The 46,973-nt window shown below is 62.2% G+C and carries 43 protein-coding genes and 1 pseudogene (1 of these 44 only partly in view); 26 read left to right on the top strand and 18 right to left on the bottom strand.

Annotated features, from left to right (window positions below; translation table 11 throughout):
• The first annotated feature begins 113 nt into the window (after positions 1-113).
• A complete protein-coding gene (locus tag C266_RS00735; protein ID WP_010803769.1) occupies positions 114-1,052 on the top strand; it encodes a LysR family transcriptional regulator in 939 nt (312 codons plus the stop codon).
• A gap of 7 nt (positions 1,053-1,059) precedes the next feature.
• Here C266_RS00735 and C266_RS00730 read toward each other — a convergent pair whose 3' ends face one another.
• Both C266_RS00730 and fnr read right to left on the bottom strand, forming a co-directional pair.
• Entirely contained in the window at positions 1,060-1,494 is a 435-nt protein-coding gene (locus tag C266_RS00730) for a nuclear transport factor 2 family protein (protein ID WP_010803770.1), read from the bottom strand.
• A 259-nt stretch (positions 1,495-1,753) separates the two neighbouring features.
• On the bottom strand, positions 1,754-2,482 hold the full coding sequence (gene fnr / locus C266_RS00725; RefSeq protein ID WP_010803771.1) for a fumarate/nitrate reduction transcriptional regulator Fnr: 729 nt from the start codon (positions 2,480-2,482) through the stop codon (positions 1,754-1,756).
• A gap of 328 nt (positions 2,483-2,810) precedes the next feature.
• On the opposite strand from fnr, the gene scpB reads away from it, so the two are divergent.
• From scpB to truB, 7 genes are all read left to right on the top strand, one after another.
• A complete protein-coding gene (scpB, locus tag C266_RS00720) occupies positions 2,811-4,040 on the top strand; it encodes an SMC-Scp complex subunit ScpB (protein WP_010803772.1) in 1,230 nt (409 codons plus the stop codon).
• A 181-nt stretch (positions 4,041-4,221) separates the two neighbouring features.
• A complete protein-coding gene (locus C266_RS00715; RefSeq protein ID WP_036661048.1) occupies positions 4,222-5,955 on the top strand; it encodes a pseudouridine synthase in 1,734 nt (577 codons plus the stop codon).
• Positions 5,956-6,378: 423 nt separating this feature from the next.
• The gene (rimP, locus tag C266_RS00710; protein ID WP_010803774.1) at positions 6,379-6,837 is read left to right on the top strand and encodes a ribosome maturation factor RimP; all 459 of its coding nucleotides are present in this window, start codon (positions 6,379-6,381) and stop codon (positions 6,835-6,837) included.
• Entirely contained in the window at positions 6,834-8,309 is a 1,476-nt protein-coding gene (nusA, locus tag C266_RS00705) for a transcription termination factor NusA (RefSeq protein ID WP_010803775.1), read from the top strand. Before rimP ends, nusA begins: the two co-directional genes overlap by 4 nt.
• 80 nt (positions 8,310-8,389) lie before the next feature.
• A complete protein-coding gene (infB, locus tag C266_RS00700; protein WP_010803776.1) occupies positions 8,390-11,356 on the top strand; it encodes a translation initiation factor IF-2 in 2,967 nt (988 codons plus the stop codon).
• Between the two features lie 83 nt (positions 11,357-11,439).
• The gene (gene rbfA, locus C266_RS00695) at positions 11,440-11,856 is read left to right on the top strand and encodes a 30S ribosome-binding factor RbfA (RefSeq protein WP_010803777.1); all 417 of its coding nucleotides are present in this window, start codon (positions 11,440-11,442) and stop codon (positions 11,854-11,856) included.
• A 128-nt stretch (positions 11,857-11,984) separates the two neighbouring features.
• Complete coding sequence (gene truB, locus C266_RS00690) at positions 11,985-12,971, top strand: tRNA pseudouridine(55) synthase TruB (protein WP_010803778.1); 987 nt, start codon at positions 11,985-11,987, stop codon at positions 12,969-12,971.
• A gap of 68 nt (positions 12,972-13,039) precedes the next feature.
• Here the strand turns inward: truB and C266_RS00685 are convergent, their stop codons facing one another.
• From C266_RS00685 to C266_RS00665, 5 genes are all read right to left on the bottom strand, one after another.
• A complete protein-coding gene (locus C266_RS00685) occupies positions 13,040-13,534 on the bottom strand; it encodes an acyl-CoA thioesterase (RefSeq protein WP_010803779.1) in 495 nt (164 codons plus the stop codon).
• A gap of 311 nt (positions 13,535-13,845) precedes the next feature.
• Positions 13,846-15,396: a DHA2 family efflux MFS transporter permease subunit gene (locus C266_RS00680; RefSeq protein ID WP_010803780.1), complete on the bottom strand. Its 1,551-nt coding sequence runs from the start codon at positions 15,394-15,396 to the stop codon at positions 13,846-13,848.
• A 37-nt stretch (positions 15,397-15,433) separates the two neighbouring features.
• A complete protein-coding gene (locus C266_RS00675) occupies positions 15,434-16,669 on the bottom strand; it encodes an HlyD family efflux transporter periplasmic adaptor subunit (RefSeq protein ID WP_036660883.1) in 1,236 nt (411 codons plus the stop codon).
• 77 nt (positions 16,670-16,746) lie between these two features.
• Positions 16,747-18,264 carry an efflux transporter outer membrane subunit gene (locus C266_RS00670; protein WP_010803782.1) on the bottom strand — a complete coding sequence of 506 codons (1,518 nt, stop codon included), beginning with the start codon at positions 18,262-18,264 and terminating at the stop codon, positions 16,747-16,749.
• Positions 18,265-18,384: 120 nt separating this feature from the next.
• Complete coding sequence (locus C266_RS00665; RefSeq protein ID WP_010803783.1) at positions 18,385-18,894, bottom strand: MarR family winged helix-turn-helix transcriptional regulator; 510 nt, start codon at positions 18,892-18,894, stop codon at positions 18,385-18,387.
• Between the two features lie 297 nt (positions 18,895-19,191).
• On the opposite strand from C266_RS00665, the gene typA reads away from it, so the two are divergent.
• Together typA and C266_RS00655 are read left to right on the top strand one after the other, a co-directional pair.
• Positions 19,192-21,015, top strand: a complete 1,824-nt coding sequence (typA, locus tag C266_RS00660; RefSeq protein WP_010803784.1) for a translational GTPase TypA — start codon at positions 19,192-19,194, stop codon at positions 21,013-21,015.
• Between the two features lie 208 nt (positions 21,016-21,223).
• Positions 21,224-22,366 (top strand): enoyl-CoA hydratase/isomerase family protein, encoded by a 1,143-nt coding sequence (locus C266_RS00655; protein ID WP_010803785.1) that lies wholly within the window; start codon positions 21,224-21,226, stop codon positions 22,364-22,366.
• Between the two features lie 10 nt (positions 22,367-22,376).
• Here the strand turns inward: C266_RS00655 and C266_RS00650 are convergent, their stop codons facing one another.
• On the bottom strand, positions 22,377-22,796 hold the full coding sequence (locus C266_RS00650) for a hypothetical protein (protein ID WP_010803786.1): 420 nt from the start codon (positions 22,794-22,796) through the stop codon (positions 22,377-22,379).
• A 168-nt stretch (positions 22,797-22,964) separates the two neighbouring features.
• Positions 22,965-23,618 (bottom strand): transcriptional repressor LexA, encoded by a 654-nt coding sequence (lexA, locus tag C266_RS00645; protein WP_010803787.1) that lies wholly within the window; start codon positions 23,616-23,618, stop codon positions 22,965-22,967.
• Between the two features lie 437 nt (positions 23,619-24,055).
• Between lexA and C266_RS00640 the strand changes: the two genes are divergently transcribed.
• The 7 genes and pseudogenes from C266_RS00640 (at position 24,056) to C266_RS00615 (ending at position 30,291) form a co-directional block, all read left to right on the top strand.
• Positions 24,056-25,087 carry a sulfate ABC transporter substrate-binding protein gene (locus C266_RS00640; protein ID WP_010803788.1) on the top strand — a complete coding sequence of 344 codons (1,032 nt, stop codon included), beginning with the start codon at positions 24,056-24,058 and terminating at the stop codon, positions 25,085-25,087.
• A gap of 24 nt (positions 25,088-25,111) precedes the next feature.
• Positions 25,112-25,975, top strand: a complete 864-nt coding sequence (gene cysT, locus C266_RS00635) for a sulfate ABC transporter permease subunit CysT (RefSeq protein WP_010803789.1) — start codon at positions 25,112-25,114, stop codon at positions 25,973-25,975.
• 30 nt (positions 25,976-26,005) lie between these two features.
• A complete protein-coding gene (gene cysW / locus C266_RS00630; RefSeq protein ID WP_010803790.1) occupies positions 26,006-26,911 on the top strand; it encodes a sulfate ABC transporter permease subunit CysW in 906 nt (301 codons plus the stop codon).
• Positions 26,912-26,938: 27 nt separating this feature from the next.
• Positions 26,939-27,674, top strand: a pseudogene (locus C266_RS00625) (sulfate/molybdate ABC transporter ATP-binding protein); the annotation flags it as partial.
• Positions 27,675-27,718: 44 nt separating this feature from the next.
• Positions 27,719-28,015 carry a TOBE-like domain-containing protein gene (locus tag C266_RS28315; protein ID WP_371257013.1) on the top strand — a complete coding sequence of 99 codons (297 nt, stop codon included), beginning with the start codon at positions 27,719-27,721 and terminating at the stop codon, positions 28,013-28,015.
• Between the two features lie 124 nt (positions 28,016-28,139).
• Positions 28,140-29,078 (top strand): CysB family HTH-type transcriptional regulator, encoded by a 939-nt coding sequence (locus tag C266_RS00620; RefSeq protein ID WP_010803792.1) that lies wholly within the window; start codon positions 28,140-28,142, stop codon positions 29,076-29,078.
• Between the two features lie 172 nt (positions 29,079-29,250).
• Positions 29,251-30,291, top strand: coding sequence for an asparaginase (locus C266_RS00615; RefSeq protein WP_010803793.1), 1,041 nt, complete (start codon positions 29,251-29,253; stop codon positions 30,289-30,291).
• Between the two features lie 136 nt (positions 30,292-30,427).
• Here C266_RS00615 and glxR read toward each other — a convergent pair whose 3' ends face one another.
• The 3 genes from glxR to gcl form a co-directional block, all read right to left on the bottom strand.
• Positions 30,428-31,420 carry a 2-hydroxy-3-oxopropionate reductase gene (gene glxR, locus C266_RS00610; protein WP_256380686.1) on the bottom strand — a complete coding sequence of 331 codons (993 nt, stop codon included), beginning with the start codon at positions 31,418-31,420 and terminating at the stop codon, positions 30,428-30,430.
• A gap of 135 nt (positions 31,421-31,555) precedes the next feature.
• Entirely contained in the window at positions 31,556-32,347 is a 792-nt protein-coding gene (gene hyi / locus C266_RS00605; protein ID WP_010803795.1) for a hydroxypyruvate isomerase, read from the bottom strand.
• A gap of 163 nt (positions 32,348-32,510) precedes the next feature.
• On the bottom strand, positions 32,511-34,277 hold the full coding sequence (gcl, locus tag C266_RS00600; protein ID WP_010803796.1) for a glyoxylate carboligase: 1,767 nt from the start codon (positions 34,275-34,277) through the stop codon (positions 32,511-32,513).
• Positions 34,278-34,398: 121 nt separating this feature from the next.
• On the opposite strand from gcl, the gene C266_RS00595 reads away from it, so the two are divergent.
• The 9 genes from C266_RS00595 to C266_RS00555 all read left to right on the top strand — a co-directional run bounded on the left by C266_RS00595 (position 34,399) and on the right by C266_RS00555 (position 41,026).
• Positions 34,399-35,310, top strand: coding sequence for a LysR family transcriptional regulator (locus C266_RS00595; protein ID WP_010803797.1), 912 nt, complete (start codon positions 34,399-34,401; stop codon positions 35,308-35,310).
• Between the two features lie 163 nt (positions 35,311-35,473).
• Positions 35,474-35,851 (top strand): 30S ribosomal protein S6, encoded by a 378-nt coding sequence (gene rpsF / locus C266_RS00590; RefSeq protein ID WP_010803798.1) that lies wholly within the window; start codon positions 35,474-35,476, stop codon positions 35,849-35,851.
• A gap of 46 nt (positions 35,852-35,897) precedes the next feature.
• Positions 35,898-36,200 carry a primosomal replication protein N gene (gene priB / locus C266_RS00585; RefSeq protein ID WP_010803799.1) on the top strand — a complete coding sequence of 101 codons (303 nt, stop codon included), beginning with the start codon at positions 35,898-35,900 and terminating at the stop codon, positions 36,198-36,200.
• 2 nt (positions 36,201-36,202) lie between these two features.
• The gene (rpsR, locus tag C266_RS00580) at positions 36,203-36,484 is read left to right on the top strand and encodes a 30S ribosomal protein S18 (protein ID WP_010803800.1); all 282 of its coding nucleotides are present in this window, start codon (positions 36,203-36,205) and stop codon (positions 36,482-36,484) included.
• Positions 36,485-36,511: 27 nt separating this feature from the next.
• Complete coding sequence (rplI, locus tag C266_RS00575) at positions 36,512-36,964, top strand: 50S ribosomal protein L9 (protein WP_010803801.1); 453 nt, start codon at positions 36,512-36,514, stop codon at positions 36,962-36,964.
• Positions 36,965-37,264: 300 nt separating this feature from the next.
• Entirely contained in the window at positions 37,265-38,632 is a 1,368-nt protein-coding gene (locus C266_RS00570; protein ID WP_010803802.1) for a replicative DNA helicase, read from the top strand.
• A gap of 114 nt (positions 38,633-38,746) precedes the next feature.
• Positions 38,747-39,373 carry a DUF47 domain-containing protein gene (locus C266_RS00565; protein WP_010803803.1) on the top strand — a complete coding sequence of 209 codons (627 nt, stop codon included), beginning with the start codon at positions 38,747-38,749 and terminating at the stop codon, positions 39,371-39,373.
• A 13-nt stretch (positions 39,374-39,386) separates the two neighbouring features.
• A complete protein-coding gene (locus tag C266_RS00560; protein WP_010803804.1) occupies positions 39,387-40,397 on the top strand; it encodes an inorganic phosphate transporter in 1,011 nt (336 codons plus the stop codon).
• A gap of 356 nt (positions 40,398-40,753) precedes the next feature.
• Positions 40,754-41,026 (top strand): hypothetical protein, encoded by a 273-nt coding sequence (locus C266_RS00555; RefSeq protein WP_010803805.1) that lies wholly within the window; start codon positions 40,754-40,756, stop codon positions 41,024-41,026.
• Here C266_RS00555 and C266_RS00550 read toward each other — a convergent pair.
• From C266_RS00550 to C266_RS00525, 6 genes are all read right to left on the bottom strand, one after another.
• On the bottom strand, positions 41,018-41,851 hold the full coding sequence (locus C266_RS00550) for a C40 family peptidase (RefSeq protein WP_051126083.1): 834 nt from the start codon (positions 41,849-41,851) through the stop codon (positions 41,018-41,020). The two genes, C266_RS00555 and C266_RS00550, sit on opposite strands and share 9 nt — an antisense overlap.
• Before the next feature lie 206 nt (positions 41,852-42,057).
• Entirely contained in the window at positions 42,058-43,794 is a 1,737-nt protein-coding gene (locus tag C266_RS00545; RefSeq protein WP_010803808.1) for a PhoH family protein, read from the bottom strand.
• A gap of 333 nt (positions 43,795-44,127) precedes the next feature.
• Positions 44,128-44,589 carry a peroxiredoxin gene (locus C266_RS00540; RefSeq protein ID WP_010803809.1) on the bottom strand — a complete coding sequence of 154 codons (462 nt, stop codon included), beginning with the start codon at positions 44,587-44,589 and terminating at the stop codon, positions 44,128-44,130.
• A 57-nt stretch (positions 44,590-44,646) separates the two neighbouring features.
• Positions 44,647-45,552, bottom strand: coding sequence for a polysaccharide deacetylase family protein (locus C266_RS00535; RefSeq protein WP_010803810.1), 906 nt, complete (start codon positions 45,550-45,552; stop codon positions 44,647-44,649).
• A 175-nt stretch (positions 45,553-45,727) separates the two neighbouring features.
• Entirely contained in the window at positions 45,728-46,777 is a 1,050-nt protein-coding gene (locus tag C266_RS00530; RefSeq protein WP_010803811.1) for a bifunctional UDP-4-keto-pentose/UDP-xylose synthase, read from the bottom strand.
• Between the two features lie 7 nt (positions 46,778-46,784).
• Positions 46,785-46,973 carry the 3' end of a formyltransferase gene (locus C266_RS00525; protein WP_010803812.1) on the bottom strand. Its footprint extends 717 nt past the window's final position, so the window shows 189 of its 906 coding nt (coding positions 718-906); the start codon falls outside the window, past its right edge — the gene reads right to left on this strand; it ends in the stop codon at positions 46,785-46,787.

The raw sequence follows: 46,973 nt of genomic DNA, 5'->3' as shown, positions 1-46,973 counted from the left end.
GGGGGGGGGGGGGGGGGCGACGACGCACGTAGTGCGATAGCGAGAGACTACGGCTGGTCGATTACTTTGAGAATCCTGATAATACGGAAAAGATTTTTTGGAAAATCCATTAAATGGCATTGGACCTCGATACGGTGGCGTTGTTCGTGCGCGTGGCGGCGCTCGGTAATGTCTCAGCGGCAGGGCGCGAGCGAGGGCTATCGCCGGCCACCGCGAGTACGCGGCTGGTGCAATTGGAAGGGGCGCTGGGCACGCGCCTGCTGCACCGTACGACGCGGCGCGTCGCATTGACGCAGGAAGGGGAAATCTTCCTGCTCCAGGCGCAGGCGCTGCTTGCCGTCGAGGCTCAGGCACTGGCGAGCGTCGGGCAGGGACGGGCGGCGCCTCAGGGGCGTTTGCGGGTGTCGTGCTCGTCGTCGTTCGGCCGCCAGCATGTCTCGCCAGCGTTGCCCGAATTCCTTGAGGCCTATCCAGGTATTTCGCTCGACTTCCGGCTGACGGATCGCGTCGTCGACCTCATTGAGGAGGGCGTGGATCTTGCCATTCGCGTGGGTGCGTTGCGCGATTCGACGCTGGTGGCCCGCAAGCTCGCCACGAATCGGCGCACGTTGTGCGCATCGCCTGCGTATCTCGCGGCGCGGGGGGCGCCGAAGCACCCCAGCGACCTCGCCGGGCACGACTGTCTGATTCTCGGCGATCAGCGCGATTGGCGGTTCGTCACGCCGGGCGGCACGCGGGTTGTGCGTGTGAGCGGGCGTCTCGCGTCGGATAACGGCGAGGTGTTGCGCGATGCCGTTCTGGCGGGGCTGGGTATTGCGCTCAAGTCGACATGGGACATCGGCGCCCACTTGCAGCGCGGCGAGCTGGTGCCGGTGCTGCCGGCATACCCGCTGGCAGAGGAAGTCGCGATCTGGGCCGTCTACCCGAGTCGGGTGTTCGTGCCGCCGAAGACCCATGCACTGATCGAATTCCTGCAAGCACGCTTTGGCCCAACGCCGTATTGGGATGGGGATGCTGCCGATGCCTCGCCGGCGTTGACCCGGCCGCAGTGACGGTGCGTCAGTGCAGTCGATGGTTGCGGGGCTGCTGCGTGCGGGGTTCCTCGTGACCGATGGCCGGGCTGGCGTGATGCAGCACGAGCCGCCAGCCGTCGGCTTCCTTCAGATAGACGTTGGTGGCGAGCACAAAGGCGTAACGTGCCTCAGGATGGACTTCGACCTGAATCTGTTCGAGCACGTTATGAACGGCGCACAACGGATTGCGAGCGACCTGAAGATGGCTTACCGTCAATTGCATTCCGCCGTTCGCGAGGATCTGGCGCCAACTCGTGCGAACGGCCGCCGGGCCGACATGCCTTGGCCCCGAGGGGTGAATGCAGACGATCTCCTCGTCTTCCGACCAGACATCCATCAGCGTATCGGTGTCGCCGGCGCGCAGCGCTTCGTAATACGCATGCTCGGCGTCTTCCGGGCTCAGGAAAATGGCAGCGGGCATAACGGCAGCCTCCGTCGGAGTGATGCGCCGGGCTTGCGGGTATGCCGCCCGGCGAACGCGCCGATTATGGAGGGTTTGCCCGAGCTTGTCGAACACCCGGACGATGGCGGCGCCTGTGAGCGACTCTTGATCTGGCGCAAGGCAATGCCGGCCCGGTGCCGGTAGCTTATCGGTAATGCAGGAAAGCGAAAGCCAGCGCGGGCGGCGGCTTAGGGCGGGAGGCGCGCGGGGACGCGTGGGGCGCCCCCGGTTGCCGGTCTCAGCAGGGCGCGCCCGCGAGTTCGCGCAGTGCGATGGCGTCGACGATCTTAACGTGACGCTGACGGATTTCGATCATGCCGTTCTGGGCGAACCGCGAGAACAGCCGGCTGACGGTTTCCAGCTTGAGGCCGAGGAAACTGCCGATTTCCTCGCGGCTCATGCGCAGCACGAATTCGTTGGCTGCATAGCCGCGGGCGGCCAGCCGCTCGGAAAGGTTGATCAGAAAGACGGCCAGACGCTCTTCGGCGCGCATCGTGCCGAGCGCGAGCAGTTGCTGGTGCTCGTTGCGGATTTCCTGGCTCATCAGGCGGTGAAGCTGGCGTTGCAGCGACGGCACCTGACGCGATAGCGTCTCCAGTTCGCCGAAGCGAGCGATGCACAACTCGCTGTCTTCGAGCGCAATGGCGGTGCTCGGGTGACGGCTGTCGGCCACAGCGTCCAGGCCGATCAACTCGCCCTGAAGGTGGAAACCGACGACCTGTTCGCGGCCGTCGGGTGCGGTAACGCAGCTTTTCAGCGAGCCGAAGCGAATGCCGTAGACTGCGTTCAGATCATCGTTGGCGTGATAAAGCACTTCGCCCTTCTTGAGGCGACGGCGCTCGCTCACGAGTGAGTCCAGTCGTTCCAGTTCGGGTTCCGGAATGCCGACGGGCAGGCAGAACTGCCCCAGCGAACACGTGGAACAACGGGGCTGAGCGATGGGAGTTCGACCGATCTCGGTGGTCATGGAGGCCCCTGAAGTTATTTCGCGAGTTTACCATGGGGGCGTCGACCTATCGTTTTCCTTACCAAGACGTCAGGGTTTCGACGAAGCTTTACGGGCGCGAGTGTTTCAGTAATAATTGCGCACATACCGGACGTCCGTCTCGCCGTACCATCGGCCTGGGCGTTTTCCCGGCAGGTCGTTCGAAGCATCCAGGTTGCGCCGCCGTCACTACGACCGAACACAAACGGGCGCGCACTTATGCGAAGCGGGTTACGACCGCTTCTCGTGTTCCAAGCATCCATTTATTCCTGATACCGGGTCGCCAAGCCCCCGGTTTGCTTAGTCGCACATGAATACCCAAGAGGCGAAACTCGTCCTCGAGACCGCGTTGATTTGCGCGCAGGAGCCGCTCAAGGTCGGCGATCTGCGCAAGCTTTTCAATGACGCCGTGTCTGGTGACACGGTGCGCGCGCTGCTCGAGGAAATCCGCGTGCAATGGGATGGCCGAGGTGTGGAATTGGTGGCATTGGCCACCGGCTGGCGTTTCCAGAGCCGTCCGCGCATGCGTGAATACCTTGATCGCCTCAATCCGGAGAAGCCGCCGAAGTATTCGCGCGCCGTGATGGAGACGCTGGCGATCATTGCATATCGTCAACCTGTCACGCGAGGCGACATCGAAGAGATTCGCGGCGTGACGGTCAATACGCAGATCATCAAGCAGCTCGAAGACCGTGGCTGGATTGAGGTGATTGGTCATCGCGACGTGCCGGGACGCCCCGGCCTGTACGCCACGACCAAGGACTTCCTCGATGATCTGGGGTTGCGGGCGCTCGATGCGCTGCCGCCGCTGGAAGATCCCGCGGCACAGGCGCAGATCGATCTGCTCGCGCAGCAGAACATCGAATTCGGTGAGCGTGCCGAGGCCGAGGGCGAGGCGGGTGACGAGGCGACGTCCGACGACGCGCCCGTCGCCGATGCCGACGCGCTGGCGCGTCTGGCGCAAACGCGTGCCGATGAGTTGCCGCTTGCCCAAGGGTTGCCGGAAGGTCAGCGCCCGTTGGTGTCGACCGAAGAGGAATTGACGCAAGACGCCTTGCTCGATGCCGTGATGGCGGAAGGCGAAGGTATGCGCGAGGTGTCGCTCGAGGTGCTGGCGCAGGCGTCGAGCGAAATGACGTCAGACGTTGAGGAACTCGCGGACATTGCGCACGTCAGTGAGCAGGTCGATGCACCACACGGCGACGCTTCCGGCGACGACGGTGCGCGGGATGCCGCGAAAGCAGCATTCGATACCGATCTGCCGGAGGATGACATTGCCGGCCTGTCGGAAGACGTTGTGCAGGACGAGGAATATTCCGAAGAATCAGAGTCTGCGGTGTCGGTCGGCGACGATCCACCGCAAGATACGCAGGACGTAGCGACGCAGGCGGCAGATTCCGCGGCGTCGGTCACGCAGGAGGTTTCCCCGCACGCTGTCGACTCGGCAGCGAACGAAGCCGCCGCCGGACAGCCCATGTCCGGTGCGATGGATGACGACGAGAACGACGGGGACGACAAGAATCTCGTCACTGGTACCTGAAGGCACCGGCGCCTGGCGCCGGGAACACCCGCGGGACCGTTAGCGATAAGAACGAAGTCGCGGCAAGCATTTGCCGCGCATTCATGGTGCGAACACGGATCAGGGCAGCCACTAATGCCTGCCCACGACGATCCCGTTTTCCAATGAGGTTGTGTTGAAACAAAACGAAGAATCCCAGGACCTGCACGCACGCGATGCCGGTGCCGAAGCACGCGCGCCGGAAGGCGAGGGCGGCGACGACAAGACATCGCGCCGCGGTTTGCGCCGTGGTCCGCGCAGTCTGATTGCCCGCCGTCGTGCGGCTCAGCAAGCCAAGCGCGAAGGCGAGGACGGCGGTGCGGGTGAGTCCGCGCCGGACGCCGCGCAAGGCGCACCACTTGACGACGCACCGCAGGGGCCCGCAGCGGGCGCTGACGGTGCGCCGTCGGCTGCTCAGGGGCGTCCTCCTCGCAATGGCGCACGCAAGCCGCGCGGCGGCAAGCGTGACGGTGCCTCACAGGCGTCGCAGCCGGCGCAGGCCGGTGGCGGTGCTGGCAACGTCGCTGCGCCGGCCGGCAAGGCACCGCAAGGGGCCAAGGGGCGTGGCCGCAAGGGGGCGCCCGGCGCCGGTGGCGCCCGAGGCAACGCCGGTGGCAAGGGCGGCGACGACGATCTGTTTTCGTTCGTCACGTCGGGGGGCTTCGACAGTGAGGAGTCCGATGGCGACGCCAAGGCAGCCGCCAAGCGTGGCCGCCGTCCGGCAGATCGCCGTGTGCTGTCGCCGGACGACGAGGCACCGAAGCTGCACAAGGTGCTTGCCGAAGCCGGCATGGGCTCGCGTCGCGAGATGGAAGAGCTGATTCTCGCCGGGCGTGTGTCCGTCAATGCAGAGCCGGCCCACATCGGTCAACGCATTCTGCCCACCGACCTGGTTCGCATCAACGGCAAGCTCGTCAAGCGTCGCATCACGAGCAAGCCGCCGCGCGTGCTGCTGTATCACAAACCAGCGGGCGAAATCGTCAGCCATGCCGATCCGGAGGGGCGCGCGTCGGTGTTCGACCGCCTGCCGCCGATGAAGACGGCCAAGTGGCTCGCCGTCGGCCGTCTGGACTTCAACACGGAAGGTCTGCTGATTCTCACGACGTCCGGCGATCTGGCGAACCGATTCATGCATCCGCGTTACGAAATCGAGCGTGAATACGCCGTGCGTACCGTGGGGCAACTGAGCGAAGCCTCGCGCCAGCAACTGCTGCACGGCATCAAGCTGGATGACGGCGAGGCCAACTTCCTGCGTCTGAAGGATGGGGGCGGCGAAGGCTCGAATCACTGGTATCACGTGGCGCTGGCCGAAGGCCGGAACCGCGAAGTGCGCCGTATGTTCGACGCGGCGGGGCTGATGGTGAGTCGTTTGATCCGTACGCGCTACGGCCCGTTGACGCTCCCGCGCGGTCTCAAGCGCGGTCGTTACGAAGAACTGGATGACGCACAGGTTCGCTCGCTGTTTTCGGCTGTCGGCATGAAGATGCCGGGCCTGAGCCCGGACGAGAAGCCAAAGGGCGCTCGCGGCGGCAAGGCTGGCGCACCGAAGGAGTCGCGTCGTCAGCCGGACCCGATGCAGACCGCTCTGGGGGTTTTCAGTCGCGAGCCGGGGCAGTCGCGCCGTCCCCGCGCCAATCCGCTGACGGCATTCGTTGGCCCGAGCGGCGGCTATCCGGGACAGACGCCTTCGCCGCGCGGTGAAGGGCGACGCTTCGGCGGTGGCGGCTCGACGGGCGGCGGTGGTTTCGGCGGCCAGTCGCGCAGCGGTAACGGTAATGGCAATGCCAATGGCAATCGTAGCCGTGGCGGCAACCGGACGGGCGGCGGTGGCGGCGGTAACAGCGGTGGTGGCAACCAAGGCAACCGAGGCAATCGCGGCGGTAACCGTTCGCGTTGAGGCTGCCCGAACGTCACGATGTGGACGGCCGGCGAAGAATGGGGTGGCGAGCGATTGGCCGCCCCCATTTTGCAGCGCAGCAACGTTGCATTGATGCCCGTCAGGCGGGCTTTGGGGGCACCAAGCGTTGCAAATCGGCCCAAAACCATATAAAATCAATGAATAAGCTGGTTTGCGTGCCGCGCGATCTGTTGCGGCGCGCACCTCATGCGCAATGAGGCTGTAAGAAATGGGCGTTTCGCCCATTTTTTTTTGCCGCGAGCGTTTTACGCGCGGCCGATGCCGCCGCGTCGGGGAGTGGGTGTGCCAACACAGGTACGCCGGCCCGGACAGTCGAGGCAGGTATCGTGCGACGTCCCATGCGGGGCGCGCAGACATGTCGGGCGCTGCTAATGCGCGCGAGTTTTTCTAGGGTGAGCAAAGTTGCAATTGCCAGAACTGATCGAGACCACGGTCGAAGGCCTGGGTTACGAGCTGGTCGATCTTGAGCGCGCCGGCGGCGGTTTGCTGCGCGTCTACATCGACAAGCCGGAAGGCATCACGATCGATGACTGCGAGACAGTGAGCCGTCAGCTCTCGCATGTCCTGATGGTCGAGAACGTCAACTACGACCGACTCGAAATATCGTCGCCGGGGCTGGATCGTCCGCTGCGCAAGCTGCGTGACTTCGAGCGTTTTGCCGGTGCGGAAGTAAGTCTTACGTTGCGTGTGCCGCTCGAAGGCCGCAAGCAGTTCCGCGGCATCTTGCAGGCACCGCAAGGCGAAAACTTGAGCCTGGAGTTCGAAGGCAAGGGCGGCCCGGCGCTGCTCGATTTCACCCTCGCGGATATTGACCGTGCGCGCCTTGTGCCGCAGATTGATTTTAGGAGTCGCAAACGATGAGTCGCGAAGTATTGCTGTTGGTCGATGCGCTCGCGCGCGAAAAGAACGTCGACAAGGATGTCGTGTTCGGCGCGCTTGAAGCAGCATTGGCTTCGGCCACCAAGAAGCGCTACACCGAAGACGTCGACATTCGCGTGCACATCGACCGCGAGTCGGGCGAGCACGAGAGCTTCCGCCGTTGGCTGGTCGTGCCGGACGAAGCCGGTCTGCAAGAGCCGGACAAGCAGATCCTGCTGTTCGAAGCCAAAGAAGAAAACCCGTCGATCGAAATCGACGAGTTCATCGAAGAACCGGTGGAATCGCTGGAGTTCGGTCGTATCGGTGCGCAGGCGGCCAAGCAGGTCATTCTGCAGCGCATTCGCGATGCCGAGCGTGAGCAGATCCTGTCGGACTTCCTCGAGCGCGGCGAAAAGATCATGACCGGTACGGTCAAGCGTCTCGACAAGGGCAACCTGATCGTCGAGTCGGGCCGTGTCGAAGCGCTGCTGCGTCGCGATCAACTGATTCCGAAAGAAAACCTCCGTATCGGTGACCGCGTTCGCGCTTACATCGTGAAGGTCGACCGCACGGCGCGCGGCCCGCAAATCGAACTCTCGCGCACGGCGCCGGAATTCCTGATCGAGCTGTTCGGCATGGAAGTGCCGGAAATCGAGCAAGGTCTGCTGGAGATCAAGTCGGCCGCTCGTGATCCGGGCGTACGCGCCAAGATCGCCGTGGTGGCTTACGACAAGCGCATCGATCCGATTGGCACTTGCGTGGGCATTCGCGGCACGCGTGTGCAGGCCGTGCGTAACGAACTGGGCGGTGAGAACGTCGATATCGTGCTGTGGTCGGAAGACCCGGCGCAATTCGTGATCGGCGCCCTCGCGCCGGCGGCGGTGCAGTCGATCGTCGTGGACGAAGAAAAGCACAGCATGGATGTCGTCGTCGACGAGAACGAACTGGCCGTGGCGATTGGTCGCAGCGGTCAGAACGTGCGTCTCGCGTCGGAACTGACCGGCTGGCAAATCAACATCATGACGCCGGATGAATCGGCAGAGAAGCAGAACGAAGAACGCGGCACGCTGCGTACGTTGTTCATGCAGCGTCTCGATGTGGATGAAGAAGTGGCGGACATCCTGATCGAGGAAGGTTTCTCGAGTCTGGAAGAGATCGCCTACGTGCCCCTTAACGAAATGCTCGAAATCGAAGCATTCGACGAGGACACGGTGCACGAGCTGCGCAATCGTTCACGCGACGCACTGCTGACGCAGGCGATTGCCACCGAGGAAAAGGTCGAAGGTGTTGCACTCGACCTCAAGAGCCTCGATGGCATGACGCCCGAGTTGCTGGCCAAGCTGGCCGAGCATGAAATTCAGACGCGCGATGATCTGGCCGAGCTGGCTGTCGACGAACTGACCGAGATGACCGGCGTCGACGAAGAAGCTGCGAAGGCACTGATCATGAAAGCGCGAGAGCACTGGTTCCAATGATGACCTGCCCCGGCATGCATATGGAACAGTGAACTTTGAAGTTAACCGCAAGGCGCCTGGCCTTGCTTGAAGAGGTTTGAATGGCGAGCATCAACGTAGCCCAATTTGCTGCAGAACTGAAAATGCCGGCCGGCGTGTTGCTGGAGCAACTCAAAGCCGCCGGCGTGGACAAACTCAGCGCCGACGATTCGCTGACGGAAGCCGACAAGGCCCGTCTGTTGGAACACCTGCGCCGGTCCCACGGCGCGGGTGACGGCGACAAAAAGAAGATTACTCTGACGCGTCGCCAGACCTCGGAAATCAAGCAAGCCGACGCGACCGGCAAGGCGCGCACGATTCAAGTCGAAGTGCGCAAAAAGCGCACCTTCGTCAAGCGTGACGAGGTTGCGGAAGGCGCGGATAACGCGGCGGCCGCTGCCGCCGAAGACGAAGCGCTTCGTCAGCGTGAGGAAGACGCACGCCGCGAAGCGGAGCGTCTGGCGGCGGAAGCAGCCGAACTGAAGCGTCGACAGGAACAACTGGAGCGCGAAGAGGCCGAGCGTCGCGAGCGCGAAGAGAAGGAAGCTGCCGAGCGCCGTGCGCGAGAGGAAGCGGAGCGCGCAGCGGCAGCAGCCAAGGCAGCCGAAGAGCAGAAGGCGAAAGCCGAAGCCAAGGCCGGTGTGGAAGCCGAAAAGGTGCCGAGCGTTGACGCCGAAGCCGCCACCAAGGCAGACGCCGAGAAGGCTGAAAAGGCCGAGCAGGCCGAGAAGGCGGCAGCGGCCAAGGCTGACGTCGAGCGCGAGCAGGCCCGCAAGGCCAGTGAGGAAGCCCGCGCGGCCGCCGAAAAGGCGAGCGCGGCTGCTGACAAGGCGCGTGCCGAAGAGGAAGCCATTCGCAAGCGTCGTGCTGCGGCGGAAGCCGAAGCGCGTGCGATTCGCGAAATGATGAATGCACCGCGTCGCGTGCTGAAGGCACCGGAGCCGGCACCTGCTGCCGCTGTCGCGCCGAAGGCCGAAGCGAAGGGTACGCTGCACAAGCCGGCCAAGCCGGAAGGTGCCGCGAGCGCCAAGCCGGCAGACAAGAAGCCGGCCGCAGCCCCCGCGTCGACGACGGCTGGTGCAGCTGATAAGAAGGACAAGAAGGCCGGCGCCTGGCAGAAGGATGCCGATAACCGCAACAAACGTGGCGGCATGAAGACGCGTGGCGACGCGAGCGGCGGTTCGGATGGTTGGCGCGGCGGTGGCCGTGGCGGCCGTCGCGGCGACCGTCATTCGCAGGATGGTCAGGCATTCCAGGCGCCGACCGAGCCGGTGGTGCGTGACGTCCATGTGCCGGAAACCATCAGCGTTGCCGATCTCGCACACAAGATGTCGGTCAAGGCCGCAGAAGTCATCAAGCTGATGATGAAGATGGGTCAGATGGTGACCATCAATCAGGTGCTGGATCAGGAAACGGCAATGATCGTGGTGGAGGAGCTTGGCCACCGTGCGATCGCTGCGAAGCTGGACGATCCGGAAACGCTGCTGGAACTGGGCAACGAAGCGAAGGAAGTCGAATCGCTCCCGCGTCCGCCGGTGGTGACCGTGATGGGTCACGTCGACCACGGCAAGACCTCGCTGCTGGACTACATCCGTCGCGCCAAGGTGGCGGCGGGCGAAGCCGGCGGTATTACGCAGCACATCGGTGCGTATCACGTCGACACGCCGCGCGGCACGGTGACGTTCCTCGATACGCCGGGTCACGAGGCCTTTACGGCCATGCGTGCTCGTGGCGCACAGGCAACGGACATCGTGATTCTGGTGGTCGCAGCGGACGACGGTGTGATGCCGCAGACGAAGGAAGCAATCGCTCACGCGAAGTCGGCCGGTGTGCCGATCGTGGTGGCGATCAACAAGATCGATAAACCGGAAGCCAACCCGGACCGCGTGAAGCAGGAACTGGTGGCCGAGGGTGTGGTGCCGGAAGAGTACGGTGGCGATTCGCCGTTCGTGCCGGTGTCCGCCAAGACGGGTGCGGGTATCGACGACCTGCTCGAGAACGTGCTGTTGCAGGCCGAAGTGCTGGAGCTGAAGGCGCCGGTGGATGCGCCGGCCAAGGGTATCGTGATCGAAGCGAAGCTGGACAAGGGTAAGGGCCCGGTGGCAACGATTCTGGTGCAGTCGGGTACGCTCAATCGCGGCGACATGGTGCTGGCCGGTCAGGCTTACGGCCGTGTGCGCGCCATGCTGGATGAAACCGGCAAGAGCGCGAAGGAAGCCGGTCCGTCGATCCCTGTGGAAATTCAGGGCCTGTCGGAAGTGCCGGGGGCCGGTGAAGAAGTGCTGGTGGTTCAGGACGAACGCAAGGCACGCGAAATCGCACTGTTCCGTCAAGGCAAGTTCCGCGACGTGAAGCTGGCCAAGCAACAGGCCGCGAAGCTCGAGAACCTGCTGGAGCAGATGACCGAAGGCGAAGTGAAGACGCTGCCGTTGATCATCAAGGCTGACGTGCAGGGTTCGCAGGAAGCGCTGGCGCAATCGCTCAACAAGCTCTCGACGCCGGAAGTGCGCGTGCAGATCGTGCACGCAGCGGTGGGGGGCATCAGCGAAAGCGACGTCAACCTGGCAACGGCTTCGAAGGCGGTCATCATCGGCTTCAATACGCGTGCGGATGCACTGGCACGCAAGTTGGCCGAGTCGAACGGTATCGACATTCGTTACTACAACATCATCTATGACGCAGTGGATGAGGTGAAGGCGGCGATGTCGGGCATGCTGGCGCCGGAGAAGAAGGAAGTGATCACGGGTCTCATCGACGTGCGCCAGACGTTCAGCGTGCCGAAGATCGGGAAGGTCGCCGGCTGTATGGTGCTCGACGGCTTCGTCAAGCGTTCGTCGCACGTGCGTGTGCTGCGCGACAACGTGGTCATCTTCACGGGCGAGCTGGATTCGCTCAAGCGCTTCAAGGATGACGTGAAGGAAGTCAAGTCCGGCTTCGAGTGCGGTCTGTCGGTGAAGAACTTCAACGACATCACGGAAGGCGACCAACTGGAAGCGTTCGAAATCACGGAAGTTGCGCGCTCGCTGTAACGCGATTTGCACAACGGATGTGGAATGGCCCACCAAGCCGGGAAACCGGTGGCGTGGGCCATTGCATTATTAGCGAGTATGTTATGGCAAAGAAACGTGGCGTTCCGGGTCGGAATCTTCGTATCAACGACCAGATCCAGCGCGATCTGTCGGAGTTGATTCAACGCGAAGTGAAGGACCCGCGTATTGGTCTGGTCACGCTGCAAAGCGTGGAAGTGACGCCGGACTATGCGCATGCGAAGGTGTATTACACGACGCTGACCGGCGATCCGAAGGCGACCGGTGAGGCGCTCAACGAGGCGGCCGGTTATCTGCGCAATCTGCTGTTTAAGCGCTTGCACATCCATACGGTGCCGACGCTGCACTTCCACTTCGATCAGTCGATCGAGCGCGCCATCGAAATGTCGCGACTGATCGACACCGCCAACGCTACGCGCGCGAAAGAAGAAGCGGGTGAAGGCGGCGTGCAAGACAGCGACAAGGAAGACGACGGCAAGTAAGCTGTCGATTGACGACGCAGCCTGCCGGGCTGGCTGATAGCGAGCCCGGTGATTTAGCGATGCCTGCGCATTCGTGAAGAGTGCCAGGGGTCGATTCCGACAAGAATCTCTCAAGCAATCCCCGCATCATGACGGACCCGCGTTCGCAGGCACCCCGCCAAAAACTCCCCCGTTTCGCCCTCGATGGCGTGCTGCTGCTGGACAAGCCGCTGGGCCTCTCGTCCAACGACGCGCTGATCAAGGCCAAGCGCCTGTTGCAGGCGTTGAAGGCGGGGCATACGGGCACGCTCGACCCCCTGGCGACCGGTTTGTTGCCGCTGTGCTTCGGCGAGGCGACGAAGTTCTCGCAGGATTTGCTCGAAGCCGACAAGACATACGAGGCACGTGTGCGTCTGGGCGAGACCACGACGACGGGCGACGCCGAAGGGGAGGTGCTGCTGACACGTCCCGTGACGGTGGACGAAGCGGCGATTCGCGCGGTGCTGCCGCGCTTCACCGGGTCCATCTCCCAAGTGCCGCCGATGTACTCGGCGCTCAAGCGCGATGGAAAACCGTTGTATGAATATGCGCGTGCTGGGCAGACCCTTGAGCGTGAAGCGCGCGACGTCACGATCCATCTGCTGGAAATGACGGCGTGCTCGTTACCCGACGCTGCCGAGTTCACCTTCCGCGTGACATGCAGCAAAGGCACTTATGTGCGCACGCTGGCAGAAGACATCGGCGAAGCGCTGGGCTGCGGGGCGCATTTGCGCGCGCTGCGACGCACGGCGGTTGGCCCGCTCACGCTGGAAGGGGCCGTCACGCTCGACGATCTGGCGGCGATCGATCACGCGCAGCGCGTTGAGAAGCTGGCGCCGGTCGATGCGCTCCTGAAGACGCTGCCGACAGTCTGGCTCGACGAAGCGCTCGCGAAGCGCTTCGCTCATGGGCAACGGCTGCGTCTGGACGAGACCCGCTGTCCTCAGCCCTTGCGCGCGTGCGCCGCTGCACACCATGACATCGAAGTGAAGGTCTACGCCGAAGCCGTTGGCGACGCCGCCGGTCGTTTGCTGGGGGTCGCGCGGCTGGATGGCGAGGCGTTGCTCACACCGCAGCGCCTTATGAAAACACAGTAAGCGGTTGTGCTGACGACGGTGCGTTTGCGCGCATCGCCGTCACGCTCACCACTGACGGTTCGTCGTTCTCAGTTCGAGACGTTTTCGGGTTTGAGTTCGACGATGGCGTCCAGCGCTGCCTTGACGTCCATCGCGTACTTCGCCAACGCCTTTTGCTCCTCCGTCTTTGGCTCGAAGGACGGCACACCGACCGGGTGATTGCTTTCGTCGACGGCGACAAACACCATCAGGCAGTCGGTCGTCTGACGCAGCTCGCCCCACTTGGGGTCGCCCGCGTGCACCGACACATGGATGTGCATGCTGGTGCGCCCCGTCGCCACGATACGTGCGCGCAGTTCCACGAGATTACCCACCAGAATCGGACGGCGGAAGCGGATGTTGCCGACGCTGACCGTCACGCAATAGCGGCCCGACCACGTGGCTGCGCATGCGTACGCCACTTCGTCGATCCACTTCATGAGGGAGCCCCCGTGCACCTTGCCACCGAAATTGACAGCGGCCGGCTCGGCCAGAAAGCGGAAAGTGATTTCGGAGCGTTCGCTTTGATTCTGCGGGGTATTCATGATGTTTGTGCTTGCGGGCTGAAGGTTCTTTCTTTCCCGGCCACCGTCCGGTTTTGGGGCGGTGAGATGGGAAAAGCGCCATGATACTGCGATTGCGCAAGGTATGCCGGTACCTCGAGCAGGTAGCCATTCACGTCGATTCACGGTGGTTTGGCCGGTATGACGGCCGTTTGCCAATGCCGAGAGTATGCCAAGGGTGCAAGCGCCTGCCGTGGCCGATAAAAAAAACCCGCTAAACATCAGCGGGGTTCAAGAAGTGCCCAGCAATACAGAGCAGGGCCGGGCACTCGGGGGGAAGTCTTGGCTTGGCTTCAGTGGGCGCCGGCCGCGGCGTCTGTGCCGCCACCGCCCTTCATCGGGCGCGTAATCCACACCATCGCGATCATCAGCACGAACAGCAGTGCCGAGATCCAGAAAATGTCGTTGGCGCCGAGCATGGCCGACTGCTGTGTGACCAGCCGGTCGATATAACCGTTAGCCTGTGGCGTCGTCATGCCGAGCTGGTTGAGGCTTTGCACCGAGTCATTAAACGTTGAGTCGTATGGCGTCAGATGCTCGGTCAACTGTGCATGGTGCAGCGTGATCCGGTTGTCCCACATGGTCGTCGCAATCGACGTGCCCACCGCGCCGCAGGTAATCCGCACGAAGTTGGACAGCCCCGCCGCTGCCGGAATGCGGTGCGCCGGCAACCCCGACAAAATGATGGCCGTGAGCGGGATGAAGAACATCGACATCGGTACGCCCTGCAGGAACGTCGGGATCATCAGCGTGCGCGTATCGACAAGCGTGTTGAAGTGCGAGCGCATCAGGAACACCAGTGCAAACAACAGGAACGAGACTGTCACGACCCAGCGGGCATCGAGCCTTGGCAGCGTCTTGCCGATGACCGGCGACAAGATGATGGCGAACAGACCCACCGGCGCCATCACCAGACCCGCCTCCGTGGCCGTATAGCCGAGGTAGATCTGCAACCACTGCGGCAGGATCACGAGATTGCCGAAGAACAGGCCGTAGCCCACCGAGATGGCCACCACGCCGCCGGTGAAGTTGACCCGCTTGAAGAGCGTCAGATCGACCACCGGATGCTTCTCGGTAATCTCCCAGATGACGAAGAAGCAGAACGACACCAGTGCCACGAGCGCAAGCACGACAATGGTCGACGAATTGAACCAGTCGAGTTCCTTGCCTTTGTCTAGCATCACTTGCAACGAGCCGACCCACAACACCAGCAAGGCCAACCCGACCGTATCGATCGGTTTGCGCTGCGTGGGCGTTTCGCGCTTGGCGTAAATCAGCCACGTGACATACGCGGCGGCAATGCCGACCGGAATGTTGATGTAGAAGATCCACGGCCAACGGTAGTTATCGGAGATCCAGCCGCCGAGAATCGGGCCCATCACCGGTGCGACCAGCGTTGTCATGCCCCATAACGCCAGCGCCATCGAACTCTTTGCGGGGGGATAGCTCGAGAGCAGCAGCGATTGCGAGAGCGGGATCATCGGCCCGGCCACGGCGCCTTGCAACACACGGGCCGCGAGCAGGATCTCGAGCGTGGGCGCCATGCCGCACAGCCACGAGGCCAGCACGAACAGCAGGATCGATGTGATGAACAGTCGCACCGCGCCGAACCGTTCGGTGAGCCAGCCCGTGAGCGGCACCGAAATGGCGTTGGCGACGGCAAACGACGTAATCACCCATGTGCCCTGGCTCGATGAGACACCCAGGTCGCCGGAAATGGCGGGAATCGATACGTTGGCAATCGATGTGTCGAGCACGTTCATGAACGTGGCGAGCGACAACGCGATGGTGCCGAGTACCAACTGGCCCCCCGACAGGGGGCCAGGAGCGTGTTGATTTGCCATGAGATATCAAAGGGGGTGGGGGGCACCCCCCTCCGCTTTACAGGGGACGTGCGCGAGCCGGCTGATTGCGCGTGTCGTTGGCGCCACCGCTGCCAGCGGCAGCTCCGGCACCCGCGTTTTCGGTAATGATCTTGGCGACGATGTCGTCGGCGTCGTGGCCGACCTTGTCGTACACGTCGGTCGAATACACCGGCAGCGCGGGCGCTTCACCCAGCGCCTTGCCGTCCGTGTCACGCACGTTGACCTTGACCTGCATCGACAGACCGACGCGCAGCGGATGCTGTTGCAACTGCTTCGCATCGAGCGCGATACGCACCGGCAGACGTTGCACGACCTTGATCCAGTTACCCGTGGCGTTCTGCGCCGGCAGCAACGAGAAGGCGCTACCCGTGCCTGCGGAGAAGCCCGCGACGGTGCCCTTGTACTCGACCGACGAACCGTACACGTCGGCCGTGAGCGTCACCGGCTGTCCCACGCGCATGTGCGCGATCTGCACTTCCTTGAAGTTGGCGTCGACCCAGACTTGGTTGAGCGGCACCAGCGCCATGAGCGGGGCACCCGTCGCCACGCGCTGGCCAACCTGCACCGAGCGCTTGGCCACGTAGCCGTCGACCGGGGCGGGGATCGAAGTGCGGGCGTAGTCGAGATACGCGGCGCGCACCTGGGCTGCGGCCTGCTGCACGTTCGGATGCGTGGTCACCGAGGTCTTGTCGGTGAGCGCCTTGTTCGACACCAATTGTGCACGCGCCTGTTCGAGCCCGGCTTGTGCCGACTTCACGGCGTCCTGGGCGTGGGCCAGTTCTTCGCGCGACACGGCGCCCGTTGCAATTGCCATTTCACGACGCTTCACGTCGGCCTGTGCCTTGGCCAGTTCCGATTCGCGCATTGCCACGGTGGCGGCATAGGCGTCGTTGTTCACGAAATAGGTGCGTACCTGACGCACGGTCTGCGCCAGATTCGCTTCGGACTTCAGCAACGCCACGCGAGCGTCGGTCTGGTCCAGCGTGACCAGCGGCTGACCAGCCTTGACCATCTGCGTGTCGTCGACCTTCACGCCGGTCACGGTGCCGGCCACCTGCGGCGTGATCTGCACCACGTTGCCCGCGACATACGCATCGTCGGTATCTTCGTAATAGCGCGCATACAGCGCGTAGTAGGCACCGTAGCCGATGGCTGCAATGGCAATCACGGCCGTCAGCGTCAGCATCATGCGGCGGCGCTTGCCATTGCCCTGGGCCGGCTGAGCAGGTGCTTGTTGTTGGTTCTCGCTCATCATTTGCTCCGTACTAATCTCTTAATGTGCTTTGACGTTGTCTGTTCTGTCTTGCGCGACGTGTAGCTGTCTGCCGGTCAGTGCGTCTGTGCGGCATCGGCTTGGGCATCTGCCGGGCGTTCCTGACCCACGACGAGGCCCGATGCCTGAGCATCGAAACCACCGCCCAATGCCTTGATCAGGCCAATCTGCTGGTCGCGCCGTGCGCTGTCGATATTCACGCGTGCCTGTTCCTGCGCAAGCAGTGACGACTCGGCTGTGAGTACGGTCAACTGCGGCGTGAGACCGGCCTTGTAACGATCGATGGCCAGGTCGTAGGCGCGTTGTGCGGCGTCCTGCGCCACGCGCTGCGACACCATCTGCTTGTCGGCAGAGCGGATCGACGACATGCGATCGGCGATGTCGCCAAGCGCTCTGTTAAGCGTCGAGTCGTAGTTCGCCACTGCACTTTCATACGCGGCGTACTGGCCCTTCAGGTTCGCGCGCAAACGGCCGCCGTCGAATATCGGCAGCGAAATCACGGGGCCGGCCTGAATGCTCTGGCTGCTCGGATCGATCAGCTTGCCCAGCCCGAAGGTGGAGAAGCCGAACGCGGCGTTGAGGTTCACGTCCGGATAGAAACGTGCCTTCGCGACGTCCACGCCCTTGAGCTGCGCTTCCACCCCCCAGCGTGCCGAGACGATGTCGGGGCGACGGCCGAGCAGTGCGAGCGGCAGGTTGTCGGGTAGAGCGGGCGTAGGCAACTGGGCCAGTTTGGGCGGTGCAATTTCCAGACCGCGATCCGGCCCCTTGCCGAGCAACACGCCGAGTTGATGGCGCGTAAGCAGGATCTGGCCGTCGAGTTGGGCGATTTGCGTCTGAATGTCGGCGGTGTTGCTGTCAGCCTGCTTCTGCTCGACCTGCGTATCGAGACCAGCACGAACGCGATCTGCTGTGAGCTTGCCGAGGTTCTGGCGTTGTTTGCTCACGCGATCGAGAACGTCGTGCAGTGCGTATTGCTGCGCGAGCTGGTTGTACGAGCGCGCGACGGCCGTGGCCAGCGCGAGCCGCACTTCCTGATCTTCGGCTTCTTCGGCCCGCTCGGCCGACGTGGCTTGCGCACGTGCCGAACGGTTCTTGCCCCACAGATCGAGTTCCCACGACAACGAAGCGGTCAGATCGCCCTGCGTGAACCATGCACCGCCGAAGCCTGCCGGGTAGATCGTGTTTTCGGTGAATTTCGAGCGGTTGATGTCGCCCGAGAAGCCGACCGACGGCAGCAACGCTGCGGCGGCCCCTTCGGTCTGCGCTTGCGCTGCCTTCAACCGGGCGGCCGCCATGGCCAGATCGGGGTTGCCCGCGAGGGCTTCGTCGATCAGAGAGACGAGTTGCGGATCGCCAAAGCGCTGCGCCCAGTCGGTACCCGGCCATTGGCCACCCTCGGAGGGTAGGCTGCGCTGAGTTTGATACTGATCGGGCGTGCTGATCTGCTTGTCGCTGTGGATGCCGGCGAAATTCGCACAACCCGCGAAGCCCAGTGTGACAGCCGCGAGACAGAGGGCGGAAATCGCTGAGCGGGCCCGCAGATGCGGGAGGAACGGTGAGGCCGCTTTCATCGCAAAACCTTTACGAGTGAAGTCTTGTACTGACGATAATCGGGAATTGGGCATTGACGAGGGCGTGAAATAGTGGACTCGTCATGTTTTTTGGGAGGCAAATCGGAACGGCTTTCACCGTCACCCCGACTCGCCGTTGGCGATGACTCGCCGCAACAGGCTTTTCAGAAAACCCACTTCCTCCACGGAAAAACCTTGCAACAGATGGTCGGCGGCGCGCACGAAAATGTCGGGCATCCGATCGGCCATTGCGTATCCGGCCTCGGTCGCACTCAGGTTCACCGTGCGGCGATCCATCTTGCTGCGCTCACGCATCAGCAGTCCGTGTGCTTCAAGCCGGTCGAGCAGGCGGGTGACCGCGCTCGCGTCTATACAGTAGTCACGCGCCAGATCGGCCGCCGTCTTACTCTTGCCTGTGGCGACCTTGTAAAGCATGGTCGCCTGCGTGCTCGTCAGGCCGTACTGCGACGTTTCCTTCGTCAACTCGGCCAGAATCAACTGACGCACCCGGGCAACGAGATACCCGAGGGAATCGTCGATGTCATAGGCGTTGCGGGGAGGGTCGCTCTGGGGCGCGCCCGGCTGCGGCGTCGGCGCGGTAGCGGAGGGGGTGACGGGCGGTTCGGCCATTTTCGTGTTGCTGCAATAGTTGACTAGTCACGATTATAGCGTCCGCTTAATAAATTTCAAGGCCATGCAATAGTTGACTAGGCAATTATTTTGCTGGAGGGGTCGATGCTTTGTGTTGGATTGGTGCGTGGCGACAAGAATTAGCGGGAGAAGATGGGGGAGCGTGGGGAAGCGGTTCATGACGACGGCGCCTGAAAGTCGTCCGCCGTTGTTGCATTGCAGAAAGGCCATGACGCGAGACATGCGCAAGTGGTAGAATCGCGGATTCTCCAAAGGCTTTTTTCGAGCACCTCTTTCATGACCCGCGCTCTCCGTAATATCGCCATCATCGCGCACGTCGACCACGGCAAAACCACGCTCGTCGACCAGTTGCTGCGCCAGTCGGGCACTTTCCGCGAAAACCAGCAAGTCGCTGAACGCGTGATGGACTCGAACGACATCGAAAAAGAGCGCGGCATCACGATCCTCGCCAAAAACTGCGCCGTCGAATACGAAGGCACGCACATCAACATCGTCGATACCCCGGGACACGCGGACTTCGGCGGTGAAGTGGAACGCGTGCTTTCGATGGTCGACAGCGTGCTGTTGCTCGTCGACGCCGTTGAAGGCCCGATGCCGCAAACGCGCTTTGTGACCCGCAAGGCACTTGCCCTCGGTCTGAAGCCGATCGTCGTGGTCAACAAGATCGACCGTCCGGGCGCACGTCCGGACTGGGTGATCAACCAGACGTTCGATCTGATGGACAAGCTCGGCGCAACCGACGAGCAGCTCGACTTCCCGATCGTCTACGCGTCGGCGCTGAACGGTTTCGCCAGCCTCGACTCCGATGTGCGCGAAGGCACCATGCGCCCGCTGTTCGAGGCGATTCTCGAGCACGTGCCGGTCCGCGAAGCGGATGTCGACGGTCCGCTGCAACTGCAGATCAGCTCGCTCGACTACTCGACGTTCGTTGGCCGTATCGGTGTCGGCCGTATCACGCGTGGCCGCATCAAGCCGGGCCAGCAAGTGGTGATGCGCTTCGGCCCGGAGGGCGAAGTGCTCAAGCGCAAGATCAATCAGGTGCTGACGTTCCGGGGCCTGGAGCGCGTGATGTCGCCGGAAGGTGCGGAAGCGGGCGACATCGTGCTGATCAACGGCATTGAAGACGTGGGTATCGGCGCAACGATTTGCGACGTCGACACGCCGGAAGCCCTGCCGTTGCTGACGGTGGACGAGCCGACGCTGACCATGAACTTCTGCGTCAACACGTCGCCGCTGGCCGGCCGTGAAGGCAAGTTCGTGACGAGCCGTCAGATCCGCGATCGTCTGCACAAGGAACTGAATCACAACGTGGCGCTGCGCGTGAAAGACACGGCGGAAGACTCCGTCTTCGAAGTGTCGGGCCGTGGCGAGCTGCACCTGACGATTCTCATCGAGAACATGCGTCGCGAAGGCTATGAACTGGCCGTGTCGCGTCCGCGCGTGGTGCTCAAGGAAATCGACGGCGTGAAGCACGAGCCGTACGAAATGCTGACCATCGACCTGGAAGACGAGCACCAGGGCGCGGTCATGGAAGAAATCGGCCGCCGCAAGGGCGAAATGCTGGACATGGTGTCGGATGGTCGTGGCCGTACGCGCCTCGAGTACCGCATTCCGGCTCGCGGCCTGATCGGTTTCCAGGGCGAGTTCCTGTCGATGACCCGTGGTACGGGCCTGATGAGCCACATTTTCGACGCTTACGCACCGCTTAAGGATGGTACGTTGGGTGAGCGCCGCAACGGCGTGCTGATCTCGCAAGACGACGGTGCCGCCGTGGCCTACGCGCTGTGGAAGCTGCAAGATCGCGGCCGTATGTTCGTGTCGCCGGGCGACGCGCTGTACGAAGGCATGATCATCGGTATCCATAGCCGTGACAACGACCTCGTGGTCAACCCGATCAAGGGCAAGCAACTCACGAACGTGCGGGCGTCGGGTACCGACGAAGCCGTGCGTCTGGTGCCGCCGATCGCGATGAGCCTCGAATACGCTGTCGAGTTCATCGATGACGACGAACTGGTCGAAGTCACGCCGCAGACGATTCGACTGCGCAAGCGCTACCTCGTGGAACACGAGCGTAAGCGCGCATCGCGTGAGCAGAAGTAACGCCGGCGATGGCGTCACAGCGTAGCGGATGAACGTCTGCTGCGCCTCGATGCCAGTCTGTTGGAAAGAAAGCCGGTGCTTCGCACCGGCTTTTTTCGTTGTGGTTTTCGACATGCGGCGCGCGGTGCCTGCATGCTGTCGAAAGCCCCCGAGAGGTCGCGTCGCGCGCGCGACCGTTCCGTTGATATTGCTGAAGCACTCGCCAGACATGACCGAATTTGTTCGAACCGAAATCCGCGGCCGCATCGGCTTCATTACCCTGACCCGCCCAAAGGCGCTCAACGCGCTCTCGCACGACATGATTCGCGCGATGGCGTCGGCACTCGGCGCATGGCGTGACGATTCCAGGGTGCTGGGCGTTGTTTTGCAAGGCGAAGGCGAGAAGGGCTTATGTGCGGGCGGCGACATTCGATATTTCCACGAGGCCGTGAGCGCAGGGCGCACCGACATCATGGATTTCTTCACGGACGAGTACACGCTGAATTACACGATCGCCACGTACCCGAAGCCCTATATTGCACTGATGGACGGCGTGGTGATGGGCGGCGGCATGGGGATTTCGCAGGGCGCAGCGTTGCGAATCGTCACTGAGGCAACGCGCATGGCGATGCCGGAGACAGCCATCGGTCTGTTCCCGGACGTTGGCGGCGGGAGCTTCCTTGCTAACCTCGCGGGGCATCTCGGCGAGTACCTTGGCGCGACCGGTATTGTGTTTGGTGCGGTCGACGCCTGTGAAATCGGTCTGGCCGACGCGGTTGTTCCGCGGGCCTCATTGCCGGCGCTGTGCGAATTGCTGGCAAACGGCGAGTGGCAAGATGGCGACGCCGTACTCAACGCGGCACGCATGTTCGCCCGTGAAGCGCTGCCGCCGGCCGGTCTGGCGCCAGGTAAGCTCGCGCCGCTGCGCGATGTGATCGACAGTCACTTCAGGCTGCCGGACATGCCGGCCATTCTGAGGGCGCTCAAGCGCGAAGCGCGCTGTGAATATTCGGGCTGGGCAGAGGAGACGGAACACCTTCTGCGCAGCAAGCGCTCGCCGTTGATGGTTTGCGTCACGTTGGAGCAGGTGCGTCGTGCGCGCAAGCTGTCGCTGGCTGATGAACTTCGTGAGGAATGGCTGATGATGCGCAGCGTCTTCAATCTCGACGGCCGTACCGGCGCGGAGAGTGTCGAAGGCATTCGCGCATTGGTTGTCGACAAGGACCACGCGCCGCGTTGGCAGCATGCCGACATTGAGTCGGTGAAACCGGCAGACGTCGCGCGCTTCTTCGACGGGGATCGCCTCGGCGCCGACAATCCGCTACGCCAACTCGGCAAGTCAGGGCCCGTCGAGCGACGCAGTTGCGGGTGAGTCTGGGCGCTTATACCGCAGCGAGGCAGAACTGCTCGCCGACCGCCTGATCGAGTTTGCGGCAGATGTCGGCGATGCTGCCCACCATCACGATGTGCGATACGTCGCGATATACACGGACTTCGTGATCCGCTGGTGTCACTTGCGCATCGCGATGTTGAAGTTCGCGCACGTTGCGCGATGCCTTGATGGCCTTTCCGGACGGACATGCGCGGCGCGTTGCCGACGCCACGGCGGCCGCGAGTGTGCGGGGCAGGACGGTGCTGCGTGCGCGTGCGGGCACCGTGTAGGAGCGGGCAATGGCGGGGGCGGAAGCGAACGGGCCAGACAGGGCCGAGAGTCCGTACACGGCTGACAGCCGAGCTTGCGAAGTGGCTCGCACGCGCGATTGACCGAAAGACGTACGCAGCAAACCAAAGAGTCGAGCCATGATGCGATCCTTTTTCCAATGTGGGTCTGAGGGACGCGTCCTGCCGCGTATTTCGCAAATTGCGGGCGCAGCAGGGCACGGGCGCCGGACCCAGCCCGGCGCAATCGGAAATGCAAATCTTCAGGGAGTGGGGCGCTGCGCTACAACGCGCAGTCCCCGGAGTCGCGCTTAGAGATCGTTGTTGCGGATCAGGCCGACCGCAATGCCCTCGAGCGCAAAGTCGCCGCTACCTTCATTGACGTTGATGTTTTCGAAATCCGGGTTCTCGGCGATCAGCTCGACGCCGCCCGGCACGCGGTGAAAGCGTTTGACGGTTACGTCGTCGCCAAGGCGTGCCACGACGATCTGGCCCTCGCGCGCATCGGCAGCCTTCTGTACGGCCAGCAGATCGCCATCGAGAATGCCTGCATCGCGCATCGACATCCCGCGCACCTTCAGCAAGTAGTCGGGCTGGCGCGCGAACATGTTCGGGTCGCACTGGAAGTTGCGCTCAATGTGTTCCTGCGCAAGGATCGGGCTGCCCGCAGCCACGCGTCCGACGAGGGGCAGCGACAACTGCATCAGGCCCATGTGCGGCAACGTGAACTGGTGTACACCACCCGCTTCGTCCAGACGCTTGAGGCGGATGCCACGCGATTGGCCCGCAGCCAATTCGATCACTCCTTTGCGCGCTAGCGCCCGCAGGTGCTCCTCCGCGGCATTGGCGGAAGAGAAGCCGAGTTCGGCGGCGATTTCAGCGCGTGTCGGCGGAAAACCGGTGCGCTCGATCGCTTGTCGGACCAGTTCGTAGACCTGCTGTTGACGGGCGGTAAGTTTGATCATGGCATCACTGTATGGAAGCACAGGTGGCTGTATTTTTGTACAGTGTTTGTAAAAACGCAAGGGAAAACTTCATGTAGTGCGTGAAGTTTCCGCCACATCTCCCCGACTTCGCGCCGCACGTCGCCAGTGCCATGGGCCGCTGGGCATCGGAAGCGCCGCGCAGTAGATTGACGTGCGCCGCTGCAACGGGGCCGCCAGACGCTATCGGTCATCACCGCCTGTCACTTATGCGAACCCCTGAGGAGACAAGGGAGCGAGCGCGCTGAAGGCCGCTGCGGCTGAGCCGATATACGGTTGGGTAACCAAAGTCTTCCTTCAGCATCATTTCGCCAATCCTTATTCCGGCATAAACAAACGAAAAAATATTATTTTTAATTATTTAGCGCCCCTCATAGACTGGCCTCCTACACACGAGAAGCAAACAAGGAGTGCAAGTCATGAGCAAAGCAGCACGGGGATGGAAAGCTAAGAAGCTGGTGGTGGCACTGGGCGGCCTGGCACTGGCCGCCGGCATGACGATTCAGGCGCAGGCCGCGAGCCTTTCGTTGCTCAATGTCTCGTATGACCCGACGCGTGAGCTGTACGCCGACTACAACAAGGCTTTCGAAGCCCATTACAAGCAGACCACCGGCGACACGGTGACGGTGAAGGCCTCGCACGGCGGCTCGGGCAAGCAGGCCCGTACCGTGCTCGATGGCGCGCCTGCCGACGTCGTCACGCTCGGCATCTCTGCCGACATCGACGAACTGGCTCAGGCCGGCCTCGTGAACAAGGATTGGCAAAAGCGTCTGCCTGACAACGCTACGCCGTACACCTCGACGATCGTGTTGCTGGTGCGCAAGGGCAATCCGAAGGGGATCAAGGACTGGGGCGATCTCGTCAAGCCGGGCATCAGCGTCGTGACGCCGAACCCGAAGACGTCGGCGGGCGCTCGCTGGAACTACCTTGCCGCATGGCTCTACGCGCTCAAGCAACCGGGCGGCAATGAGCAAAAGGCGCAGGATTTCGTCAAAGCGCTCTACAAGAACGTGGGCGTGCTCGACTCGGGCGCTCGTGGTGCCACCACGACCTTCGTGGAGCGTGGTATCGGCGACGTGCTGATCGCGTGGGAAAACGAAGCGCTGCTCTCGGTGAAGGATCTCGGTCCGGACAAGTTCGACATCGTGGTGCCGTCGTCGTCGATTCTGACGGAGCCGCCGGTGGCCGTGGTCGACAAGAACGTCGACAAGCATGGCACCCGCAAGGCTGCCGAAGCCTATCTGCAATGGCTGTATTCGCCGCAAGGTCAGGAAATCGCCGCGAAGCACTTCTATCGTCCGCGCTCGCCGGAGATCGCGAAGAAATACGCGTCGCAATATCCGAAGCTCAAGCTCTACACTGTCGACGCCGATCTGGGCGGCTGGACGAAGACGCAGGCCAAGCACTTTGCGGACGGCGGCATCTTCGACCAGATCTATACCAAGAAGTAACGCTACGACGAAAGGGACCCTCGCATGAGTACCGCACTGTTTCCCCTCTGGCGCAAGCCGAGTGCCTTGCCGGGCTTTGGCCTGACGATGGGCTACACCGTCGCATACCTGAGCCTTGTGGTGCTGGTGCCGTTGCTGATGGTCTTCATCAAGGCAAGCTCGCTCGACTGGACGAGCTTCGTCACCGCTGTGAGTTCGCCGCGCGTGCTGGCGTCGTACCGCCTCACGTTCGGCATCTCGCTGGCGGCCGCCATCCTCAATGCCGTATTCGGTTTCATTCTGGCGTGGGTGCTGGTGCGTTACACCTTCCCAGGCCGGCGATTCGTCGATGCGCTGATCGACCTGCCATTCGCCTTGCCCACGTCCGTGGCGGGCATCGTGCTGGCGGCGATCTACGCGCCGAACGGCTGGATCGGACGCTGGTTCGAACCGCTCGGCATCAAGATCGCCTTTACGCCGCTGGGCATTTTCGTGGCGCTGACGTTCATCGGACTGCCGTTTGTGGTGCGCACGCTCCAGCCGGTGCTCGAAGAGTTCGAGCGTGAGCAGGAAGAGGCGGCGGCGTGCTTGGGCGCCACACGCTGGCAGACGCTGCGTCACGTGATTCTTCCGGCCGTGCTGCCTGCGCTGCTGACTGGCTTCGCGCTGGCCTTCGCGCGCGCCGTGGGCGAGTACGGCTCGGTCATCTTCATCGCCGGCAACATCCCGATGGTCTCGGAGATCACGTCGCTGCTGATCGTGACCAAGCTCGAACAGTTCGACTATGCGGGCGCTGCGGCACTGGCCGTGGTGATGCTGGTGATCTCGTTCGTGTTGCTGCTGCTTATCAATATCCTGCAATGGTGGCTGCAACGCCGTCATTCGGGCCGGCGCGCCAGCGGCGTGTGATTCAGGAAAACGAGAGAGAACGTTTCGACCATGTCAGATTCACTCGCACTGTCACGCACCTTGCCGCATGCGGCCAAGGCGCGTAACGCCGATCCGACCGACGAGCCCGCGCTGGTCAAGGCCGTGCTGATTGGCGTCGCGCTGCTGTTCTTCGCCTTGTTTCTGGTGTTGCCGCTCGCGTCGGTATTCGTTACCGCCCTGGGCAAGGGATTCGCTGCTTACTGGGACGGCCTGACGAACGACGACGCGCTCTCGGCCATTCGCCTCACGGTGCTGATCGCCGTCATCGCCGTGCCGCTCAATCTGGTGTTCGGTGTGGCGGCGTCGTGGGCGATTGCGCGCTTCGACTTCAAGGGCAAGAGCGTGCTGACCACGCTCATCGATTTGCCGTTTTCGGTTTCGCCGGTGATCGCCGGGATGACGTTCTTGCTGATCTTCGGCCGTCAAGGGCCGATTTGGGACTTTCTCGACGCCCACAACCTGAAGATCGTGTTCGCGCTGCCCGGACTGGTGCTCGCGACGGTGTTCGTCACGTTCCCGTTCGTGGCGCGCGAATTGATCCCGCTCATGCAGGCACAGGGCAGTGAGGAAGAGGAAGCCGCTCGTGTGCTCGGCGCCACCGGCTGGCAGGTGTTTATGCGCGTGACGCTGCCGAAGATCAAATGGGGGCTGCTGTATGGCGTGATTCTGTGTAATGCCCGCGCCATGGGCGAGTTCGGTGCGGTGTCGGTCGTCTCCGGCCATATTCGCGGCGAGACGAACACGCTGCCGCTGCATGTGGAAATTGAATACAACGACTACCACACGGTGGGGGCATTTGCGGCAGCGTCGATTCTCGCGTTGCTCGCGCTCGCCACGCTGGCCCTGAAGCTGTGGGCCGAACGCAAGCTGGCGCAGGACAAGGCCGCGCGTCGCGAAGATGCCGTGGCGGCCTGAGCGGACATCGCATCGAGGAACAAGACAATGAGTATCCAGGTACAACAGGTTTCGAAGCGGTTCGGCAATTTCGCGGCGCTCGACGAAGTAAGTCTCGAATTCCCCACGGGCGAGCTGGTCGCGCTGCTCGGGCCGTCCGGCTGCGGCAAGACCACATTGCTGCGCATCGTTGCCGGGCTGGAGTTTGCAGACGCCGGTCGCGTCGTTCTGAACGGCGAGGATGTCGCCTCGGTTGGCACGCGCGAGCGTCAGGTCGGCTTCGTGTTTCAGCATTACGCGCTGTTCCGTCACATGACGGTGTTCGAGAACGTAGCGTTCGGGCTGCGCGTGAAGTCGCGCCGCGAACGTCTTTCGGATGCGCAGATTCGCAACAAGGTGCACGAATTGCTCGGTCTCGTGCAGCTCGACTGGCTGGCTGACCATTACCCGGCAGAACTCTCGGGCGGACAGCGCCAGCGTATTGCACTGGCGCGGGCGCTGGCCGTCGAGCCGAAGGTGCTGCTGCTCGACGAGCCGTTCGGTGCGCTCGACGCCAAGGTGCGCAAGGAGTTGCGTAGCTGGCTGCGACGTCTGCACGACGAACTGCACATCACGACGATCTTCGTCACGCATGATCAGGAAGAGGCGCTCGAAGTCGCCGACCGCATCGTGCTGATGAATCGCGGTAAGGTCGAGCAGATCGGCGCACCGCAAGACGTCTACGACACGCCGCAGAGCGCGTTCGTCTATGAGTTTCTCGGCACCGCGAACCGGTTGCCGGGGGAACTGCGCACGCACGATTTCATTGCAGACGCCGGCGCGTATCGCGTGACGGTGCACAAAGACGATTTGCCGGCTGTGCCGCAGGATGGCCGTGCGATTGCGTACGTGCGTCCGCACGATCTCGCGCTGCTGCCGGCGCACGATGGTGGCCCGGGTATTAACGTGGCCGTGCGCCGCGCGATTCCGCTGGGCGGCACCGTGCGCGTGGAACTCGCCGCACCGGGCGATGCGGTATGGGAGGCGGAACTCACGCGCTCGGGCTGGCAGGCGCTCGGCGCCGATGCTGGCGCCCCGCTGCGGGCAGTGCCGCGTCAGTTGCGGGTGTTCTCCGCACACGCGTGAGCCGCACGGCGGTGTCGCATGACAGCATCGAACGACAGACCACAACAAGTTGAAGCCATTGGGTACACATCGTTGACGTTTTGAGACGTCACGGACAGACAAAGCAACAAGGCGGAGTTACATCATGAATTTCCAGCAGTTGCGCTATGTGCGCGAAGCCGTTCGGCAGAACCTCAACCTGACGGAGGCGGCGAGTGCGCTGTACACGTCGCAGTCGGGCGTGAGCAAGCAGATCAAGGATCTCGAAGACGAACTCGGGGTGGATGTGTTCGTGCGTCGCGGCAAGCGTCTCACGGGACTGACCGAGCCCGGCAAAGCGGTGCTGCAACTGATCGAGCGCATGTTGCTCGACGCCGAGAACCTGCGCCGCGTGGCGCGTCAGTTCGCGGATCAGGACAGCGGTCATCTCGTGGTGGCGACGACGCACACGCAAGCGCGCTATGCGCTGCCGCAGGTCATCAAGCAGTTCACGAGCGTGTATCCGAAGGTGCATCTGGCGCTGCGCCAGGGCAGCCCGCGTCAGATCGCGCAGATGGTCATCGACGGCGAAGCCGACATTGGCATCACGACCGAGGCGCTCGACCGCTTTCCCGATATCGTCACGTTCCCGTGCTATTCGTGGCATCACGTGGCTGTCGTGCCGAAGGATCACCCGCTGGTCGGGCGTGAAAGCGTGACGCTCGCGGACATTGCCGAATACCCGATCATCACCTACGACGGCGACTTCACGGGCCGCTCGCACGTGGACAAGGCATTCTCCGATCAGGGACTGGTGCCGGACATCGTGTTGACGGCACTGGATACCGACGTAATCAAGACGTACGTCGAATTGGGACTGGGCGTGGGGATCGTGGCGGCGATGGCTGTCGATCCGCGCAAGGATCAGGATCTGGCGGTGCTCGAACTCGACAACGCATTCGAGCCGAGCACCACGCGGATCGGCTTGCGCCGCGGTGCGTTCCTGCGCTCGTATGCTTACCGTTTCATTGAAATGCTGGCCCCGGCGCTCAAGGAGCAGGAAATTTCGACGCAACTGCGAGAAGCGCTGGAATTCGCGGCCTGACGCGGCGGAGCGCGACATTTCCGGGGGGCGGGCAGGGCGGCGCACATTTTCAGGCGTTGTCCGGCACATCCCCGTCGTTCGGACGTGGTTTGGCCATGGATCCCGCCCGCTGAGGCGGGATCGATATTTTCAGCGATTGGGAAGCCGGGCAGTATTGGATACAATCGTTGACATGACTTTGACCTCATTCAACCCCATCCCTCATTACACCGTGTCCTCGGGCGATCTGCCGCGCATTGCGCTGCTCGCCACGGGCGGCACGATCGCGGGCAGCGCGGCCGATGCGACGCGCACCGCCGGTTATCAGGCCGGGGCGCTCGGTGTGCAGGACCTGCTTGCCGCTGTCCCGGCGCTGGGCACTGTCGCGCACATCCACGCCGAGCAAGTCGCCCAGATCGACAGCAAGGACATGAGTGTGGCGCTCTGGCAGAAGCTTGCCGCCCGCGTGAACGCCTTGCTTTCGCAGCCCGATGTGGCAGGGGCGGTGATTACCCACGGTACCGATACGCTGGAAGAGACTGCGTATTACCTGCACCTGACCATCAATAGCCGCAAGCCGGTGGTGTTGACGGCGGCGATGCGGCCCGCAACGGCGCTCTCCGCCGACGGACCGCTCAACCTGCTCAATGCCGTGCGCGTGGCTACCGACCCGATTTCATCGGGCCGTGGCGTGATGGTCGCCATCAACAACCAGATTCACTGCGCACGCGACGTCATCAAAACGAGCACCTACAAGGTCGACGCCTTCCACTCGCCGGAAATCGGCGTGCTGGGCTGGGTGCAGGACGAGCGGGTGGCGTTCCAACGTGCGGCGTTGCAGTACCACACCGTCGAGAGCGAGTTTGTCGGACTCTCGGGCGAGTTGCCCGCCGTCGAAGTGGTCTCGAGTTATGCGGGTGTGTCGCGGATCGCCGTCGACGCCCTGGTGGAAGCCGGCGTGCAGGGCATCGTGGTCGCAGGCACGGGCAACGGCTCGCTGCATTCATTGCTGCAACAGGCGCTGGCCGAGGCCGTGCAGCGCGGCGTGACGGTCGTACGCGCCGCACGCGTGGGCAGCGGACATGTCATGCACAACGGCGCGGCACCCGACGATCAGTATGGCTTCGTGAGCGCGGGCAACCTGCATCCGTTCAAGGCGCGTGTTTTGCTGATGCTGGCGTTGCAGGCAGGTGTGCCGCGCGAGCGCATGCAGAGCCTGTTCGCCGAGTATTGACCCGCAGCATCCGATCGTCTGGGGCAAAAAAAACGGCGCCGGCCGTTCATTCGAACGACTTGCGCCGTGACGCCCGGCCTCCGCCAGTGCGCGCCGTATCTCCCTGATTGCCTGACGTTGCCTGCGCGGCGGTGAATTACGCCACGGTATGGTTGGCGAGCATTTCCAGCGCACGCACCATGCCCGAGTGATCCCACGCGGCGCCACCGTTGGCGGCACAGGCGTTGAACAGCTCCTGGCACGTGGCTGTGTTCGGCAGCGAAACGCCGAGGGCCTTGGCGCTCTGGAGTGCCAGATTCAGATCCTTCTGATGCAATGCGATGCGGAAGCCCGGCTCGAAGTTGCGCTTGACCATGCGCTCGCCGTGCACTTCGAGAATACGCGACGATGCGAAGCCGCCCATCAGGGCCTCTCGCACCTTGGCAGGGTCGGCACCGGCCTTCGAGGCGAACAGCAGGGCTTCGCCCACGGCTTCGATCGTCAGCGCGACCACGATCTGGTTGGCGACCTTGCAGGTCTGGCCGGCACCGCTCTCGCCCACGAGCGTGATGTTCTTGCCCATCAATTCGAAGAACGGCTTCACGTCGTCGAACGCCGCTTGTGAACCGCCGACCATGATCGACAGCGAGGCAGCCTTCGCGCCGACTTCGCCGCCCGAGACCGGTGCGTCGAGGTATTCGGCGCCCAGCGCCTTGATCTTCTTGGCGTATTCCTTCGTTTCGATCGGCGAGATGGAACTCATGTCGACGACGATCTTGCCGGCCGAAAGGCCTTCGGCCAGTCCATCCTGACCGAACAGCACAGCACCCACGTCCGGGGTGTCCGGCACCATCACGAAGACGATGTCGGCACGCTTGGCGACTTCCTTGGCCGACGTACAGACCGTGGCCTGAGCGTCAATCAGGTCTTGCGGGGGCGTGCGGCGCTCGTACAGGAACAGCTTGTGACCGGCGTTTTGCAGATGCTTCGCCATCGGCGCGCCCATGATGCCCAGACCAATGAAACCGAGTTGTGCCATTTTGAGACTCCTTGTTGCCAAAGTTTGATGTGTGATTCGCTGACGCCCGGACGAGCGGGGCGATGGCGCGCAAGCGCGTCCCCCCGTGCTCCGGCCGCATGCCCCCTGCATGCGGCCGGCGGGGCCCTTCCTCGTCGAAACCCGGTCAGCCGGCGTGCCGCTTCATCGTCGTGCAGCTACGCCGTTGTGTCGTCTGCACGACGCCGGGGGAGGCGCAGTGCAGGGTGAACGGGGGCGTTTCGAAAATCAGGCGGCTTCGCGCAAACCCGCTGCCTTGAACCAGCCGAGACCGTCGGTCGTGGTGGTCGCGGGTTTGTACTCGCAGCCGATCCAGCCGTGGTAGCCAATGCGATCGAGGAACGCGAACAGGTAGGCGTAGTTGATCTCGCCCGTGCCCGGCTCGTTGCGGCCCGGGTTGTCTGCGAGTTGCACGTGAGCGATGCGCGCCAGATTCGTCTCGATGGTCTTGGCGAGTTCGCCTTCCATGCGCTGCATGTGATAGATGTCGTACTGCAAGAACAGGTTGTCCGAGGCGACAGCGTCGAAGATATCCAGCGCCTGTTTCGTGCGGTTCACGAAGAAGCCGGGAATGTCATACGTGTTGATCGGTTCAACCAGCAGGCGGATGCCTTCGGCCTTGAGCGCTGCGGCGGCGAAGCGAAGGTTTTCCACAAGCGTTTCCTGGGCAGCTTGCGTCGACAGGTCGGCGCCTTGCTTGCCCACGAGGCAGTTCAATTGCTTCACGCCCAGCGCCTTGGCGTAGGTGATCGCTTCGCCCACACCGTCGCGGAATTCGGCAACGCGATCCGGGAAGATGGCGATGCCGCGCTCACCGGCTTCCCAGTTGCCGGCCGGCAGGTTGTGCAGCACGAGGTCAAGCTGATACTGGTTCAGCTTGTCGGCGATCTGGTCGCGGTGAAACGAATAGGGGAACAGAAACTCCACGCCGCGAAAGCCCGCTGCGGCGGCCGCCTTGAAGCGGTCGAGGAACGGCACCTCGTTGAACAGCATGGTCAGGTTGGCGGCAAATTTCGGCATTGCGCTGACTCCTCTCTCTTTTTTAGGGGGTGGTTTCGACGATTTCGATGCAAGGGTGTTGCCGGGTTGCGGGGCGCGCACTTTGGCCGTTCACGGGCGCTAGCCGAAAGCGGAGGGGACGCACGCGCCCCGCAATCCTGTTGCAGATCTGGCTGGCTTCGGCTTATGCCGTCACTGCATTGTCTTCTTCCACGACGTCGACGATTTCTTCGAACTCATTGACGTTGTCGATCTCGGTGCCCATCGCGATGTTGGTCACGCGCTCGAGAATCACTTCCACGATCACCGGCACGGAGAACTCGGCCATCAGCTTGCGAGCCTGAGCAAACGCGGGCTGGATGTCATTCGGCTGGAACACGCGAATCGCCTTCACGCCGAGCCCTTCGGCCACCTTCACGTGATCGACGCCATAACCGTTCACTTCCGGCGAGTTCACGTTCTCGAACGCGAGCTGTACGCAGTAGTCCATATCGAAGTTGCGCTGTGCCTGACGGATCAGACCCAGATACGAGTTGTTCACGACCACGTGGATGTACGGCACCTTGAACTGCGCTGCCACGGCCAGCTCTTCGATCATGAACTGGAAGTCGTAGTCGCCCGAGATCGCCACCACGTCCGACGACGGCGATGCCACCTTCGCGCCGATTGCCGCCGGCACCGTCCAGCCCAGCGGGCCTGCCTGGCCGCAGTTGATCCAGTGACGCGGCTTGTTCACGTGCAGGAATTGTGCGGCTGCAATCTGCGACAGACCGATGGTCGAGACGTAGCGCACGTCGCGACCGAAGAACGCGTTCATTTCCTGATACACGCGCTGTGGCTTGATCGGCACCTGATCGAAGTCCGTGCGGCGCAGCATGGTGCGCTTGCGCTTCTGGCAGTCGGCCACCCACTGCGAGCGGTCCGGCAGACGGCCGGCAGCTTTCAGTTCCCTGGCAACTTCCACGAACAGTTTGAGGGCAGCCTTGGCATCGGAGACGATGCCGTAATCCGGACCGAACACGCGCCCGATTTGCGTCGGCTCGATATCGACGTGCACGAACTTGCGGCCCTTGGTGAAGACATCGACGCTGCCAGTGTGGCGGTTGGCCCAGCGGTTGCCGATGCCCATCACGAAGTCGGAGGCCAGCATGGTCGCGTTACCGAAGCGATGCGAGGTTTGCAGGCCGACCATGCCGGCCATGAGCGGATGGTCGTCGGCGATGGTGCCCCAGCCCATGAGCGTGGGCACGACCGGCACGTTCACCGTCTCGGCGAACTCGACGAGCAGATCGGCGGCGTCGGCATTGATCACGCCACCGCCCGAGACGATCAACGGACGCTCCGAAGCGACCAGCATCTGAATCGCCTTTTCGATCTGCGCACGCGAAGCCGCAGGCTTGTACACGGGCAGTGGCTCATACGTCTCCGGATCGAAGTCGATCTCGGCGACCTGCACGTCGAACGGCAGGTCGATGAGCACCGGCCCCGGACGGCCCGAACGCATCAGGTGGAACGCCTGCTGAAACACGCGCGGCACGAGGGCAGGCTCGCGCACCGTCACCGCCCACTTGGTGACCGGCTTGGCGATCGACTCGATGTCGACGGCCTGGAAATCTTCCTTGTACAGGCGGGCGCGCGGCGCCTGACCCGTGATGCACAGGATGGGGATCGAATCGGCCCATGCGGAGTAGAGACCCGTGATCATGTCGGTGCCTGCCGGGCCCGACGTGCCGATGCACACGCCGATGTTGCCGGCTTCAGCGCGCGTATAGCCTTCGGCCATGTGCGACGCACCTTCGACGTGGCGGGCAAGTACGTGCTCGACGCTGCCGGCCTTGCGCATCGCCGAATAGAACGGGTTGATGGCGGCGCCCGGCACGCCGAATGCGGTCGTGATGCCTTCCTTCTCCAGCACTCGGACGGCGGCCTCTACGGCGGTCATCTTGGCCATGTGACTCCTCCAATGGGTAATGAATAATGACGTTGGAGCTCACTTTAAGCCGGTACGATTTGTTTGATAAGATCACAAAAGATCGTTTTTTTAAGAACAAAAAGTATCGAATGGAGGCGTGATGGACCGTTACAAACAGATCGAAACCTTCGTGCATGTAGCTGAAGCGGGCAGTCTGGCAGCCGCAGCGCTAAAGGAAGGTGTCTCGCCGGTGATTCTTGGGCGGCGCATCGATGCCCTCGAAAAACGGCTTGGCATCAAGCTGATGTACCGGTCCACGCGCCGGCTGGCGCTCTCGGAGGAGGGCGGCGCTTTTCTCGAGCGCTGCAAGCAGTTGCTCGGCGACTGGGAGATGGCGGAGAACGAGATCAGCGCGGGACGCCATGCCGTCTCGGGGCATTTGATCGTGTCGGCGCCTGCGGCGTTCGGTCGCAAGCATGTGGCCCCGCACGCGCCGGCGTTTCTGCGCCTGCATCCGGAGGTTCAGATTTCGTTCAATCTGACCGACCGGGTGGTCGACATCGTGCGCGAGGGGTACGACATGGGCATTCGCATCGGCGGCTCCGTCGACCCGAACTTCGTGGCCGTGAAACTCGCGCAGAACCGGCGCGTGGTGTGCGGCACGCCGGCATATTTCGCGCGGCATGGCCGCCCTAAGACGCTGGAAGACCTGGCCAAGCACAATTGCCTTGCGTTTAACCTGCAAGGCGGCCAGCAACGCGGCTGGTACTTCAAGCGGCAGGGCAAGCTCGTGACGATTCGCGTGGCGGGCAGTCTGGACTGCAACGACGGCGAGTTGCTGCACCGCTGGGCGTTGGAAGGGCTGGGGCTGGGCTGGCGCTCGACGTGGGAAATCCAGCGCGAACTGCTCTCGGGAGCGCTGGAGACCGTGCTCGACGAATACGCGCTGCCCGACTACGACATTCTCGCCGTGTACCCGCAACAGCGCTTCCAGCCCGCCCGGGTGCGTCTTTTCATCGAGCAGTTGCGGCAGATCTACGCCCGTCCGAACTACTGGCTGGAGAATGCCTGAGGCAGGGCTGACGGTACCCGGGAGCGGGCGCCGGGACGCAAGTCGGACGGCACCGATAGGGTGGGAGTTGATGATCGACATGAATTCCGCTAGAATCGCGGGTTCTGCAACCTTGCTGCACTGGTTCTGACGCCCAGGCGGCTTTGTCCATAAGGAGCTCTATATGCGTCATTATGAAATCGTATTTATCGTTCACCCCGATCAGAGCGAGCAAGTGCCTGCGATGATCGAGCGCTACAAGGGCATGGTGACGGCCAAGGCTGGTCAGATCCATCGCGTCGAAGACTGGGGCCGTCGTCAACTGGCCTACATGATCGAAAAGCTGGCTAAGGCTCACTACGTCTGCATGAACATCGAGTGCGACCAGGAAACCCTGGACGAGCTGGAACACGCATTCAAGTTCAACGACGCCGTTCTGCGCCACCTCGTGGTTCGCATGAAGAAGGCCGAGACCACGCCGTCGCCGATGATGAAGGAAGTGGCCCGCGAAGAAGCCAAGAAGGCTGCCGCCGTGCCCGCGACCGAAGCTGTTGCTTCGTAATTAGCGCACCGGAACGCATCAGGGTGCCAACGGAAACATCGACCGCGTGAATCGTTTACGGCTAGAGGCCAGCATCGTCGAAATCGGCACGCTGCGCTATACCCCAGCCGGACTTCCTGTGATCGATGTCACGCTGGCCCATGCGGGAACTGTTGAGGAGGCGAGCGTCGCTCGTCAGGTCGAGTTCTCGATGCCAGCCGTTGCGATCGGTCCCATCAGTGCCAAAGTCATGGCGTTGGGACTCGAGAAGCCAGCCCAGTGGGCAGGTTTTCTGGCAAAAAAGCATCGCAATAGCCGCACCCTGGTGTTTCACATCACAGCATTGCAAGAATTTGAAAAGGATTGTTGAACATGCCGCGTCCTAACGGTAAAAACAAGAAGTTTGATCGTCGCCGCCAACAGCAAAACCCGCTGTTCAAGCGCAAGAAGTTCTGCCGCTTCACCGTCGCTGGTGTCGAGCAGATCGATTACAAGGATGTCGAAACGCTGAAGGACTTCATCGGCGACAACGGCAAGATCACCCCGGCTCGCCTGACGGGCACCAAGGCGCACTACCAGCGCCAACTCGATACGGCCATCAAGCGCGCGCGTTTCCTGGCGCTGCTGCCGTACACCGATCTGCACGGTGCTTAATCGCCAGTCGACGAAGGAGAATAGATAATGCAAGTGATTCTGCTGGAAAAGGTCGTCAACCTGGGTAACCTGGGCGACATCGTGAAGGTCAAGGATGGTTTCGCACGTAACTTCCTGATCCCGACCAAGAAGGCCCGCCGCGCCACCAAGGACGCGATCGCCGAATTCGAAGTTCGCCGCGCCGAACTGGAAAAGGCTGCCGCCGAGAAGCTGGCTGCTGCACAAGCCGAAGGCGAAAAGCTGAGCGGTCTGACCGTGCAAATCTCGCAGAAGGCCGGTGTTGACGGCCGTCTGTTCGGTTCGGTCACCAACTTCGACATCGCCGAAGCCCTGGGCACCCAAGGTTTCAAGGTCGAGAAGATGCAAGTGCGTATGCCGAATGGCCCGCTCAAGACCGTGGGTGACTTCCCGGTCCAGGTGGCGCTGCACACTGACGTCATCATCGACGTGAACGTGTCGGTGCTGGGCGAGCACGCCTAAGTCGTATCCGCGTCAGCTTCCCGACGCGAATAAAAGACGGAAGCCGGTCCGCCGGCTTCCGTTTTTTTATGCCTGTCTGTTCTGTTTTGCGGGTCGCCGGGATTATCCGGCTGCCGGTCATGCGCTGATCTACGCCGACCGCCTTCCGGTTGCGCTCCCTTCCACGTTCGTTACGTTCGATAGCTCCACCTTATGCTGCCTCCAGGGAAACTGCTGAACAAACCGCGCTCGGAAAAATCGTCGCGCAAGCGGGATTTTGCCGGGGGGGACCGCGATCGCGGGGACGGTATAATGCCCGGCATGAACGCGCCCGATCCCCAGCTCGATTCACTCAAAGTGCCGCCGCACTCTATCGAGGCGGAGCAATCCGTGCTTGGTGGGTTGCTGCTCGATAACAGCGCGTGGGATCGTATCGGCGACTTTCTGGCCGACTCGGATTTCTACCGCTACGATCACCGGATCATCTATCAGCATATCGGCCGCCTGATCGCCGGCGACCGTCCTGCCGACGTCATCACCGTTTTCGAATCGCTCACCTCTGCCGGTAAAGGCGAGGACGTGGGCGGGCTCGCGTATCTGAACGCGCTGGCGCAGAACACCCCGAGTGCGGCGAACATCCGCCGTTACGCAGAGATCGTGCGTGACCGGGCCGTGCTGCGCAAGCTCGTCACGGTGGCCGACGAGATCGCGTCCGACGCTTTCAACCCGCAAGGCAAGGAAGTGCGCCAGATGCTCGACGAGGCGGAGGCGAAGGTCTTCGCCATTGCCGAAGAGGGGTCGCGCAGCACGAGTGGTTTCCTTGAGTTGCAGCCGCTGCTCACGCAAGTGGTCGAGCGCATTGACGAGTTGTATCACCGCGAAGGCGGCAGCGACATCACCGGGATTCCCACGGGGTTCGTCGATCTTGATCGCATGACCTCGGGCTTCAATGGCGGCGATCTGATCATCGTGGCCGGCCGTCCGTCGATGGGTAAAACGACCTTCTCGATGAACATCGGCGAGCATATCGCCGTGGAAGAAGGGCTGCCCGTCGCCGTGTTCTCGATGGAAATGCCGGGCACGCAGTTGGCCATGCGTATGCTGGGGTCGGTGGGGCGTCTCGATCAGCATCGGTTGCGTACCGGTAAGCTGGTCGATGAAGACTGGCCGAAGCTCACGCACGCGATGCAGAAAATGAACGAGACGCAGTTGTTCGTCGACGAGACGCCTGCGCTCAACCCGATGGAACTGCGTGCGCGCGCGCGCCGTCTGGCACGTCAGTGCGGCAAGCTCGGCCTGATCATCATCGATTACCTTCAGCTGATGAGCGGCTCGGGCGGCGGTGAAAACCGCGCGACCGAAATTTCCGAAATCTCGCGTTCGCTCAAGGGCCTCGCCAAAGAGTTGAACGTGCCGGTGATTGCGCTCTCGCAGCTCAACCGTAGTCTCGAACAACGCCCGAACAAACGGCCGGTTATGTCGGATTTGCGTGAATCGGGCGCTATCGAACAGGATGCCGACATCATTCTGTTCATCTACCGCGACGAAGTGTATAACCCCGATACGCCTGACAAGGGCACCGCCGAGATCATCATCGCGAAGCAGCGTAACGGTCCTATCGGCCACGTGCGTCTGGCGTTTATCGGCGCCTACACCAAGTTCGACAATCTGGCGGGTCCCCAGTACTGACGCATTGATTTCCGCCCATTAGTGCGGGTGTGCGGTGACGCGCGCCCGCAACGAGGTAGAATGTGACGTTTTTGTGTCGACCCGTCCCCTATCAATACCCGGAGTTTTCCAATAATGTTCGGTCGCTTCATGCCCACCGAGGGCAAGTTCTTTGAGCTGTTCAACCAGCATGCAGCGTGCATGGTTGCCGGCAGTCGCGAGCTGTCCGCCATGCTCAACGATCTGCCCAATGCCGAGGCACGTACCGTTGCTGTGCAGAACAACGAAAAGAAAGCGGATCGCATCACGCACGAGACCATCGATCTGATGCACAAGACGTTCATCACGCCTTTCGACCGCGATGAGATCCATAAGTTGATCAGCACGATGGACGACATCCTGGATCTGATGGAAGACGTGGCGACGGCCGTGTGGATGTACGACGTCAAGAGTGTGCCGAGCGAAGCCCGTACGTTGGGCGAGATCTGTGTGAAATGCTGCGAGCGTGTGCAAAGTACCGTGGCGCTGCTCAACGATATGGATCGTGCCCGCGAGATTCTGAAGCTCTGCGAAGAAATCGACGGGCTTGAATCGGAGGCCGATCGCCTGCTGCGCGCGTCGCTGTCGAAGTTGTTCCGCGAAGAATCCGACGTGAAAGAGCTGATCAAGCAAAAGGCGGTGTCTGAATTGCTCGAATCGGTGACCGATAAGTGCGAGGACGTTGCCAACATCATCGAAGGCATTGTGCTGGAAAACGCCTGAGCGGAGACTTTCGATGGCAACGCTGCACATCAGCCTTTGGCTGATCGGACTATTGGTCGCTCTGGCGCTCTTGTTCGACTTCATGAACGGCTTTCACGACGCCGCCAACTCGATCGCCACGGTGGTCTCGACGGGCGTGCTCAAGCCGCATCAGGCGGTGGCTTTCGCCGCCATGTTCAACATCATTGCATTGTTCGTCTTTCATCTGAAAGTCGCGGCGACGGTGGGCAAGGGCACGGTTCACCCCGAGATCGTCGATCACTATGTGATCTTCGGCGCTCTCGTGGGCGCTATCGCATGGAACATCATCACCTGGTACTACGGCATTCCGTCGAGTTCGTCGCACGCCCTGATCGGTGGTCTGGTCGGCGCGGCGGTGGCCAAGGCGGGCACGGGGTCGCTCGTCGCGAGTGGTCTGCTGCAAACCGTGGCATTTATTTTTATCTCGCCGCTGCTTGGTTTCGTGCTCGGCTCGTTCTTCATGCTCCTGGTGTCGTGGCTGTTCTTCCGAACGCCACCCGCGCGCGTGGACCGCTGGTTCCGTCGCCTGCAACTGGTCTCGGCCGGTATGTACAGCCTGGGGCACGGGGGTAACGACGCGCAGAAAACCATCGGTATCATCTGGATGTTGCTGATTGCTGCCGGCATGTGGCCGCAGGAAGCGTCGGAACCGCCGTTGTGGGTGATCGTGGGCTGCTATCTGGCGATCGGTCTGGGCACCATGTTCGGTGGCTGGCGTATCGTGCGTACGATGGGGCAGAAGATCACCAAGCTCAAGCCGGTGGGGGGCTTCTGCGCCGAAACGGGCGGGGCGTTCACGCTGTTCTTCGCCTCGTGGCTCGGCGTGCCGGTCTCGACCACGCACACGATTACCGGGGCCATCGTAGGTGTCGGCGCCACGCGCAAGCTCTCGGCCGTGCGTTGGGGCGTGGCAGGCAACATCGTCTGGGCATGGGTGTTGACGATCCCGGCCTCGGCGTTCATTGCCGCTATCGCCTGGTGGGTGGGCAAACAGATTCTGTAATGTCTTTTCCGCAGTTATGCCGTCGTCATGGCGGCGAACTTGCCCGGAAACATGAAAAAAGCGGCTTCGGCCGCTTTTTTTATTTTCGCTTCGTGCCTCGCGTTGCACGAGCGCATTGACGCGCGATATGGCCTTCATCGAGAAAATCAATTTCAATAGTCAATTGCGATTGATTATCATTTTTTATAGCGTTTTATCGAACCCCGTTGGAGGCTAATATGAACACACTGATTCATCATTCCCTGCGCAGCCGTCCACTCGCCGCGCTCATGGGCGTGGCAATCAATATCGGCGGCGCCGCGACACTGCTCGCGCATCTGCGCTGACCCACATTACATTGGTCACACGGAGAGCGTATGCAACGCGACGCATTCGAGCGAGAACTGGCCCTGGAGGGTTTTACGGAGCTGGTGAAGGTAACGAGAGAGGCGGGCAATCTCGACGTGCATGCGCATCCCTTTGAGGCGAAGGCGCTGATTCTTTTCGGCGAGATCGCCATTCGCATCGGCGACAACGAGCGCGTGTATCACGAGGGCGATGTCTTCCATCTGAGGGCCAACGAAGCGCATGCCGAGCATTATGGCCCGGCGGGTGTGCAATATCTCGTTGGCCGCAAGACCCTACATTGAGCCGTTGGCGAAGCGGGCAATCGGATCGTCGTCCTGCGCGGGTGGCGTGACGAGGTTGGCGGTGCGGCTCGGTGGCGACACCTGTGGTGTTTCCATCGGCGACGGCGTAGCGGCCGTGAGCGGCCGGTTCGGTGCGGTGTTCATCGGTGCGATCGGCACATTAGCCAGCGGTGCTGCCGCAGGCGCTTGCGCAACCGTCGCCGGGGCCGAGCGATTGACGTAGGTCGTGTTGCCTGCGGGCGCCTTGTTGGCGGCCACGCGTCGAACGCCGTCGATCCGGCGTGCCCAGTACGGCACGTAGAGACTCTCCAGACGGACAGTGCCCCCCGTATTCGGGGCGTGCACGAACTTTCCCTGACCGACGTAGATGCCCACGTGCGAATGGGCGCGTCCCGTGGTGTTGAAGAAGATGAGATCGCCCGAGGCGAGATCGTCGCGCTCGAGTGGGGTGCCGACACCGCTCATATCGGCCGTCGTACGCGGCAGATTCACACCGGCGGCACGCGCCACCACATAGCGTACGAGACCGCTGCAATCGAAACCGGAATCGGGGGTATTGCCGCCGTAGCGGTACGGAATGCCAACAAGGCTCATCGCTTCGAGCGTGATTTCCTCCTGACCTGCGCTGCGCTCGGGCCCCACCGTGCGGTTGCCATAGTTCGCAGTGCCACCTTGTCTGACCGATGGGCCTGACGAGCACGCCGCCACCAGCAGCGTGAGGGTCAACGCGCCTGCGCACCGCCATAGCGCGTTCGGCAGTGCTGCCGGCAGCGCTGCGTGGCGAGCAACAAAGCGAGGAGTGCAGGGAGGGCGCTGAATTCGCATGCGCCGAGTTTACGACGCTTGCCGGGCAAATGCATCGCAAAAGTGCCGAAATACGGGCGTTCTGTGGCATTGATGTCACAAATGCGTCGATTCCCAGGCGATTTTGTCATCGACACACCGTGCCGCCTGTATCGAGCACAATAAAAAACGGCGCCCGAAGGCGCCGTTGCGATGAGCGTTGAATGCTCGTCATTGGCCCGAAGACGTCAGAGAATTTCCGCCGCGTAATCGGCCAGACGCGAGCGTTCGCCGCGCGCGAGCGTGACGTGTCCGCTGTGACCCCAGCCCTTGAAGCGATCCACCACGTAGGTGAGGCCCGAGCTGCCTTCGGTCAGGTAAGGCGTATCGATCTGCGCGATGTTGCCCAGACAGACCAGCTTGGTGCCGGGACCCGCGCGCGTGACGAGGGTCTTCATCTGCTTCGGCGTCAGATTCTGCGCCTCGTCGATGATGACGAACTTGTTCACGAACGTGCGCCCGCGCATGAAGTTCATGCTCTTGACCTTAAGTCGCGAGCGAATCAGTTCCTGCGTAGCCGCGCGGCCCCATTCACCTGCGGAGTCGTCCGTCTTTTGCAGCACTTCGAGGTTGTCGTCGAATGCGCCCATCCACGGTTGCATCTTCTCTTCCTCGGTACCCGGCAGGAAGCCGATATCTTCACCGACGGGCACGGTCGCGCGCGTGATGATGATTTCGTTGTAGCGCTTCTCGTCGAGCGTTTGTGCCAGGCCTGCAGCGAGGGCGAGCAGCGTCTTGCCGGTACCGGCCTGACCGAGCAGCGTGATGAAGTCCACTTCGGGATTCATCAGCAGATTCAGCGCAAAGTTCTGCTCGCGGTTGCGTGCCGTGATGCCCCACACATTGTTCTTGTGGTGCCCATAATCGCGCAGCGTTTGCAGTAGCGCCGTCTTGCCGTTGATCTCGCGAACCTGTGCGTAGAAGGGGGCCTCACCGTTGTTCGTCTCCAGATAGACGAACTGGTTGATGAGGAAATTCATGCACAGCGGCCCGGTAATGCGATAGAACGTGGTGCCGGTACGGTTGTCCTGCCAGCTCTCCATGCCCTTGCCGTGCTTGGTCCAGAAGTCCGGCGGCAGAGCCATCACACCCGAGTACAGCAGATCGCTGTCCTCGAGCACCTTGTCGTTGAAATAGTCTTCCGCAGGCAGGCCAAGCGCATGCGCCTTGACGCGCATGTTGATGTCCTTCGACACCAGCACAACCTGACGATCGCGGAATTTGTCCTGCAGTGCGCGCACGACGCCGAGAATCTGATTGTCGGCTTTGCCTTGCGGTAATCCTTCGAGCGGCGGCACTTCGTGCAGATCGGTCTGGAAATACAGGCGGCCCGTGGCGTCCTTGTTGCCGAGCCGGGAGAGGGGAATGCCCTCGGCCATCGACTTCGTGCCGCTTTCCGCGACCAGTCCATCAAGGGTACGGCTCACCTGACGCGCGTTGCGCGCCACTTCCGACATGCCTTTCTTGTGGTTGTCCAGCTCCTCCAACGTCATCATTGGCAGATAGACGTCGTGCTCTTCGAAGCGGAACAGGCTGCTCGGGTCGTGCATGAGCACATTCGTGTCGAGCACGAAGAGCTTGGCGGGTTCCAGATCCTTGTTGCGGGCACGCTTCGAACCACCGTTCGTCGCCGTCGACTTCACGGCCTTGAGAGACGGGGTTGCGCCGGTCGAGTCGGCTGCCGGAGGCGATTGGGGCGAGCGTGCTGCGGGCGACGGCTGTGGTGCAGTCTGCGTCACCGGACCTGTTTTCGGGACGACCTTCAATTCGGCCGTGCCTGCTGCACCGGACGTCTCGCCCAGTGCATGTTGTTCAGATGAGGGGATCGGTTTCTTGGCCTCCGTGCGCGAAGGTTTGAGGCGAGTGGGGAATTGTTCCGGGGCAAGCAGCGTGCCCGGTTTGGTCGGCGCCGATGGCAATGGCATAGATTTCCCGTTCAAGAAAACACAACACTACTCGGCCAGGACAGACAGCGATACCACACGTCCCGGCAACAAAAAAGCCGCCTGCCCGGACGCACCGGAGAGGCGGCTTGGCTGAAGGCGCCGCCGTGGCAACGCCTGCAATAGTCTCGTTCAATGCGCTTGATCATTACGGCCGACTATAACGTCTCTTGCCGGACTTGTATAGCGTCGAATGCTCTCGACGACGGCCGCTATCGACCTGTTCGCAACACCCTTACAGATAGCGCCCGTCCCGGTTCAATGGCGATGCCCGGCGCCCATTTGTCCCCGAGCATCGCACGTGCCGGCGGGTGTTCAGAGCGCCTGTACGGCAGCCAGGACATCCGCAACGTGATCGGGCACGCGCACGCCACGCCACTCCTGGCGCAACACGCCTTTTTCGTCGATCAGGAAGGTGCTGCGCTCGATACCCAAATGCTCTTTGCCATACAGTTTTTTCAACTTGATGACACCGAACAGCTTGCAGACGGCTTCGTCACCGTCCGAGATCAGCGCAAAAGGCAGTTCGAGCTTTCGCTGGAAATTCTCATGCGATCGAAGGCTGTCGCGCGACACGCCGACGATCTGCGCGCCGGCAGCCCGGAACTGATCATAGCTGTCGCGGAAATTCATGCCTTCCGTCGTGCAGCCGGGGGTGTTGTCCTTCGGGTAGAAGTAGATCACCACCTTCTGGCCGCGATGCGCCTTGAGCGAAAAATCGCCGCCGGTGGCCGGTGCGGTGAAATCGGGCACGGGAGTGTCGATGGCTACCGTCACTATGGTCTCCTTGGGTGGCCTTTCAAGGCCGAAACGGGGAAGCAGGTCGAGGCGGGTTCAGGCAACGGCCTGCCCCTCGAGAATCAGATCGCCTGAGCGGCCCGGAATTTCGCCCCACACGACGGGATGCGCCGGCAGCGAGGCGAGATCGAGCGTCTCGTAGTACTGGCCCATCGTCACCAGATCGTGCCCTTGACGACGCCATCCGGCCAGCAATTGACGGAACAACGGGGCCAGTTTTTGGCCCTCAAGCTCTGCGTGAAGCGTGAACACGTGATGTTGCGCCGGATCGCGGGTCAGGGCAAGCAGGTGCTCGGCCACGCCGTTGATATCGCGGCCGTCGATACCGAGCAACTCATCTACAGTGGGCAGCGTCGTCGGCATTTGCACGTGTTTCAGGCGCACGCCATCGACGATCGGGTAGTGCGGCGCCGTACCACGCCCGTCCGACGCATATTTCATGCCCCAGGCGTCGATCTGCCGGAAGGCGTCATTGTTCATCTGCCAGCCGGCCGCGCCGTGCGTGAGCGGCGGTGCGCCGAAGATCTGCGTGAAACGTGCATAGGCCTGCGACATCTGCCGCTGCGTCCAGGCGGCGTCGCGCGTGCGCACGTTGTCTTGCCAGTAGGTGTGGTCCCACGTGTGGATGCCGGTCTCGTGTCCGGCGTCCTGAACGGTGCGCATGACGCTGGCCGCGCGCAGCCCGATGTCCGGGCCAGGGAGCAGGGTGCCGTACATGAGCGTCTTGAAGCCGTAGTGTTCGACGACCGAAGTGCGCGAGACCTTCTTCAGAAAGCCGGGGCGGAAGACGCGCTTGAGCGCCCAGCCGGTGTGATCCGGCCCGAGGCTGAACAGGAACGTCGCTTGTGCCTCGTGCTCGGCCAGTGCCGCAAGCAGATTGGGCACGCCTTCACGCGTACCGCGCAGCGTGTCGACGTCGATCTTCAGGACAATCTTGGCCATAGCCGCCCTCAGGTGGGGGATCGCGCAGACTTCGCGCCATCTCCCGAATGTCGAATGAAAAATGTCGAGTCAAAAACGCCCGATGCGCCGAGGGCGCACCGGGCGTGCAGTGCAATGTCTTACCCGCAACCGAGTGGCGGCGGGCCAGAGCTTTGCACCTTGGCTCGTAACTCGGTTACTCGCCTTCGACCAGACGGCGAGCTTCGGCAACGTGGCTACGATACGCTTCGAAAATCTTGCGCAGTGCGTCGTCCATCGAGGTGGTCGGTGCCCAGCCGAGTTCCTGCATGGTGTTCTCGATCTTTGGCACGCGGTTCTGCACGTCCTGATAGCCGTTGCCGTAGTACGCGCCCGACGAGGTTTCGACAAGCTGAACCTTCTTGGCCGTGTCGGCGTACTCGGGGTATTCGGCGGCCAGCTTGAGCATCATGTTGGCCAACTCGCGCACCGAGAAGTTGTTCGTCGGGTTGCCGATGTTGTAGATCTTGCCGCTGGCAATGTTGTTCTTGTTGTCGATGATGCGTACCAGCGCGTCGATACCGTCGTCAATATCGGTAAAGGCGCGCTTCTGGTGGCCGCCGTCGACCAGACTGATGTTCTCGCCACGAGCGATGTGGCCGAGGAACTGCGTGACCACGCGCGACGAACCTTCCTTCGGCGTGTAGATCGAGTCGAGACCTGCGCCGATCCAGTTGAACGGACGGAACAGCGAGAAGTTCAGGCCTTCCTGCATGCCGTAGCCCCAGATCACACGATCCATGAGCTGCTTCGAGCAGGCGTAAATCCAACGCGGCTTGTTGATCGGGCCATAGATCAGCGGCGAGTTTTCCGGATCGAATTCGCCGTCGGTGCACATGCCGTAGACCTCGGAGGTCGACGGGAACACCAGATGCTTGCCGTACTTCACGGCCGAGCGCACGATCGGCAGGTTCGCCTCGAAGTCGAGTTCGAACACGCGCAGCGGGGCCTTCACGTAGGTGGCCGGCGTGGCGATGGCCACCAGCGGCAGGATCACGTCACACTTGCGGACGTGGTACTCGACCCATTCCTTGTTGATCGTGATGTCGCCTTCGAAGAAGTGCATGCGCTCGTGGTTGATCAGATCGCCCAGGCGATCCGTGAGCATGTCCATGCCATAAACTTCCCAGTCGGTCGTCTCCAGGATGCGCTTCGACAGGTGGTGGCCGATGAACCCGTTGACACCGAGAATCAGGACTTTTTTCATATTACGGTCAGTGATTGAGCTGGGAAAACTGTTCCGGCGTGACAGGCTTGCCGTCCAGCAATAGTTCATGAATGACGATGGCATTTGCGTCGCCGCAAACGCCAAGGAGCGCATTATCCACTACTTGCAGTCCGCAGGGCAAACCGGAGGGAGCCGGCGAGCGTGACAGACGGGCGCGCGTGACGACCCAGCGGTG

The organism is Pandoraea sp. SD6-2, assembly GCF_000389825.1.
Classification (GTDB): domain Bacteria; phylum Pseudomonadota; class Gammaproteobacteria; order Burkholderiales; family Burkholderiaceae; genus Pandoraea; species Pandoraea communis.
Note: the sequence above shows the minus strand (reverse complement) of the source record. Positions and strands in the feature narration are given on the sequence as shown.

Excerpts from the sequence above, each read along its gene's own strand:
- rbfA (WP_010803777.1), top strand. The coding sequence starts at position 11,440 with ATGGCAAAGAAACGTGGCGTTCCGGGTCGGAATCTTCGTATCAACGAC.
- C266_RS00655 (WP_010803785.1), top strand. The coding sequence starts at position 21,224 with ATGACCGAATTTGTTCGAACCGAAATCCGCGGCCGCATCGGCTTCATT.
- C266_RS00640 (WP_010803788.1), top strand. The coding sequence starts at position 24,056 with ATGAGCAAAGCAGCACGGGGATGGAAAGCTAAGAAGCTGGTGGTGGCA.
- glxR (WP_256380686.1), bottom strand. The coding sequence starts at position 31,420 with ATGCAGGGGGCATGCGGCCGGAGCACGGGGGGACGCGCTTGCGCGCCA.
- C266_RS00550 (WP_051126083.1), bottom strand. The coding sequence starts at position 41,851 with ATGCGAATTCAGCGCCCTCCCTGCACTCCTCGCTTTGTTGCTCGCCAC.
- cysT (WP_010803789.1), top strand. The coding sequence starts at position 25,112 with ATGAGTACCGCACTGTTTCCCCTCTGGCGCAAGCCGAGTGCCTTGCCG.
- C266_RS00665 (WP_010803783.1), bottom strand. The coding sequence starts at position 18,894 with ATGGCCGAACCGCCCGTCACCCCCTCCGCTACCGCGCCGACGCCGCAG.
- C266_RS00675 (WP_036660883.1), bottom strand. The coding sequence starts at position 16,669 with ATGAGCGAGAACCAACAACAAGCACCTGCTCAGCCGGCCCAGGGCAAT.
- C266_RS00730 (WP_010803770.1), bottom strand. The coding sequence starts at position 1,494 with ATGCCCGCTGCCATTTTCCTGAGCCCGGAAGACGCCGAGCATGCGTAT.
- C266_RS00650 (WP_010803786.1), bottom strand. The coding sequence starts at position 22,796 with ATGGCTCGACTCTTTGGTTTGCTGCGTACGTCTTTCGGTCAATCGCGC.
- gcl (WP_010803796.1), bottom strand. The coding sequence starts at position 34,277 with ATGGCCAAGATGACCGCCGTAGAGGCCGCCGTCCGAGTGCTGGAGAAG.
- rpsF (WP_010803798.1), top strand. The coding sequence starts at position 35,474 with ATGCGTCATTATGAAATCGTATTTATCGTTCACCCCGATCAGAGCGAG.
- hyi (WP_010803795.1), bottom strand. The coding sequence starts at position 32,347 with ATGCCGAAATTTGCCGCCAACCTGACCATGCTGTTCAACGAGGTGCCG.
- C266_RS00670 (WP_010803782.1), bottom strand. The coding sequence starts at position 18,264 with ATGAAAGCGGCCTCACCGTTCCTCCCGCATCTGCGGGCCCGCTCAGCG.
- nusA (WP_010803775.1), top strand. The coding sequence starts at position 6,834 with ATGAGTCGCGAAGTATTGCTGTTGGTCGATGCGCTCGCGCGCGAAAAG.
- C266_RS00545 (WP_010803808.1), bottom strand. The coding sequence starts at position 43,794 with ATGCCATTGCCATCGGCGCCGACCAAACCGGGCACGCTGCTTGCCCCG.
- truB (WP_010803778.1), top strand. The coding sequence starts at position 11,985 with ATGACGGACCCGCGTTCGCAGGCACCCCGCCAAAAACTCCCCCGTTTC.
- C266_RS00615 (WP_010803793.1), top strand. The coding sequence starts at position 29,251 with ATGACTTTGACCTCATTCAACCCCATCCCTCATTACACCGTGTCCTCG.
- C266_RS00685 (WP_010803779.1), bottom strand. The coding sequence starts at position 13,534 with ATGAATACCCCGCAGAATCAAAGCGAACGCTCCGAAATCACTTTCCGC.
- typA (WP_010803784.1), top strand. The coding sequence starts at position 19,192 with ATGACCCGCGCTCTCCGTAATATCGCCATCATCGCGCACGTCGACCAC.
- C266_RS00620 (WP_010803792.1), top strand. The coding sequence starts at position 28,140 with ATGAATTTCCAGCAGTTGCGCTATGTGCGCGAAGCCGTTCGGCAGAAC.
- scpB (WP_010803772.1), top strand. The coding sequence starts at position 2,811 with ATGAATACCCAAGAGGCGAAACTCGTCCTCGAGACCGCGTTGATTTGC.
- C266_RS00570 (WP_010803802.1), top strand. The coding sequence starts at position 37,265 with ATGAACGCGCCCGATCCCCAGCTCGATTCACTCAAAGTGCCGCCGCAC.
- fnr (WP_010803771.1), bottom strand. The coding sequence starts at position 2,482 with ATGACCACCGAGATCGGTCGAACTCCCATCGCTCAGCCCCGTTGTTCC.
- C266_RS00680 (WP_010803780.1), bottom strand. The coding sequence starts at position 15,396 with ATGGCAAATCAACACGCTCCTGGCCCCCTGTCGGGGGGCCAGTTGGTA.
- C266_RS00555 (WP_010803805.1), top strand. The coding sequence starts at position 40,754 with ATGCAACGCGACGCATTCGAGCGAGAACTGGCCCTGGAGGGTTTTACG.
- C266_RS00735 (WP_010803769.1), top strand. The coding sequence starts at position 114 with ATGGCATTGGACCTCGATACGGTGGCGTTGTTCGTGCGCGTGGCGGCG.
- rpsR (WP_010803800.1), top strand. The coding sequence starts at position 36,203 with ATGCCGCGTCCTAACGGTAAAAACAAGAAGTTTGATCGTCGCCGCCAA.
- C266_RS00565 (WP_010803803.1), top strand. The coding sequence starts at position 38,747 with ATGTTCGGTCGCTTCATGCCCACCGAGGGCAAGTTCTTTGAGCTGTTC.
- infB (WP_010803776.1), top strand. The coding sequence starts at position 8,390 with ATGGCGAGCATCAACGTAGCCCAATTTGCTGCAGAACTGAAAATGCCG.
- rplI (WP_010803801.1), top strand. The coding sequence starts at position 36,512 with ATGCAAGTGATTCTGCTGGAAAAGGTCGTCAACCTGGGTAACCTGGGC.
- lexA (WP_010803787.1), bottom strand. The coding sequence starts at position 23,618 with ATGATCAAACTTACCGCCCGTCAACAGCAGGTCTACGAACTGGTCCGA.
- C266_RS00595 (WP_010803797.1), top strand. The coding sequence starts at position 34,399 with ATGGACCGTTACAAACAGATCGAAACCTTCGTGCATGTAGCTGAAGCG.
- C266_RS00530 (WP_010803811.1), bottom strand. The coding sequence starts at position 46,777 with ATGAAAAAAGTCCTGATTCTCGGTGTCAACGGGTTCATCGGCCACCAC.
- cysW (WP_010803790.1), top strand. The coding sequence starts at position 26,006 with ATGTCAGATTCACTCGCACTGTCACGCACCTTGCCGCATGCGGCCAAG.
- C266_RS00560 (WP_010803804.1), top strand. The coding sequence starts at position 39,387 with ATGGCAACGCTGCACATCAGCCTTTGGCTGATCGGACTATTGGTCGCT.
- C266_RS00535 (WP_010803810.1), bottom strand. The coding sequence starts at position 45,552 with ATGGCCAAGATTGTCCTGAAGATCGACGTCGACACGCTGCGCGGTACG.